Consider the following 57,671-nt stretch of genomic DNA (forward strand, 5'->3'; position numbering starts at 1 on the left):
TTGTTTAAAAGGATTGTATATATATTGTGTGCAGTGTTCATGTTGTCTGCCTGTGATGATGGCGAGAAGCCTGCTGTAAAAACGGCTGATCATGAGTACAGGATCATGGAGTACTTTGGGATGGATAAGACGAATATTCCTAAAGATGAGTTATATCCGATTGAACCGTATGCTGCTTCTGCCGATACGGATGTTTCCGGTGATGAGGCGCTGCTCAATATGGATCAGTATTACGGAACTCCTTTTTATTTGGGTGGAACTGCGACGTTATCAGATGATTTCTCGGGTTACGGTGAGGGTCATACGGGGGCGAGCTTTGCGGTGAAGGTTGTTTCACATACGCAGGAAACCAGTGCCACCTTTTATCTGGATCGCGATATGCATGAGGCGTTGTATGACACCTTACTAACGAATGATGCTGAGCTGTTTTTAACAGGTGTCATTCCTGATCCAAATGATGAGATGGATTTTACGCCGAGCGGATATGTGACAGACGTTGAGGTCATAAAAGTACGCCCTGTGGAAAGCTATCTGCCTTCTGAAGGATTGCAGGCTTTTATGAATGAAAAGGGATTATCTACGACAGCGCGAGAAGTGAGATTTGATCCGTATGCGTTTAGCGGGCGATATTTTGCGTCAGAAGGAATCGGTCAGATGCTTCCTCAGACTAATTATACGCCTGATGCAGTTGATCCTGCAGCTTATTTCCAGATTGATGTCATTCGCCGCACAAGTGCCGGGCTCGATGACTGGACTTTATATTTTGACAGAGAGAAGTTTCAGGACTTGTATGAGGCTGCTAAGACAGGGCTTGTAAAGCTGAATAGCGTTAATTTGTATGACGCAGATTTAAATAGCCGCTATTCAAGATCAAGTGCTTATGTAAGAGAAGCGGAATACACCATCATCGAACCATTGTTCTCAACTGTCACTGATAAAGGAAAGCAGTATATGAATGAGCAGGGTGTCCAGCTGACAGGGAAAGAGGTTTTATTTGACCCTTACAGCTATATTGACATGCCATTCTTCTTAGAAGGCAAAGCTGAGCTTGTACTTGGCGACGAATATGCTAATACCTTTAAAGTCCAGCTGCCGAGCGATCCTTATTACAAAAGTGATCCATTTGCGACCCGGGAAGATTATCTGGAATATGGCTATAGCACCCCTTACCATACATTCCAGCTAAGTAAGGCCGGCCATGCTGAACTTTACGCATTGCTTCAGGAGCAGGATGTTGATGTGAGAGTGATTGCTGAGATTGACAGGGAGATGCTTGATGATGACACTGCTTTAGTTGGTCGTATACTTAAAGCGGAGTGGTAGATGATTGGAGAAGAAGCGAAGTCCGGGTTCGGTGGACTTCGTTTTTTTATGGAGTGATTCAGGGGAGACGGAGAAATTTCTATCATTGTGCATCACAAAAACAAATTCTTTATGTAATAAAAAATCCTCATTCTGTATCTTTCTTAAAATGTAAGAAATCACAATGAGGATTTAATATGAAAAACGATGTTCACAATGACGAGGCTTGATTCACTGCTGTGCTTTGCTGATTGATTCTTTCTGCGCTCTTGTAGGCGTCATAAATTCCCCAGACCCAGACGATCGGATAAGTAATAAAACCAATAATAATAAGAAACATAAGTGCATTAATTACCTGGATCACAATCATCAAAATCCCTTTCATGATATGTCCATTATAAATCTGCCCCAGACCAGTCCAAAAAAAGCTTAATAATGCAGATACACCAGGATTCTTCATATCCATCTCTCCTTCCTTAATATTTTATAAGTATATATAACCAAAGACTATTATACTATTAATTTACAAATGATGAAAATAAGTTTTTGGTTATGTGTTAATAATATACAAAAGGAGGTGAATGTATTTTTTATAAAATACATTCACCTCCTCCTTTATATTTACATCACTCTTCTTTTTCTTTCTTCTTCTCTTCAAAAGTATCATCATAGGTCTCTTTCACGTCATCCAGAGACTTACCTTCAATAAAGTAAGCAATAGATGCTTCTGCCAGTGCATAGGTTCCGGCTGTTGCGATGGCACCTGATACAATGTTACCGGCGACAGGGATGACCTTTAAGAGCTGCCTTGCTGCCTGACGCAGAACGAACCCTGCTGCTACATTGAGTCCAAGTGCACCAAGGAAATCAATGACACCTCTTTTATCGAGCTTTGTGCCGCCAATCATGGCAATCGCTGAGATCATGGTCATTTGAAGTCCAGTAATGACTGGAAGGTCTGCGAGCGGGATCGGACTTCCGCCGATGATGCCGGTTGCGCCGGCTGTGCTTTTACCGATTCGCCTGGCGATTTTCTTCTGGACCGATTTAATCTTTGAGAGCTTTGCGAGAATCACCTGTGCTTCGTTTGGGAGCTTCTCGAGCATATAGTCAAGCAGCTTATCAATATTCCACCGAATGTCATAGACAATGTCCTCACCCTCAAACTCCATATAACTTGAAACCGGCAGGACATTCACAGGTGCTGCCACAGCCTGCTTCAGTTTTTCAGATAAGACTGCGGCTGATTCCTCTATATTCTTTTGTTTAACAGGATGATCAAATGGCGGTTTATCAGATGATTTCGGGCTCAGTTCATCCACCTGAGTGACAACCCCGATAATCGGCACATCAAAATCATGCTGCTGTTTGATTGCATCTTTCAGTTCAAGCAGCTGCTGCAGGTCTTCATCTATTCTTGCACTGACTTCTTTTGCCTTACTTAAAAACAGAATCGCGTCCGGACATTTCTCCTGAATCGATGCCTTCACTTCTTCAATGGCAGTCTCTCTGGACACAGCTTCCTCCGGCGTATCCCCCTCGCCAAGTCCCCGCGTATCCAGGATCTCCAGGTCTCCTGATGCTGATGTATATGTATGCCATTTACCAACGCCGGTTCTTGCTTTCACATCACCGATATCCGCACGTCTTTCACTGAAAATCGCATTAATCAGACTCGACTTCCCTGCGCCGCGCCTTCCGACAATCGCAATTCGTGCCGGTCTCGCATCGATCGTAAAGCCCTTCAGCACTTCAAGCTCCCGTGCGATTTTATCTTTTACCTTTCCGGGAAACTTCGAATCCATGAGCATTTTGTAGATAGATTGAATTAACTGATTCACCTCATCACGATTAAAATCATTTGGCTGTGACATATGCATTCCTCCAAAACCTGTTTATTTAGATTGTACCAGAATCATTTGAAGCAAGCGTTTTTCCCTTACTCCGCTCAACTAAAAAAATTGGACAGTTTTTTGGTCATATGAACGCGTTTAAGAAGTGCATGACCGTCATACGTATTATCAGCACTCATTCCTTCATTAGAAAAGCAAAGCTAACTTTACGAAACTCTTTTCACTTACTGCCTTTTCTCCATAAAAGACCCCAAAAACATATGTGACAACATCTGTTCACCACTGGTATTGTCAATCGCATACGTGCCGACCGGAAAACCATAAAACGTGACATGATCATTTTCAACAAGATCGCCTGAGCGCCCTAGCAGGATGACGGTGAAGTATTCATGGTGAAGTTCCTGCCCAACAAATTTTTCTCTCATAATGACTGCATAGGTCACCATTGATCTCCCGTAGTCAAATTCCTCTAGATAATGCACCTTCCCCTGAAAAGATGTATGGACAGCTGTATAGGATGTGAGATCCTGGTTGATCTGTTCAATGTCAGGCTGGGCCGCCATAGCTCTTACGGATTCAATTGCCTGAGCTGTTTGATGGATAAATTCATCATGGTTCTTTTGTATGTAAACGGATGCTTCGTTTGATAAGGTGAGCGCATTGTTACTGTAATGTGATATTAATTGATCAATATCTTCAGTTAGAGTTGTTTCAGTTGTGCTGCTTTGTCTGCCTTCAGAAAAAGCATTAATCTCATTCACTTCAGCTAACTGACTGATGCTGAACGAGTTAATCTGTTTTAGTCCATCCTCAACGCCATTGATAAATGGGTGGTCGTGGACATACTTAGGCATCACAATCACAATGATCATGACAGAAAGCGCAATGAGCACTTTCAGCGGACTCCTTTCACGCCGGTGAAATGTTGTTCTCTGGAACGTGGTCGAATATAAGACGGAAGTCAGGATGAAACCTGTAAACAATCCACCGAGAGGGGCTGCGATTGAACCATCACTCTGAAGGAATACAGATGCCACTCCCCACAGAAACAGGACGATGATAAAGTTTTTGTCTCTGCCGCTGACTTCCCGATTTTGCTGTACAATCAATCCTAAATAGAAACCGATCAGTCCATATATACTGGCTGAAGCACCTGCAGTGATCATATTGGCTGAAAACATCAGAACAAATACCCCTCCACCGATTCCTGAGACGAAATATAACAGAATAAATTTCGTATGCCCCAGCAATCTTTCAAGAGGTGGTCCAAGGATCATTAAGCACACTATGTTCCACAGCAGATGGTACATGCCACCCATCTGCACGAATAGAGATGTAATCAGTCTGAACCACTCTTCACTCGAGTGATTACTCGATACAAGTGCTCCAAACTGATAGGCTGTATCAATGTCAGCAGGTCCTTCCCCGAGCAGATAGGTTAGTAATTGCGTAAAGAGGATCACAATGACCAGAGTCGTCACGACAGGGTGATAAATGACATACGACTGCCAGTTTTCGTATCGATGAAATAACAAAACGATAACTCCTTTATAAGTTTATTGAATGAAAATAAGAAGCGGATCTATCTATACAGTAGTTCATATATAACATTATTTCATTAGTTACTTTTATACTACTCAATTATACAATTCATCTGGAAAAAAGAAACAACTAATTTATATTCAATCCATTTATAAAGGAAGTGGTTTGTGTAGCTGCTGTGGCAGCTTTTATCGCCTGCTACTCTATCCGAATCAGCATCCGCTTTCTCGGAAAATGCAGTTCCTGCAGCATCAGTGCAGATGCGCGCTGGTGTTGTTTGTTGATGGTTTTTAGTGAGCAGTTGACGGTGATGCGTTCTCCATTGATGAATTCGACAATGGCTTTTGTGCGTATCGCATGCTCGTAGGCTTTATGAAAGTGCTCAAGTGAGAGCCAGGTATTATCGATATGAGATGGTGAGTGGGTTGGAAACATGATGATCTCTTCATTTTGATTGATCAGGATTGGGATTTTGCTGTAGATACTGAATTTGAATCTGACTGATTCCTGGCGTCCTTTATAAGTACTGCCGCCCATTTTACAGGCATAATCCAATAGTTGAAGTGAGGTCATTGCTGAGTAGCAGCTTTTGCCAGTTTCGATGATGTGAGTTTGATACTCGAGGTGTCTGGCACATTTGATTGCCATTGTTTGCTGATTGATCTTGTAATCCACGTAATTTTCTTTCATCCATTTCTCCCCTGTTCGGCCTCTGCCAAAACGATTATTAACGTGTCATTGAAGTGTCCCTAAGAAGTGTCGTCTCCTATCTATTCGACATGATGTGATGATTCCCTTCAATTATTTTAAATATTTTAACTAATTAGTAAAATATAAGAAATTATTTATGCTAAATGCAGTTGTTTTGTACGTTTGATTGTTAATCATCATAAATTTTGACTGAAAAACGTCGAAAAAAAGCACTTTTCCGCTTCAAACGTGCAAAATACTCAATCGCAAGCCGGTGCCCTTTCTTATAAGCTTCAGTTAACCCAGGGAATAACAGGCAGACGCGTCTCCATCACGGAGAATATGATATGACTTTTGAAGAACGCTATGAACAGTTCGAGCCGATGATTTTTCACATGATGAAGAAGCTTCACGTAACGCGGGACCATGACCTTTACCTTCAGGAGGGCCGGATTGCGCTTTGGAAAGCTTCAGAGAAATTCCAGGAGGAAAATGGTGAGTTTGCTCCTTTTGCCTACCAGTATATTCGCGGCGGAATACTTGATTTAATGAGAAAGCAGAATAAACTGCTGGAGCGTGAAACAGTAAAGTCGGATGAGTACTGGCAGATGAATATGGAGATCACAGAAGACAAACTTTTGGAGATTGATATGCTCGCACCTTATGCAGAAGGTCTGACGGCACATCAGAAAAAATGGTTTTGGCATACGTTTGTGGATGATATGAAGATGAGTGAGATTGCGGAGCGGCATAAAGTAAGTGTGAGTGCGGTGAAGAAGTGGAAGAAGGGTGCTGTGGAGCGGTTACAGGAAAGACGGATTTAAAATTTAGTGAGGGAGGTTAATGGATGAACAGAAAAATCATCCTTATTTTATAGAGAACCTCCGTCAGACATTCAATCGACTTTCATTGTGAAATGCATTTAAATGACGGGAAGTCTTTTTCTGGTATATTCCACTATGATAAAATTTATACAGATGAATGAAATATATATGAAGTGATGTGATTTTGTTGAATAGTAAGCCGATTTATGTGGAGATTCAAATAGAGGATGAGATTGAGAAGGTGTGGACTTACAGTCAGGATCCTGCACTGCACGAGCAGTGGGATGCGCGCTTTTCTTCTATTACATATAACGAAAAAAAGCCGGGAGAAGAAGTTCAGATGTTTACTTATTCAACTAAAGTGCTGCCCGGTCTAAGCGTATCCGGCTGGGGTAAGAGCAAGGGAACGCATGAGAAAGAAAGTGGCGAAAAAACGTCTGCACTTCACTTCGGGACGGAGCAGACCATTTCACCGATCGTAGAGGGTAAAGGTTACTGGAAGTACATTCCTCTTGAAAAAGGGACAACCTTTCTGACGCAGTATGATTATGACGTCCGATTTGGGGCTGTGGGAAGGCTGTTTGACCGGCTTTTTCGTCCAGTAATGGGATGGGGCACGGCGCTCAGTTTTGATGTATTAAAGCGGTGGATTGAGAAAGGTGAGCCTCCTGCTACGCAATACCGCCGGTTCTTTTCGTTTTATGCGATCTGTCTATTATTTGCATTTGTATGGTTTTATCAGGGTCTTGTGCCCAAGGTATTAACGCAGCATCCATTAGAGGTGAGCATGCTCACGCAGTTGTCACCTCTTACCCAGGCACAGGCTGAGACTTCTGTCCTGTGGATTGGGTGGGCTGAAATACTGTTCGCCTCACTCTGGCTGATTCCAAAGCTGCAGAAGTTGCTGTTAAGGCTGCAGGTTCTTATATTTCCACTGCTGACGTTGAGTGCCGTCCTGGCAGCACCATCCGTTGCGACAGCACCATTCAATGTGATCACGCTAAATGTCATGCTATGGGTGCTCTCGATCATCGGACTCCTGCTCAATCATCAGCTGCCGACTGCGAAAAGCTGTAAGAGGAAGCGAGGCAAGAAGGTATGACAATTTATTCAACCTTATTAGGAGATGATTTTCAACAGCTGCATCCTAAGCTTCAGCATCGTTATGCACTCCCCATGCACAAGACGTTTTATGCAGAAGGCGTAATGAGCCGCATTCAAAATGGCGGCTGGCTGCTTTCTCCATTTTTCCGTGCAGCATCAGCTATTAACTTTTTATTTCCGGAGAGTGGAGACGGGATCCCTTTTTCAATTGAAAACCGCTGCGCGATCAACCAGGATGGTGAAGCTGAGGTGGCCTGGGAGAGAACCTTTCATTTCGCAAAAGCAGTCCGCAAATTTAATGCTAAAATGACAGTCGATTTGGAAAGAAAGCTCGTGAAGGATTATCTCGGAGACGTGCCGTTTTTCTATTCTGATCTGAACTTTAACGTGACAAAGGATGGCTTTTTACTGATCACATCCGGCATACAAAAGATCGTGCTTGGCAGTAAAAGCATGACACTGCCGGGCCCGCTGAACGGCCGTGTGACAGTGCTCGAAGGCTATGATGACCAGAAAGACGTTTACACGATTCATGTATCTATTTATAACGATTTACTGGGGAGGGTGATGATGTATGCCGGAGAATTTAAAGAAAGCGCTCATTAATCCTCTGATTTTATGCGGGATGCTTTTATTCAGTATTAGTTTGCTCTTTCAGCATCAGGAGGGGTACAGCTATTACCTGACAGCGGCTCAACTGATTTTTGTGCCGTCACTGATTTATCTGATTGTACCATTACGTTCATTTGAAAAAGCGATCATCACAACAGGCATGGTGGCGGTAACGGTCATTAGCCTGGACGTTCCTTTCAGCGTGTCGGTTGCATGTGCTGCAGTCTATCTTTTATATACTTTTTGGGTGGCCTGGAAGGGATTCGAACGGTTTTTAAAACGGGGTTTTACAAATGTGCCTGAGATCCTGATTGACCTCGGCTTTATGTATCTTGCAATCGGTGGAATGTGGTTTTTCGCCTATGTCAGTGGAATTGATACAGGATTCAGCCCCATGCTGACCTGGCTGACCGGCATTCACTTTCATTATTCTGCATTTATGCTCTGTGTATCTGTCGGACTGCTTGGCCGGTTGAAAAGGACAAGAGTGTATCATATATGTGCATTGATCATCGGGACCGGACCAATTACGGTTGCACTTGGCATCACATTCTCAACTGTCATTGAGATCATTTCTGTCTCGCTGTATGTACTTGCGATCTATGTCCTGACATATTACAGCTTCCGGATCAGCTTTCCGCGCGGGCAGGCTGCTTTCGTCCGGATTCCTTACATCACGCTGTGCTTCACGATCGCCTGGTCTTTTTTATATGCCTATGGCAATTTTGCGGGTCAGGCAGTTGTCACCATTCCAACCATGCTTGTTGTACATGGACTTCTGAACTGCGTGCTGTTTGGCTCTTTCACCGTCCTCGGCTGGGCACTGCATGTACCTGAATCTACCCATCAATCACCGCATTTTACAGTGAGTCGAATACGGGGAAAGCTGAAAGAAACCAGCGATCCGCATAGCGGGCTTGTTGATGATATGAGTAATTATATAGACAAAGAAAAGCTGCCTGCTGAAGTCATTCAGTTTTATGAACAGACAGAACAGTTCAGGCTGTTCGCTTCTGTGAAATGGGCACCGTGGTTTAAGCCGCTCGCTTTTTTCTATCAGCTGATCAGCCGTAAAATTGGCCAGATCAATTTGCCTTTTTCTTCAGAAAAGGTGGAGATGACCGGTGAGATTTTGCAGGTTGATGAACAGCTCGATGGCAGAAGCAGCCCACGTGTCTGGCATAGAAGGATTGGCGATGAGACTTTATTTACAGCCATTTACTCCAGTCACCAGACTGCCGGGCAAACCTATATGAACATTGCACTGCCATTGCCATACTCTTCCATGCATGGCATTCTGAAGCTTACTGCAAAACATCAGCAGCTTCATCTCACAAGCGCAGCACAAGGAGACGCTGGCACCTACCTTGCCGTCGGCCCCTACCTGCCAAAGCTGCCTTTACATGAACACTTTATTCTGAGAGAAACGAGTGGTAAACTCACTGCCACCCATGATATGACAATCTTTGGTCTGCACTTTTTACATATTGATTATGAGTTGGAGCGTATGGAAAAAGTAATATAGAAAAATCCTAGAACTCCCTGTCCTGTACACATTAATGAATATTTACATTTACAAATAACTATCCAAAATAATGACAGCTAAGTGCTTTAATTACACACTTCTGACTTTCACTTATACAATTTACTTGAATTGTCAGAATCGTGTTCAGGACAGGGGGATTTTTGACCATGCAACAGTCGTCCTTTACCGCTTTCTTTTGCCTCGTACAAAGCCTGGTCTGCTGACCTGAAAACGTGTTGGATATTTGCACACAATAAAGTGGCTCCTCCTGAAAATGAAAGAGGATGTTCAATTCCCAGTGCAGCGGTGTCCTGTTGAAAACGTTCGAGACATGTGTTGAAAAAAACTGCAGTTTCTTCAAAAGAATTTGACTTGATGCAGAGCATAAATTCTTCTCCACCCCATCTGGCTGCGTCACTATCATTCAATATTTCTGCCTGAGAGCAGAATACTTGAGCAGCTGCCTTAATGACCAGATCTCCTACATCATGTCCATACTGATCGTTCACCTGTTTAAAGTTATCAATATCAATCACAACAATATAGTAAGGATCAGGTTGTGAGTTTCTAATCAATATCCGGCGACTCATTTCTCTCCGGTTCCATAATCCTGTCAGGGTGTCTTTTGCAGCAAGCTCCGCAAGCAGATTCAATTGAGCAGAATTTCTATAGTAAAACCCCCGGAATAAGTAGAAAAATAAACCAATTACAGTTAACAGATTAAGGATAAATACAATCTTGAGAATGACCGGATGAAGAACCTGAGTCGTTTGTGTAAAAGAAAAATAGAGAACGATGAAAAGCAATAGCGTGAATACATTAATCCATCTCATATGATAAACGGACAAACCAAAGTATCCGAAGAATGGCAGAATAAATAAGTAAAGATAAAAGCCCCCATCAGTTCCAATCAAATAAGTAGCAACGAAAACACTAGTGACAGTTAACATAAACAACAACAGTGTCATAGGTTTCATCGTCGTCTTCCACTTTGAAAAAGACAGGATGGCCAGCGTAATGCCTGATATCGTGTAGCATAATGCAAGTAATGGAACCTGCAGGATGAAAAATACAATCGCCAGACCAAAATAAGCGTTATATATAATGGGTAGAACTTTTTGATAGTCTTCCTGCTCAAAGAAGTTAATTGCCGTCGATTGATTTATCTTTATCACCTCTCGTATGATATTTAATCATCCTTCGATATATATCTTTATACCTATAAATTATATAATAGTTTTTAATTTTTTGAAACAAAAACCATTTTGATGGAGTAACCAGGAGACTGAGGACTTTACTATGTATGTAGTAAATGATGTGAAGTTCAAGGATAATGACTGTATCCATTATCTGAAACAAGAAGTCGAACCATTTATTCGACCGTTGGAAGAGTCGTTATAGTCTAATTGATTCTGTGTATAATAAGAAGTATATGAATATCTTTAAAAACGAAGCTCCTGAATAATCCGGAGCTTCGTTTTTTCTATTTCAAAACTCCCTGTAGTCTAGCCCCCCAAAAATAGAGACAATATAATTATGCTGACTTCTGATCAAGAAACGCTCGGTAGTACAATGCTGGAGACAAATACCCAAGACGTTTCTGACCTCTTTTTTTGTTATAGTACTTAATAAATATTTGAATGTCTTCTTGGATAATAGGCACAGACGTCATGTTTGAGTGATAAGGAAACTCTGTTTTTAAGTGTGAGAAAAAGCTTTCAATAACGGCATTATCCCAACATTTGGCTTTACGTGACATACTAGGTTGAAAGCCTAACTTTCCAGACAGAACTCTATACTCAGTCGCCATAAATACTGATCCTTGATCTATGTGAATTACAATGCCATCTAACGATGGCAGCTGCCTTTCTTTCATCGCTGCCATTACAGTGTCCTTCACTAGAAGTCCATTTGGACTGTAACTTAACTGGAATGAGATCGCTTGACGATCAAATAGATCTACAATCGCGCACCCATAAAACTTTACATTGTAGTAGGAAAACTCTGTTATATCTGCCACCCACTTTGTGTTAGGTAAAAGAGCGTTAAAATTTCTTTGTAAAAGATTCGGGTAAACGTGCTTCGGATCATTGAATCTTGAAGTTCGGATGTTTTTCTTTTTTCTAATGCCTGATTTCAAGTTCATCTCATCCATTAACCTCTTCACGCGCTTATGATTAATCACATAGTTAAATTGGCTTTTTAAAGTCCCAGAAATTGATTTAATGCCTATTGTACCTCCAGATCGCATATATACCTTTTTGATCATCTGGCAGTCTTTTTCATCTCGAGTGTTTGGACCTTTCTGAGGTCTATTTAGATATGCATAGAAACCAGACTCAGAGACGCCAAACGCCCTACATAAGCTTTTTACTGAATATTCCTCTCTCATTGTTTTGATCGCTTCGAAGCACTTTGCTTTCCTTTCGCCTTGAGAGAGGCCTGGAACTTTTTTAAGATTTCAATATCCTCCTGCGCCTCATAATATTTTTTCTCAATGAGTTGGAGTCTGATTAGTTCTTGTTTGTCATTTTCTATAAACTTGGTGTCTCTCTTGGGATGAAGACCTTCAACACCCTCTTGTGTGTAACGACGTAACCAGCTGTCTATTGTCCCCACTGTCACACCCATTTCAATCGCTACTTCCGTACGATACCGATTTTGATAAATGACTTGTTTGACAGCATATAACTTTTCTTCAACTGAAAGTTGTCGTTTACGTTTTGGTTTTGATAGATCCCCCACCAAGCCCACCCCTTATTATTCATTTTTTATACAATTAATTTTACACTATAACTCTATTTTAAGGGGGGGCGAGCACTGTCCTGAAAACATTTATGAATATTTACACTCACAAATAACTATACAACATAGGCACTCTCAAGTGCTTTAATTATTCACTTCTTACTTTTGTTTATGCAATTAACTTGGATTGTAAGGATCATGTTTAGGACAAGCAGTATTTATCACTAAATAAATGTAATATATTACCGATATAAAGATAGAAATTAATTAATCCCCAAATTCAAAATTTAATGGAAGTAGATGAAATTATTAATGAAATTTATATTAATATTATTTATATTTAGTCTTTTTTTATTTATAATAACCTTCCCGAAATTTTTTGGAATTATTTTGCTTATTATCATTTCTTTATGTGCTTTATATCAAATCTTATTACAGAAACTTAATAAGGAGAAAAATAGTGCAATTAATATAGTAACAAAAAAAATCACACCTACAAAAACATCTGCTGGAGACTCGATAGGAATTGTAGCGGGTGCTGTTTCCATTTCTCTATACGACATATATGCTTCCACTCGCGATCACAGTAGTGTTCTTGAAACAATAGAAGAACGTTTTCCACATGCGGTTAAAGATTTTAATGCATTCGAATGGTATGAGAAAATAAGTGATTTTTACAGCCGTGGAACAATTGATACTTACATAAGTGCATATGCCGGTGAAAAAGCAGAGCAGATCACTATTGATTCATTTGAGAGTCAAGGCATAGAAGCAGAACAATTCATTAGTAAAACACATCAGAATGACGATATTCGTGTTCTAAATGATGATGGAACATATACTGATTACTCAATAAAAAGCATGAGTAGTATTCTCAATTTCAACCAAGAGGTTCAAACTCATCCGGATTCTACTCATTATGTTGTCAATAAAGAATTATACGACGAACTGGAAGAAAGGGGAATGTTGAGAGATTATACCGATCAAGGAATCAATGTGATGAGAGGAAATTATTCTAATTTAGAACTTAGAGAAGAAGCATCAAGAGCATTCGAGCAGATTGTTAAAAAAGGTGATATTGCCGAAAACATCCCACTCGTTGCAGGAGCTCTTCTTATAGGTAAAAGCTATAATAATATTATAGCTTTTAGAAGAGGAGTACAGTCTGCCGGAGAATTTAGAGTAAACATATTAAGTGATTCTTTTAAGGTAGGTACTTCTGGAACTTCTGCTTTTGTTGGAGCTAAAATTGGCATGATAATTGGATCTGCAGGTGGTCCTATATCCGCTATTGTTGTTGGTGGAGTTGGTGCAATAGTAGCCGCTTTTACTGGCACAAGGACAATTAACCTTATAACTGATTATTTTAAATGGTCAGATGTTTATAAGGCTCAATCTCACTTTGCTACTTTAAATAAACATAAATTGATTAAAGCTTATTCTGATGCTTTGGCAAATAAAGTGTTTAACCGTAATGAACTATTAGATGAACTTAAAGAGGAAGAACAGCTTCTTAAAAAATATGACCAAGAGTTGGATTTTATTGCAGAGAAGCCGATTACCTTGGCTGCTATATTATGTGAACTACATATTAAACAATTAAATAAGAGACTTAACAAAATTGATGAGGCTATTACACTTACTAGAAAAGATTTGCTAAAACTCGCAGATGAACTAGCAGAGACACAGACCACCAATCTTGTAGATAAGGTAAAAGTAAAGGAGAAAATATACGGCGAAGTTTTCTTAACTAGCGATAAATTTTTTAGTATAAGTTTAGATGAAAACTCAAATGAATTAGAACGTAAATATCAACTTAACAAAAAGAAGAATCCCAATTATCCAACTCGCTTACCACAAGATTCTAATGAGATAGTTTTAGGTTTAGCTATTAGAAACTTTAATAGTATATTTGACGACGATTTTTTTGCATACAAAATAAACATCAAAACCTGGATAATTATAGGGACGCTTCTATTCGTTTCGCTTGCTTTAATTTTTCCAATCATAATGGAATCTTTTAAACTTATTATGGGATTAGCAATAATTTTAGTACCTGCTTATATCACTTTTAAGAAAGGAATGTGGAAGTTTTAAAATAAATACTAAAACATTTTAAATAGTTTGTAACATACTGTTTTTAATACACTTGTAAATCATACATTGACTTGCTCAACGATCGCAAAGTGCTATATTTATTCACTCTGATTCTTGTATAATTTACTACTAAAGTCAAAATCATTTTCAGGAAAACATTTTGACCTTTTTAATAGTGTCACAAATTTTGTACTTGAAGTTGAAGTTAGATTTAACTCATTTTATTCAACCAAGACACCGTAAAGTGCTATATTCATTTACTTACTATTTCATCATATGCAATTGACTTGAACAATCAGAGTCACGTTTAGAAAAAAAGTGTTTCCCAATAAAACAAAAGACAGTTTTTCCGTTTAAAAAGTAAACTACCTTAACACAATTGTGGTGAATTGGCAGAATCGTATGAGTTTTTTATGATACTGGGACCCAAACACTAGGTCCCAGTATTATTTTAATTATCACTTATTATGCGTCTAATCAAATCCAACTCTACACATATGACCTCCGCACTGGTTTAACTATCACTGATTATGCGTTTGATCATTTCCACCCCTACACATAAGGCCTCCGCACCGGTTTAACTATCACTCATTATGCGTTCACTTCAGTAATATTTCTATATGTACTTTATCTAGATACTATAGATTTAAAAAGAACTCAACTCTATTATTGTGGAATGTCGTTACTCTGGTAAACCTTACACAATAGATACGGCGGCGCAACTTTCAATGTTGAATATAAGCCAATAAAAAAGAACGGGATCGCCCCGCTCTTTTTTATTGGAATATTTTCTTGATTTTTCTCTCTAATGTACTATTCCCGATCTCAAGTTCAGGAAGATCACTCTTTTTCGGAGCGGGTCTTTTCGTTATCGTCTCAATGAAAACCTCTTTATTGAATTCCCCATTTGTTTTCCTTATTTTAATATTCATTTTTTTATTTAATGGCATAACAACCACCCTCTCTTACCTAAATTTTAACTAAAAGAAAGAGCACTGTCTTCTTTTTTCATTCTGTTTCTTTTTCACTTGGATTTTATAATATTGAACAGTAAAATTTGATGACTTCATCCAGCAGGTGAAATTTTGATAATGATAGTATTTCAGAATTAAAAGAATCGTGTTTGGGACAGGGAGGTTTTTTATAAAGGAGTTAAATCATATAATCGATTCCCAAATGTTAGATGGGATCGGTTTTCAAATATTCTAATTGAATTGAAATTATGAATCCGCAATTTTGGCTGTTTGATGCCACATCATAGATTGGAGCGATTGTAAGTCAACAGGTTGAATTCTATATTTTTAATACACCTTACCAAGTAGTCTTACGCAGGTTTATAATATTAAATAAGATTTCTTTCTTCTGTACAAATTTCTAAAGGGAGTGATTAGTGTGAGAAAGCTACTGGTTAATATAATGTCTACAATGCTTGATGAGAGCAAAAGAAGATCTTACGAAAAAGATATTAAACTCTTGCATGAAAAAGAAAAGGCAGAAGTAGAGTCATTGGTTGATATAGAAAAGGAAAAGATTATCGAGGAATACAGTGCGAATGATCATTTACAGCTTAAGTTATCTATCATTGATAAAAAAATTCATCTAATTACCGAAGTATATGAACTTTGCTATAAGATAATAGATCTGCTGATAAATACTGAAAAATATAGTAATGAAGACATTATTAACATGTGTGCGAAGCTTGAGCAATTGGATGACGAAGTATTGCATAAGAAGATTACATTAGAAAGGTCATTCTCTGTGATAGCACCTATTAGTATGCTAATTACGATGTTGCACGACTTTGATGGAGAAGAAATGAGACTTTTAACGGTTGAAGATTTAACTTCAGCAAAAGACCAGCTAGAACAATTACCTAGTAAGATTGAAACAATTGAACATGAAATGCTTGTGTTGATATTAATTTTTAGGAGTTTGAGGGATCAAGAGATAATTCGATTTGAAGTAAAAGGGAATTATTATTCTCATGACTTTAATAAAAATCATGCATCTTTTTTATCAAAAATTGATAAGGAGTACATTCACTTAAAAGAATACTAAAGAATATTCATTAATTTTCTAATTAAACATCAAAGGTAAATTCATGATTCATTATATATTGCTTCACTTTTGTCAGTAAGTTAATAGAACTTACAAATAGTATGTACCCTGCCGGGACGGAGGTGAAAGGGTCATTTCATGGCTCTTTCACCTCCGTCCCCAGTATGTACATGCAGACTCAATATTGAAATTGTTCAATCACCAAAAATGAACTCCACTTACTAAACCCTACTTTCAGTCACACTGCGTCCCCGTGCTTCACGAACCACCCGAACAAACTGCTCTGCATTAGCAGTAATCTGCTCACTAATTTCCTGTGTGATCACTTCAGCAGCAGGGACCAGTGTACTGCCCGCTCCAATTCCGATTGCGCCTGCCTTGATATAATCACCGGCGTTATCTATGTTGATGCCGCCTGTGGACATGACGGGAATATGCGGGAGGGGTCCCTTGATGCCTTTAATGTATGCAGGGCCAAGTACATTGGCCGGGAAAACTTTGATGACGTCTGCTCCGTGTTCGTATGCACTCAAAATTTCTGTAGGTGTCATAGCTCCAGGAATGCTTAAAGCGCCATATCGCTTTGTCATTTTAATGGTTTCAGCATTAAATGTTGGAGAGAATACAAATTTTGCGCCTGAGAGGATGGCTGCTCTTGCGGTTTCGGGATCGAGCACTGTTCCTGCTCCAACGATGACACCTTCATCTTCCAGTGCTTCTGCCGCTTTTTCGATGATTGACATTGCTTTAGGTGTTTCCACTGTGATTTCAAGTGAGTACACGCCACCTTTTTTCAGTGCTTTGCCAATTTCAATTATATTTTCCGGCTTAGAGCCTCGGATGACAGCTACGACTCCGCTATCAGTCATTTTTTCGAGCAGCTTCATTTATTAACCCCCTTATCTCTATTCAGGATTTCAGCACCTGCCGTCTTCCCGACAACAACAATGTCCGTCATATTAATAAACAGGCCCGTTTCCACAACACCAACCAGGAATTTGAGCTGATCATGAAGTTTTTGTGGATCCATTATTTCGGTGAACCGGCAGTCCAGAATATAATTTTGATTGTCTGTGATAAATGGCCGTTCATCCTGTATACGCAAAACAGGTTCGCATTCTAAGTCTGCAATCTGCTTTTGAACGACTTCATAGCCGAACGGGACCACTTCAACGGGCAGTGGGAATTTACCAAGCGATGATACAAGCTTACTGTCATCTGCTGCTATGATCAGCTGAACGGCTGCAGCATCTACAATTTTTTCTCTCAGTAAGGATCCGCCTCCGCCTTTTATTAACCCGAATGCAGGGTCAATTTCATCTGCGCCATCAATGGCGAGATCTACGTGCTTGACTGTTGAAAAATCCGTTAATGGGATACCGAATTCTTTTGCCCAATTCGCTGTACGAACGGATGAAGGAATTCCTTTTATGGAAAGTCCCTCTTTTACTAACGTGCCAAGCTTTTTAATTGTCCAGTACATAGTGGATCCGGATCCGAGACCGATCACCATATTGTCTTTTACAAATTCAGCAGCTTTTTCTCCTGCTGCTTTCTTTTTCAGGTCCTGATTATCCATGCAGGTTCACTCCTTTTAGCGCAGTTTTTCTAAAAGGTCCGCCCGAAGCGGGGTAAAGACGTCCAGAATGGTACACTGGTCAATTACTTTAACTCTGTGCGGTTTATTTGAAGGGATAAATTGGACTTCTCCTTCATTTAATAAAGTCTTTTGTCCATTCACTTCAAATTCTACTTTTCCTTTTAGAATATAGCTCAGTTGTTCTTCCACGTGCTGATCTATATCAGAGTGGAAATTCTTTTCAAGCTCTACTTCTACGAGCATTAATGAGCCGTCTGCGTTTAATAGTGTTCGGTTTGACATTCTCGATCTCTCCTGACTTAGGCTAATTTAAAACATGTCCGGACTGAATAATTGCGGAAGGTAAAATGCCACATCCGGGAAAAACGCAACGAAGAGCAGTACTAGTAAGATCACGCCGATGAACGGAAGCACGGACTTAAATGACTTTTCAATCGACAAGTTTCCGATTTTAGCTGCGAGTAGCAGGCATAGTCCGTATGGTGGTGTGATCAGTCCAACTGCAAGCGTCATAATTGTGATAATACCAAGCAGCACCGGGCTGATTTCAAAGGCTAGTGCAACTGGAAGCAGTACCGGAATAAATAGAATCATAGCCGGGATTGCATCCATAAATGTTCCGATAAACAGGAAGAACAGGATAATGATTAAGATAAACACTGCTTTACTTGAAATATTGTCTGTGAAGAATTCCTGCGCCCATACTGATAGCTGGTAGTAGCTCAATAGTTCCCCGAGTGCACTTGCTGCTGCAAGGGCAAAAAGTGAGAGCGAGCTCAGCGTTAATGTATCCACAAGGATTTTAGGCAAATCCTTTATCTTCAACGTTTTGTAGTAGAACATACAAACTGCAATCGTATAGAGAGATGCAAAAGCAGCTGCCTCTGTTGCTGTAAAGATACCAGTTACGATTCCGCCGATTAAAATAACCGGTGTAAGGAGTGCGGGAAATGACTCTAAAAACAGCTTTGTAAACTTTTTAACTGAGGTCCGTTCATATCGTGGATAGCCTCTTTTGATTGAATAGATATAAATGAGTAACATCATACCGAGGCCTACTAATATGCCTGGTACAATACCCGCTAAAAATAAGGCGCCGACTGATGCGTTGGTGAGACCTGCAAAGATGATCATCGGGATACTTGGCGGGATAATGACGCCAATCGTCGAAGAGGCAGCTGTTACACTGACCGCTGTTTCCGTATCATATCCCTGTTTTTTCATACTCGGAATCAGGATTTTACCGACCCCTGCAGTATCTGCCTGAGAGGCGCCTGATACACCTGCAAAAATCATTGAGACCAGTATATTCGCATGCGCCAGCCCTCCGCGGATATGACCGACAATAGAGAGTGAAAAATCAATCAGCTTTTGTGAAATCTGACCATGGTTCATCAGGTTGGCTGCAAGGATAAATAATGGCACTGACAGGAGGACAAATGAGTCGAGCCCGTTCAGCATTCTCACCGGAACGGTTACTTCAGGTACATAAGGAATGTTAAAGATCCCAAGCATGGCAACAATGACGATTACAAAGGCAATTGGAACCCCGATAAACATTAAAAGGATAAAGAGACCTACTAATAGTAATCCCATTATTCAGCTCCCTCCCCTGCTCTCATATTTTTCACGCTTCCTCCGATATGAGAGGTAAGGTAAATGATCATTGTTGCTGACATCAATGGAAGTGACAGCCAGACGTAGCCCATTTTCATGGAAGGCAGTGCATTCCAAGTGTAATTCCAGAACGTTGTCATCGCTGTATAACTGTAAATGAGCAGGGCAATACAAAATAACAGCAGGATTGTATCTGTTACAATCGCAAGAATATGCTTTGGCTTCCCTTTTAACTTTTTTGATAAAAGGTCAAAGTTAAAGTGATCCTTCCTGTTTACCATGACTGCTGCACCCATAAAGATCGCCCAGATAAAGGAGTAGTTGGCTACTTCCTCTGTCCAGATAACAGAGATGCCCATGTATCTGCTTAAAACCTGAATGACAATGGCAATGAAAAAGATACTTAAGAAAATAACACCTACAGTTAATTGAATATGTTCGAGTTTTTTGATCATGGTTTTCACCTTCTCATCTAGAAAGTAAGGGAGAGAAGTGGTCTCTCCCTCTGTTTGCACAATGGCTTTGTAAACGCAGTTCTGATTATTTCAGGTCATTGATTTTCTGCAGCAGTTCTTCAACGCCCATGTCTTTTGCTGCTGCTTCATTCATCGGATCTGCGATATCAATGAAAGGCTGTCTGTCAATTTCATTAATTTCAGCACCATCATCAATTGCGATCTGTTTATACTCTTCCTCCTGAGCAAAGACTGCTTCACGCTCTGTTTCTACAGAAGCCTCAGCTGCCTGCATCAGAATTTCTTTCTGCTCGTCTGTCATTTCATCAAATTTATTTCCATTTACCAGTAACAATCTTGTTGTGTAATCGTGTGCTGTTTCAGTCGTGTATTTTCCGTTTGGCGTCTGATGGTGATTCTGCTGCACAAAGTATGGATATGAATTCTCAGAGGAATCCACTACATTTTGCTGAAGAGCCTGGTAAAGCTCTCCCCATGCGACAGAACTCGGTACCGCGCCAAGTGATTTCCAGTAATCTGCCACTACACCTGATGTTTGTGTACGGATAGACATACCGCTTAAGTCGTCAATGGACTCAATTGGCTTTTTCCCGTAGTAATGTCTTACGCCTGCAGACCAGTAGCCAATAATTTTAAAATCATTATTGGATTTTTCGTTAATAATATTTGCGAGTTCTTCCCCTACCTCGCCGTCAACGACACTTTCCCAGTGCTCGTAGCTGTCAAATAGATAAGGAAGAGCTAATAAGTCCACTTCATCGATTCCAGTTGCGGTCATAAAACCAGGTGATACGAGAACGACGTCCGCACCGCCAAGCTTAAGCTTTTCGACTAGCTCTGATTCCTCAGTCCCGATTGTTCCTGCATGTACTTCTACTTCAATTGAGCCGTCTGATTCTGTTTCAGCTACTTCTTTGAACTTTAACAGTCCATCCTGATATGGATTTTCAGGTGATGTCTGGTTATGAGCCGCAACGATCTTAATGCCGTCTCCCCCGCCTGCTTCATCACCACCACACCCTGCAAGTACCATTGACGCTGTAACCATAACTCCCATAAATGCTGCCAGACTTTTTTTCATCCCAATTCCTCCTTATGTTCGTAAAAGTTGTTTAAGTAGAGTAAGTTGTACCTATTCCAAATTGGCGTGGCGTTGTGTCATCGTTTGGTAGTCTTTCTCATCCCCCTGGATTGTGCCAATAATGATTGCATCCAATACAAGATGGACAGCCTGATCAAATTGATTTCCAAGCGGCTGAATCGTGTCAGGCTCTTCTTTTCTTCGGTATTTTGTAGCGGCCGGAATCACCAATGTGACATCACTCACCTGTCCGATTTTTGACTCTTTATCAGTTGTCACTAACAGCACTTTTGATCCGGCTTCTTTTGCTTTTGAAGCAAACTGCAGGATCGCACCCGTTGAGCCTGATCCTGAAATGGCGACCAGCAAGTCCCCTTTTTCAATGCTTGGGGTAATGGTTTCTCCAATCACATAGACTGAAAATCCCCCATGCATCAGCCTCATAGCAAAGGCTTTACCCATTAAACCTGATCTGCCTTCACCTGCAATAAAAATCCGTTTGGCATCTTTCAGTTCCCTGCTAACTGCGAGTGCTTCTTCTTCATGAACTGAAGATAATACGGTGGTCATTTCATAAGCGACTGTATTAATGATGGCTTTCATTGAAATTGATCACTCCCTTCATTTGTTCAGCTACCTTCTGACTGTCAGCGACCTTTGTGATAGCGCTTCCAACAATCACAATAGATGGCGATTTTTCTATGAGTGCGGGTAATGTTTCAATATTAATGCCGCCAGCTACAGCGACTTCAAAAGCTGAAGTTCCCTTTAACAAATCAAATAGATCGGTGTTCATTGCCCCTTCCTGCTGCATATCCTTTCCGTAGTGCAGGCTGACCAGGTCAGCACCAAGCTGCTCAATTTCCTTTACACGTCCAGGATCATCTACACCAAGCAGATCGATCATCATTCTTCTTCCGTACTTCTTTGCAACTGCAAGCGTATCTGAAATGGTGTTATCTGCTGAAAAAGCCATCACAGTAGAGATGTCCGCCCCCGCTTCAAACGCCTGTGCAGCTTCAGCAGCGCCTGCATCACAGGTTTTCATATCAGCTACAAGAATGGTATCCGGATAACGCTGCTTTACTTCTCTGATGATCGACATCCCGTACTCTTTAATTACACCCGTTCCAATCTCAATCCAGTCAACGGATTCACGGGTTTCTTCTATTAACCTGAAGCACTCTTCTTTTGATAACCGGTCAAGCGCCAGCTGTATTTTCATTTCAACCCCACCTTCTAACGTTCAATTAATTCTTTTTCTCCCATTTTTACTAACAGATCATCTAAATATGGTAATCCTTCATTATCACCTGACACACTGACAACCATTGAACCTACAGTATTCGCAACATACAGTGTCTTTTCCAAAGACCAGTTATTTAATACGCCATAGATAAATCCTGAATCAAATCCGTCACCTGCACCGACTGTGTCTACTACTTTGCCGGGTACAACAGCTGGAGAAATGATTTTTTCGCCGTTAGAGTAGCCGATTGATCCCTCAGCACCCTGCTTAATTGCGATATGAGAAATTCCTTTATCCAGACTTTCCGCAATAATGGCATCCGGATCATTAGTCTCAAATAAAATCTCAGCTTCCTCAATCCCGATTAGTAAAATATCGACATACGGTAGGAACTCTTGCAATGCAGCTTTTGCCTCTTCTTTACTCCAGAGCCTCAAGCGGATATTCGGATCAAGAGAGACGAGCATATTCTGCTTTTTAGCGAGTTTCATTGTTTCTTTAATCAGTTCTACATTCTTTTCAGGATCCACTGCAGGAAAAACACCTGTTACGTGAAGCAGCTTCGCACCGGATAAAACGGTTTCATTTATATCGTCTTTCGTCAGAACCGTCGTTGGTGAATTGGAACGGTAGTAAAAGGTTCTCCCTGCTCCGTCCTCTAAAATTTCCTTAAAATGTATTGAAGTCGGATAACCATCAACCAGCTTCACGTCAGAAGTGTCAATCCCTTCTCCTCTTGAAAAGTTCAGTATGACTCTGCCGAACTCATCATTACCAAGCCTGCTGACCCACTTTGTTTTCAAACCCAGTCTCGAGCAGCCAATCGCTACGTTCAGCTCAGCTCCTCCAATCTTCCGTTCAAAAGTGCTTACGTATCTCATCGGTCCCCGTGTCACGGGGTTAAATGAGATCATCGCATCACCGATCGTAATCACATCCATTGCCATCTTCCTCCTCTTGCCTGCTGCTTAACAGGAGTCTCTGCTTATTAAAGTTGGTTCATAACGATAAACAGGATCAATTTTTGATTCTTTATTTTGAAGCTTCTCAATCAGCAGCTCAGCAGCCTGCATGCCCATTTCAAATGTGGGCTGTGCAATCGTCGTGAGTGCCGGATTATATACAGAAGCAAACGATACATCGTCAATGCCGATAATGGCCAACTCGTCAGGCACTGTTATCGAATGGGCTTTTACATACTTCAGAACCTCCATCAAAATCAGATCATTCGATGCGAGAATTGCTTCCGGCGGTTCATCCATAGAAAGCATATTTTCCAGTCCATCCTGCACTTCCTCAACTTTGAGACCTTTCACGTACTCATCTCTAATAACCAGTGAATGCTCTTTCATCGCTTCCTTAAAACCATTAATCCGTTCTACCCTTGGTGCGACTCCAAGCTCCAGTGAAGTTGTCATGATGGCAATCCGCTGGTAGCCCTTCTCTACAAAGTGTTGTACGGCAAGCTTAGAAGCTTTTACATTATCAAGCTGGATGACCGGCACATCTACGTTCTCAACATTTCGATCGAGAAAAACGAGCGGATAATCGGAATCTACTAACTTCTGATAAAGTTCAACATTCCCGGTTGTCGGAAAGATAATTAAGCCATCTACCTGCTTCGCAAGCAGCATCTCAATATACTTCTTCTCCTTCACAGGGTCATCATCTGCATTACACACAATGATGTGGAAATCATACTGGTTACAATAGTCTTCAATCGCCCTGATCACCTGCGTAGAAAAGGCATGAAGAATGTTTGCGACAATTACACCAATTGTTGAAGTGGACTTCTGCTTCAGACTTCTAGCCAGCGCATTCGGCTGGTAGCCAAGCTCTTTAATCGCCTGCTCGATGCGGTCTTTTGTACTTTCTCCCATGTAATCAAATCGCTTATTTAAATATTGGGAAACGGTGCTTTTCGATACATTTGCATGATTCGCAACATCCGAAATCGTAATCCGTGTCTTCATTTGCATTACTCCCAATTCAATAATATATTTTATAATCCATCTTACTAAACCGGTTTAGTAAATCGGTTTAGTGAAAGTATAAATTAAATGAAAGCGTTTTACAATACTAATTTGATTTTTTCTTATGATGGTAAATGATGATTCTATTAGACGAGTAACTCGGGATAATAGTTCAGGGAGCGGATCCATATTTTTGGATCCGCTCCCTGAACGTTAATAAAATGGAGACAGGACCTGTCCCTCTCTCCACTCCACTTCAAATAAATATTCAAATAGCCACATTACGCTGCTTTCATTACTCTCTTCTGACTTTTACTTATGCATTTGAATTGTCAGAATCTTGTTTGGGACAGGGAAATTTTCAATGAATGGAGAAACACCGGAAGGATATACGTGGCATCACCATGAAGAACCAGGTATCATACAGTTAGTCGATACAGAGATTCACGCACAGACCGGCCATACCGGCGGAAGCGAATTATGGGGTGAGGGAAGCCTGGATAACTAAGAGCGTAGACCCGGGCCTGTCTCGGATATTAGAGACACTGAAAAAATCTCCCGAAAAAATCTCCCTGTCCTAAACACGATTCTGATAATTCAAGTCAATTGCATAGGTGAAAGTCAAAGGTGAGTGATGTAAGCATTTTACGGGGAATAGATTGAATAGTGCAATGCTAGTGGACGCACTTAGCTGTCCGCAGCTCTGTTTCTAATCATCCTCCCTTTATATTTCCACTCTGTATAATCAGCACAAAAGAAGCAGGCAATTCTGGATTTTCAGGATTGCATGCTTCTTTGATTTTGTCAAGCGCATTATATTAATGACATCGACATAAGGCTACTGCTTTTAGAGAACCATAAATGATTCAGCGTCGCCTTTAGTAGTGACATTGTCGCTTTCAACTTAGTTACCTTTGAAAAAAGTGTTATTTTAATGGTACTTTTTGGATTTCTCCAATTAATAAAATCAAATCCTTCTACAGTAAAACTCATTAAAAAATCCTTCCTTTAAACAAATGTTAAGGAAGGATAGTAAAGTATAGATAAATGTAAAGTGAAATTCTTAACTTGATAGCTATGGAAGCTGTCTCAAACTTCACTCAGAACCAGACCTTAAATTTAAAACTATTATTCAATCTCTGGAAGTTGCACATCATATTTATTATTTGCATCTATAATATCATTTATTAACCGATCGGTTTCATCAGAAAAGGAATTAAGGGAGCCGGACGGGTCAATTGCCTGGGAGACTAGTGCTTTAAGTGATAAATACATTTCAAGTTGGGTTTCATAAATTTCTCTATATTCTTTTGGAGGATTTTTCAAATCTGAAATTTGCTTTTCTATTAAACTCATTTGCTCTTCTATATCTGCTATACTGCCGTCAGAATCAAACTCCTGATGTTGCCAATAAAGAGCACCTTCAAAGTCGATTGCTATATTGTCACCTATTTGTACAAAGTCCTCATGAATTGCGTCGTACCATACAGAATAATATTGGTATGTCATCTCTTCTGCTTTTATTCCTGCTTCCATCATAGATGCCTGTAAATCCTCAACTCTGGAGTGATACTCACTAACCGTTTGTTTAGGTGATTCACTAGAAGAATTCGCGGAGTTGCATCCCGTGACAAGTAGTATTCCTGTTAATAAGAAGACTGCTTTTTTATACACAAAAACCCTCCTTTAATTTTAATCAGATAAGTTCTAAATTAGCTCAGCAAATAATATGTTTTACTTCATTATACTTTATTGAGAACGAAAAATATATAAAGTCTGTTATAAAGAACTAAATACTTACAGAAAATAATAGATCTCCCTAATAGATCTCCCTGTCCTAAACACAATTCGTACAATTCAAGTCAATTGCATAAGTGAAAGTAAGAAGTGAGTGATCAAAGCACTTTAGCGTGGCTTTCTTGGATAGTTATTTATAAGTGTAAATATTCATAAGAGTGTATAGGACAGGGAATTCTAGAAGTTGAAGACGACGATGTCATTAACTGAAGACGCTTAACAATATCAAATAAGCAGGCAATCCAGGATTCCCATGATTGCCTGCTTATTTTTTGCTGACTGTACAGCTCGGACACCCCCCTGTCCCGGACACATTTATAAATTTTTACATTTATAAATAACGATACAATCAATGTAAAGCAAATCGATTAAATCAATCGTTTCCGACTTTTAGTTAATTAATTGACCTGAATTGTCAGAATCGTGTTTGGGACAGGGAGATTAAAAAAACGGCTGCATCGCTTCCCCTTTTCTTTTGAAATATGTATAATATTCTCAACCTTATAAAAGGAGTGATCTATATCAACAACGAAATCTACAGTATCGGCTTAACCGGCCTAAAAGGTCATATAGTCAAAATCGAAGCGTCAGTCAGGACAGACAAAGCGCAATGCATCATTGTCGGCCTGCCGGATGCATCGTTGAAAGAATCAAAGGAACGTATTCTTAGTGCGCTTCATGTACTTGGGAAGGATGTTGAGATGAAGAAGATTACGGTTCATCTTTCTCCTGCCGATTTGAAAAAGCAGGGTACAGCGTTTGATATGGCGATGCTGATCGCTGTGCTGCAGGAGATGGAAAAGGTCCCGCTTAAAATTCCTGATCGGACCTGCTTCTTTGCTGCTCTAACCCTCTCAGGCGAATTCACCACATTCCACAACATTATCACTTCGATTCACCAGGCAGTTCTTCTCGGTTTTACGCGCATATATATCCCACCAATTGATTTAACCTTTTTTAAAAACATCCAGAACGTTGAGTTTATTCGAATTTCCGATATTGAGTCGTTGCTTCAGCATTTAAAAGGAAAACGCTCTTTGTTTGAAAGTGATTTGACAATAATTGTAAATGAGCGTCCTCAGGAGGAAACGGTTGAGGTTCCGCACGTATGCTTTTCTGCTATACGCGGACATGAAGAAGCGAAAAGTGCGATGGTATTAGCGGCAGCTGGCGGTCATCACCTGCTGATGAGTGGTCCGCCGGGGTGTGGGAAGAGTCTGCTTTCAAATGCTTTTCATACGATTCTGCCTGACCTAACGCATGATGAAGTACTTGAAGTGTACAGCATTTATCAGCTGGCAAGACAGCAGCGAGGTACGACTGTCAGACCTCCCTTCCGAAGTCCGCATCATTCCTCTTCTGAAGGGGCAATTGTTGGCGGTGGTCGTTATCCGCGACCCGGTGAAATGTCACTTGCGCATCGCGGCGTACTCTTTCTTGATGAACTCGGCCACTTTCAAAAGCGCGTCATCGATACGCTCAGGCAACCACTTGAAATGGGAGTTGCTACTGTAAATCGGGTTGAAGGTTCTGACCAGTTTCCCGCTTCAATTAATTTGATCGCTGCGACGAACCCCTGCCCTTGCGGTTATTACGGTTCCAATGAAAAGTATTGTACGTGCAGTGATAAAATCAGGCTTAGATATATGCAGAAGATTACGGGTCCAATTATTGACCGTGTAGATTTTGTGCTGGAGATGAAAAGTCAGGGTATTTTATCTGCGACAACGGCTGAAACGTCTGTTGAAATCCGTGAAAAAGTAACAGCTGCAAGACAACGTCAGCGGGCCCGCTTCGGTTCAAATTATACTAATGCGATCGCGCCTGTAAAACTGTTTGAAGAAAAGACGTCTTTCACTGCTGATCAACTGAAGCGTGTCCAGGAAGTCAGTTTTAGTGAGAAATTGAGCAGCCGCTCGACAATGAAAATCTTAAGGCTTTCGCAGACAATTGCAGATTTAAATTATGATGGAAAAGTGACTGACGAATGCATTGAAGAAGCGCTGAGCTGGAAAATCAGCGCGGCACAGGTTCATCAGTCGCTGATGAGGTAGCGTGATGACTGAAAAAAGAAATTTCAGGCAGAATGCTTATTATCACGTGATTATGCGCGGGAATAATCGTAGGTTTATTTTCAGGACAAAAGAAGATATGCGCGAATTAGAACGGGCATTGATGCTTGCTTACCTGAAATACCCATTTAAAATACTTGCTTATTGCTTTATGACGAATCATTACCACCTGCTGATCCGCGCTGAGAAAGATCCACTCAGTAAAATCATGGCGGTTGTGAACCGGCGTTATAGTGATTCTTACTCGAGCCGGTATGGTCATATCGGGCGAATTTATCAAAAGCGCTATTTTGCGAAGGAAGTTGATGGTCCCCTTGGGTTATTGACAGTGAGCAATTATATTCACCGTAATCCGATTGAAACGATGATTCCAATGGTTACTGAGCTGACGGATTATCCATACAGTTCCTATCCTCTCTATGCTAATGACACACTCTTTGCTCCCCCTTATTTAGACAGGAATATTTTGAAAGAGCTGCTGCCACATGGGTTTGAGAAAACGAATGCAGCCTATGCCCGGTATTGTCTTGAGTACCGTGTAGAGGTTGAGGAGGATCGGCATGTGCCGGATGGTGGGGTGCCGGAGTTTTAATCATTTTAAAGTATAGATGCATCACACTCCATTTCCCCTCTCCACCCCTATTGAATATAATAAGGATAAGATGATTACTTTGTTAAAACAGGGCTGATTTTATGCGAACCATTTCATTAGGTGAGATCAATCAAAATATTTAGAAAAACCGAAAACAGGCAAATGCTATGATCAGATCTACTTTAAATGGTCGCAGAAAAAAATCTCGGACGAGAACACCTGGAGAAGTAAAAGCACTAAATGAAATTTCCATTGCACGCTGGCAAAAGGCTGTCGCAGAAAAGAAAATAATTAGAACTGGTAAAAGATCGATGTATTATGACTATAGAGAATGATAAAAATCGTTTAAGAGCGCCGATCCGACTAAATAGATCAGCGCTCTTTATTTTGCTCTAACGGTTTTTGTGCCTTCCCCACAACTCCCTGTCCTGAACACATTTATGAATATTTACACTTACAAATAACTATTCAACATAACCTCACTCAGATGCTTTCATCACTCACTTCTTACTTTCACTTATGCAATTGACTTGAATTGTCAGAATCGTGTTTAGGACAGGGAGATTTTTTGAAGGATATGAAGTTGGTTACACAATGGGAATTGAGATCGGCTATCAAAAAGGGAATCAGGATGAAGAGACGACAGATTCCAATGAAGACTATATAGAAGGCTGGGCTGCTGGTTTTAAAACTGGTTATGCAGAAGGGCTTGAGAAAAAAGAAGCGGAAGAAAAAGTGGCTAAAGATAAAGTAGATGGCGCTGAAAAAGGGAAAGTGGACGGAAGAGTTGCCTATCTTGCCGGAAAAGCGATAGATGCTTTTACATATGAGACTCAGAGTTCTGAGACTTTTATAAAAGCATACAAAGAAACATTCACTGCCTCCTGGGAAACGGCAAAGCTTAGAGATAATTGTTATGAAGAAGGATATAACCAGGGGCTGAAACAAGATGAAATGACAGTACCTAAAGCGTGTGAAGAAGATAAATTACGTTCTGAATTTGAAAAAGGACATATAAAAGGAGTTGAAGAGCGGGATACTAAAGAAATCGCGAAACTTACTGAACAGGGAGAAGCAGCGGGTTATGAAGTGGTAGATCTAGTCATGCCTAAAGAAGCTGTCAAGCCAAGCTATCAAACTGCTTTTGAAAAAGGATATGAAGACGGAAAGCTTAAACGGAAAGAAGAAGTATATCAGGAAGGCTATGACTCAGCTTTTCAACAAATAGATTTTTTGAATGAAGTCTATACGGATCATGAAGTCCTTAGTACATGGTACAAGGAAGGATATGATAGCAACGACATCGCTGAAGAAATAAAAGCAAATGCCCAGACATTGGGAGAAGAAAATGATGAATACATCATTGCTGAAAAATATAAGGTCAATGAGGACTCAATAAGTCTCTATGACTCTCTATTTGAAAAAGGTCAGTTAATTAAAGAGAAGCGTGAAGCAGAACAACGTAACATGATTTTAGGTGTAGCAGCAATTGGGATGCCGGCCGCAGGTGGGTTTTATTTTTGGAGGAGAAAGCGAAAAGATAAAGTTATTTAATTAAGACTTGAAAATGCTGAGCCAGCGCGATATTTAGAGTTAAGACACTATCAAGTAAAATCATTCTATATGGAATATGTTCATTAGATGATCAGGAGGACCTAGATTAGTTTTATAATTCCTAATTCATCATGATCTTAAACACTTGATGCTGAGAAAAAAGAAAAGTAGTTTTCACCGCACTTCATTTAAGCGACTTTTTCTTAACGATTTCTAATATAAATTGATCACAAACAAAAATCACAATTGTTTTGAGGGCGTCTTCCGTCGCGCCACTGGTAATGGCAGGCATTATGGAAAGCATCTTTTCCTTTCTTAAGGGTTGTTAAGGACACTATATCCGTCAACCCCCGGACAAACAATACCATCAACAATTGGACGTTTTTGAGCAGCATTAACAATATTATCCAACCAAGTTCTAACTATGGATGGCCAATTGTTTCTTATGGTATCGAGTACTCTGGTGAATTAATCAATGATGGTATTGCAGAACACGAGGCTCAAGGCTTTGTTGAACCAGTCTATTATTGGGATCAACGAGTGCACCAAGTGGTATGTCATTCTATGACAACGACGCAATTCCTGAATGGGAGAACAACTTGTTCATCGGTGGTCTATTGCCGAACTATATTGTACGTGTCGTCATCGAAAATGACATCATCGTTGGAGAAGAACGTCTATTAACTGACGAAGGAGAACGTTTCCGTGACATTCTCGTAACTGAGGATGGCGCGCTTATTGCAGCCACTGATGGCGGTGTGATTTATAAGATTACTGCAGCAGGTGAAGGTAACTAAGTTGAAGCAACGATATCACTACTAAAGACGACGACGCTTAATAATTTATTATTTTCTAAAAGCACTAGCCTTATGCCGATGTCATTAACTTAAGGCGCTTGACAATATCAAAGAAGCAGGCAATCCTGGATTTCCATGATTGCCTGTTTTTTTTGCTGACTGTACAAATTAGAAATATCAACAATAAATCCCTCTCCTAAACACATTTATAAATATTCACACTTACAAATAACTATCCAGCACGGCCCAGCAAAGTACTTTATTTACTCACTTCTGACTTCCACTTATACAATTGACTTGAATTGTCAGAATTATGTTTAGCACAGGGAGAGTTTCCTAATTCCTGATATGGTGTAGCATAATGCAAGTAATGGAACCTGCAGGATGAAAAATACAATCGCCAGACCAAAATAAGCGTTATATATAATAGGTAGAACTTTTTGATAGTCTTCCTGCTCAAAGAAGTTAATTGCCGTCGATTGATTTATCTTTCTCACCTCCTGTAAGATGTTTAATCATTCTTCTATATATATCTTTATACCTATAAATTATATAATAGTTTTTAATTTTTTGAAACAAAAACCATTTTAGCGTAAATGCCTCATGATATCCTGTGGTGAGACTTTTTGATCTATACTAATCAAAGCGCTATGCCGGGACTAAAGTTAAAGTGTCACTTTGTCATACTATACCTTCCGTCCTAAGCATATACACATCTATATTTTATACAATTGACTTGAATTGTCAGAATCATATTTGGGAGAGGGAGATTTTTAAAAATTGGTTTCCTGGAATAGCTTTTAGGGAAAAGTACATGTACAACTGAGTTGTTAGCTATGAGACGAAAGCCTTAACCAAATTTCAGTGCCCGGTTTCAGGGTACTGTATTTTAGTCTATATTCAGTTTAATATTCCAGAAATGAGGAGGAAAACAGATGAAAAAAGTTACATGGTCAAGATTCATGTTCTTTACAATGCTGATCTTTGTATTGGCTTTGGCAGCATGTAGCAATGATGAACCTTCAGATGAAGCATCAACTGATGACTCGGATGCTGGAACAGAAGAAAGTGCTGACGAAAGTGCAGAATCCGAGCCAAAAGTTACTGAGTTTGAACCAGCATTTCCAGAACAAACAAGAGCACCTGAAGTAGAAACTGAAACAGAACTTGATGTAGAAGTGGTTGCTGAGGGTCTTGGCGTGTCCTGGGGAATGGAAGAGTTTGAACCAAACCGCCTACTTGTTACGCAAAGAGATTCAGCAGAACTGCTGATTGTAAACCTTGAAGATGGCTCTGTATCAGATCCAATCGAAGGTACACCAGAGGTAAATAACGAATCTCAAGGTGGTTTGCTGGATGTAACCATTGCACCTGATTTTGACGAATCAAGAACCGTATTTATGACGTTTTCGCAGGATATTGAAGGTGGAACGGTAACTTCTGTCGGTAAAGGTGTTTTATCAGAAGATGAAGCCGCGCTTGAAGATTTTGAAGTGATATTCCTGGCAACACCAGCATATGATGGTACCTTACACTATGGTGGACGTATTATCTTTGATGAGGAAGGCAACCTATTCTTAACAACTGGTGAGCGTTCAGATGATCCCATTCGCGAACGTGCACAAGACTTAGATGCTTACTTAGGTAAAGTCATTCACATTACACAGGACGGGGAACCAGTAGAGTCGAATCCATTTACCGAAGATGAAGATGCACTAGATGGTATTTACAGCTACGGTCACCGTAATATTCAAGGTGTGGACTTCAACCCCGCAACAGGAGACCTTTGGATTGTTGAATTCGGCCCACAAGCTGGGGATGAACTAAACATTATCGAACCAGGTTCTAACTATGGTTGGCCAATTGTTTCTTATGGGATTGAGTACTCTGGTGAACTAATCAATGAGGGTATCGCAGAACACGAAGCTCAAGGCTTTGTTGAACCAGTATATTACTGGGATCCAACCAGCGCACCAAGTGGTATGTCATTCTATGACAACGACGCCATTCCCGAGTGGGAGAACAACTTGTTCATTGGTGGTCTATTCCCGAACTATATTGTACGTGTCGTCATCGAAAATGACATCATCGTTGGAGAAGAACGTCTATTAACTGACGAAGGCGAACGTTTCCGTGACATTCTCGTAACGGAGGATGGCGCACTTATTGCAGCCACTGATGGTGGTAAGATTTATAACATTACTGCAGCAGGTGAAGGTAACTAAGTTGAATGAGACGACGCTGAATCATTTATGATTCGCTAAAAGCACTAGCCTTATGTAGATGTGATTAACTTAAGGCGCTTAAGAATTTCAAAGAAGCAGGCACTCGTGGATTTCCATGATTGCCTGCTTCTTTTTTGACAGGAACTCCTTGTCCTGAAAACATTTATGAATATTTGCCTTTACAAATAACTATCCAATAAAGCAAAAGCAAAGTGCTTACATCACTCATTTGTGACTTTCACTTATGCAATTGACTTGAATTGTCAGAATCTTTTTTAGGGCAGGGAGATTTTCGATAATGCTTAATACTTAAAATATATGTAGTCTTTCTTCTACAGCAGCTCTTCTATTTTCAGTACCACGTATACAGCGGTCACTATTAGGTTGTTTTTGTAAGATTGGTTCATACTTATTGATATAATATATTTCTTTCTCACTCAAACTAATTTCTTCATTAAAATCATCATATATAATTACGATACTGATCCTTACCTTGCCACTTTTTAATTCAGAAGGTAAAAGACCAAACAATTCAGATTTTATAGACAAGTTCCCTATATGATCCCATATTCTTTTAAACATTGAAGTATTTGATTTTCCGATATACAAATAATCATCTTCATTCACAATGAGCCCATAAACGCCCGGTCTATCAAAGTCAGATAACTCCAGTTCGAAAATCCCATTTAATATTCCAGCAGATACTTTGTATAAACGTGAATTGTGATCCATTGCCCAACACCCTCTCCCTTTAAATTGTTCATTCGATCTACAATTTTTCACTATTCTCACAACATTTCTTACATATTATATCGACGAATTATGAGTAATAGTTAAACTAAAATAATCTACAAGGTATTATTCAATATGTATTTAAATGAGAAAAAATCAATTTTAAGAGAAAATTCCCTATCAAGTTTCGGTCATTATGAGGCGTCATTAAAAGTTTGTTCTATCATAATAAATATTTTTTATGTTCTCCCAAAACATAAATATTTTCATATATAATACTCTTAAGATACATAAGGAGGGTTTTATGTGAAAAAATGGTCTATCATACTGATGATTTTGCTTTTCCTCAGTCTTACGACAACCCTTGAAGTTAATGCTCATTCTGGACGTACTGATAGTAGCGGTGGACATAATTGTTCTGAGAAATCAATTGCTAAAGGATTGTGCACCGGGTACCACTACCATAATGGGGGGAGCAGTGATTCTCCTCAGACAAGCACTCCGAGTGCTACTCCTGAGCCTGAGGAACCTGCATATGATCCTAAGATTTATTATGATCGGGGATATGATTCCGGTTATAGCAAAGGCTTTGAAGCCGGTTATAAAAAGGGTAAGCAGGATGCCGAGTCAACAGATTCCAATGAAGACTATGTAAAGGGCTGGGATGCTGGTTTTGAAGCTGGTTATGCGGAAGGACTTGAAAAAATTGAAGCAGAAGAAAAAATCGCTAAGGATAAGGCAACAGGAGCTGAGAAAGGAAAAGTCGACGGCAGAGCTGCTTTTCTTGCAGGCAGGGCGATAGATGCATTTGATTATGAAACCCAAGAATCTGAAGCATATGTGAATGCATATCATGAAACATTTGCTGATTCATGGGAAACAGCAAAGCTTGAAGATACCTGTTTTAACGAAGGGTACAATCAGGGATTAATACAAGATGAGCTGGTAATTTCTAAAGCATGTGAAAAAGATTCTTTACGCACAGCATTCGAAAAAGGGCATAAAGTAGGAGTCGATGAGCGAGATCATAATGAAATCGAAAAGCTTACTAGACTGGGAGAAACTGAAGGGTATGCAGTGGCAGAGCTAATTGTACCTAAAGAAGCGATAAAGCCCAGCTATCAATCTGCTTTTGAAAAGGGATATGAAGCTGGAAAGATGAAACGAAAAGAAGAAATACATCAGGAAGGATACTACTCTGCCTTCGAGCAAATAGATTTTAAAGAGGAAACCTATACAGATCATCAGGAGCTTAGTGAATGGTTCAAAGAAGGATATGAAAGTAATGATATCGCTAAAGAGATCAAATCGAATGCTCAGACACTCGGTGAAGAAAGTGATGAATATGTCATTGCTGAAAAATTCAAAGTGAACGCTGCTTCCATCAGCCTTTATGATTCACTTTTTGAACAGGGGCAGAACATTAAAGAACAGCGCGAAGAAGAACAACGAAATATAATCCTACTGGCCGGAGCAGCAATTGTTGCACCTACAGCAGGCGGATTTTATTTTTGGAGAAGGAAGCATAAAAAAGCTATTTAGTTGAAGCTAGACCATCGCATAGTTAGCTCCCCTACCTTGGAAACAGTTTAATCTATGACACTAATAGACGATTATTCAGCTCAGAACTTGAAAGTGTACTGCACATTTATTTCTTGAGTTCCTTGATGCAGCTGATGTGAAATAAATAAATTGTTTTCAAGACGGGGGATTATTTAAGAGTGTTCTTTCGTCTGTTCAGGTACATTAGCTTTTTCCGTTTTTCTTCTAAACACAGGATATTTATGATGGATATATTGTGTATACGAAGTTAATGTAACTAATAGTAATAGTCCATTGATAGAATTGAATAATGCAGAAAAATCCTGAGGACTATTATTGTCTGTGAAATTCGAAGCAGTTGCATTGATAATAGAGAATATCGTTAATCCTAGTACTATCAACTCTACTGTTTTAATTACATACTGATCTTCAACTTCATTTAGAGCAATACTAATATCCTCCTTAAAGGGAATGTTCAGAAATCTAAAACCTCTCCACAAAGATTCAAAATCAAAATTAATGACTTTCCCAGCAACGTTCATCTTCAGGAAAGATATATACAAAACCAAAGATAGTGCAAAACTCCCAGAGAATAAAACAAGTAAAAACCTATGAGTATCAACACTGGCGGTTAAAAACTCAATCAAAAAAATAACAACTGACATAGATAATAATAAAAATAAAAATGACATAAAAAATTCTGCCAGTACTAACAAAAAGAGCAATACGAATTTCAAGTGAAACGCTGAAATCAGCGTTATGATTCTGAAAATTTCAGCTACGATAATCATTAAACTAATACTTGCAATAAGCGATAGAAATTGAATCCAAATATTTTTATCATTTAGATTCAACTTAATAAACCAGCTATATGAAAAGTACCCTACTAGAAAAATAAAAATGACAAAACTAGAGGCTATAATAACACCTTTTTTTGTTGTCTGATCCAAGATAACACCTCTAAACTACATTATTCTGAAACAACACCTTCAATCGCTCTCTATTAAACCTCCATTCTTCCGGAATGTAATCACTGAGCCCTTTAGCTAATCCGCTCTGCCACAAATGTCTTTCTCTGAGAACAGTGTTCCCATGCCCACCTCTAATTTTCTTCATTTCTTCTCCAATCTCTTTTGGAGTAGCTATGTATACTCTTGGAGATTCTCCTTTTTCAAAGTCTGAATCTTTAAATTGAACTAAGCTGACGATGGTATTGTCTGTATGCTTACTTACCCAATAGTCAATTGCCTCAGAGTAAGACCGATCTTTCTTATGACTTTGTGTTAATCCCCAGCCGCCATCTTTACTTCCCTTTACTGAGACCTTTAACATTTTTTTACGGCAGACTAACACCAGATCATATTCAGGCTGGTTCGCTCCATACTGAACAGAAATATCAAAGCCAGCCCATGCAAATAGAGTTGCTGTATACGATTCGCCTACTACACTGCACTCACCTGAAGTGAATTCATTCGTAATACTCTTTTTCAAAATAAATTTATAGGTGCTTTAATTACATACTTATTATTTTTTACTCATTTAATTCACTTTAATTATCATATTCAAACATAAGTATTTACTGATTCCTCATCCTTCCCACCTATACACTTCATAAGGCATATCATCCAGCCTGCTTGTCCACCGTGCTCCTGATACTTCCGGCAGCAGATCTCTGTGATGACCCCAGTTGAGGAGATGAACATGCTTCAGTTCGTGGTCTGTGAGGGGTGATATGCTCCTTGAATTGTTAGATGGCTTATGTACGTACAATAGTAATCTTTCAGCAAGATCAATCTCTTTTGACCAGACTTCCTCTGAGACAGGCTGCGTACCATGTAATCGGCCTATGTAGATCTTCAGATTGTTGGCATCGTTCTGATAAAGCCAGCCTTCCTGAGAGATTCTTGTCCCAAACGTCTGCCGATCTGCTTTGCCTATGTAAAGTAGCACATCACTGCCATAGACAAGATACTTTCCATAGATCTGGTAGACACCGTAATCCTCTTGATCATTCATTAATTGTTTCAGCTGCGTTAAATCATAAGGACCATCCCAGTCAATCTGAATCATATACTCAGATTGGTTCATCTCGCCACCCTCTCACCGCTCAACCGATTCTTTTGCTTCTATTATTATGTATAACTAAACAACTGCTCCTATTGTAAAAGTGCATCACAATTGAAAGAGTTCTTACTCACTTCCCCTTCTTATCTCTCCGCTTTGTAATGAGATAAGACTGAACCCTTCTTTTACTCACGAGCGCTTTAAACCGCTCAGCACGTTTCAGAAGAAGATTCAGTTCATTGATTGGCACATGAACCTGTAGCTGCTTGCCCCCAACAAACTCAATGACTGAAGTTTTCCTTGTGTAGACTGCTGTCCTCAGCACATGCTCAGGAAATACCCACATGTTATCAGGATCATTGGGTACATGTGTCGGCATCACAGTGAGACAAGTCACCGGATCCAGTATAAATGGAACATTCAAATCCTCGACACCCAGTTTATGCCTGGATCCATCCATACTTCCCTTTAGCGTACTGCCTGTTAACATGCAGTAGTCAAACAAAATCTTTACCGGTGAATCAGCAGCATACTGTACGCCATCTGAATGGATAATCTCAGACTGAAACTCAGGATGCTCAATTTTTCTGATGGCAAGTGTACGACGATTAATGAATAAATGGTTCTCATTCATCTTTAATTCCTCCTGATACATATATACTTGTATTTTTACACTTACATACATTTCGACAATTATTGAAAGAATCCTTCAAAAATAAGATTTTTTGTCATATTCTTAGTAACGTATTTCTCATTGATCATTTCTTCTTGCTTTTTATTATGCTGTTAATGCTGCTAAAAAACGTCCAATTGTTGACGGTATTGTTTGTCCGGGAATTGATAAACATAAGATGCTGGTGGATCTCTGTATGGCAGAGGTGGTATAAAAATGCGTCACTAATGGATCAAAAATATGGCAAAGGCGGGTTGTCAATCTAATGGCTGTTCTCTTTATCAAACAACTAAATATAAAACTGAAATTTCAGTCTTTTTAAAACAAAAAGCACTACTAAAAGTGCTTTTCAATCATCATTTTTTGTTGTAGCACTCCACATGCTAATCCGTAAACCGCTGCAACCCATCCTGAATAGATGTATCCGGCTTAAACCCTACAGCCTTCTGTAGCTTATCAGTAGAAGCATATGTAAGTGGCACATCCCTTGGTTTAATCGACTCATACTTTTTCCCAAACTCAATCTTTCTTCCAAGAAAATTACTTAAAGCCATCTTCATTGAAGAATTTTTAAAACTCCCTGTCCTGAAAACATTTATGAACATTTACACTTACAAATAACTATTCAACATAGCTACTCTAAAGTGTTTTAATCTCTCACTTCTGACTTTCACTTATGCAATTGAATTGAATTGTCAGAATCGTGGTTAGGACAGGGAGATTTTTTATGATAAGAATAAGAGTTAATAATTGTACTGTTCAATTCTAACTAGCGAAAGTGTAAAACCTATCGAGCAAAAAGTGTCAATTTTATTTTAGCATTTTCAAGTGGATCAGGTTGATGTCATAAGCGGATCAAAAAAATGTCAACGCTGGATCAGCACAAGACCGTACTCAAGGGATATTTACACTGACAATTAATTAATCAGCATTGCCACATTAAAACCCTTTATCCATTCATTACTGACATTAACTTATACAATTGACTTGAATTATCAGAATTGTTTTCAGGACAGGGAGATTTTTTCAGTGAATTTAACTATCCAATACAGCAAAAGCAAAGGGCTTCCATCATTTACTTCTGACTTTTACTAATGCAATTGACTTGAATTATCAGAATCGTGTTTAGGACAGTGGGGTTCGACTAATTACTTTATTGTCTTAATGGCTTTAAAAGTATTTAGAACTGATAAAATGCAAAGTATTATTTGGGATATAGATGTTGCTATAGCTATAAAAATTAGTTCAGATCCTATACTTGCAAAGTATAAACTAAGCATTATGTTTAAAAATAAACTTATTAATTGTAATTTTATTAAAACTGACTCTTGGTTTAATGCAATACTAATTGTATTACTGTATAATGTAATGATGTTAAAAATTTGTCCTATTAAGAGTATAAGTATAATACTTATAGCATTAGTGTAATCCTCGTATAAGTTAGATATTAAATTTGTTGCTATAAAAAACACAAATATATTAACAAATAAAATTAAAGGTACAATAAAACTCATCATTTTCATATAAAATCTCACTGCTAAATTATAAGAGATGATGCTTGAGAATTTATTTAGAAGTTTTGGATAGGTTATATAGTTTAGACCTTGAAGGAGCACTAATGTTCCAGCTACTATATTAGTTGCAAAAGTATAAATACCTAAGCTTTCTACCCCATAAGCAACATTAACGACTATTTTATCAACATTTATTGAAAGGAGATAATTTAAGTTGTAGAATAACAAACTGACTCCTAACAAAAAATGTTTGCTTAGCTCAATTCTATCGCTCTTGATTTCTAATAAATATTTAAATAAACCTGTAAGACTTATTACTTCCCTTGTAACAACTACATAATATAAATTTGTAACCACTACTGATATAAAGTAAAACAGCAAAACCCAATTTACATTAATATTATTCAATAAGGCAATAATCAATACAATATCAATAGTTGAGAGTATGAATAGACCTACGGAAATTTTCTTGAACCTCTGTAATGCTCTTAATATATTTTCATAAAATAGATTTATCTGCTGTAATACAATAATTAAATAGACTAATATAAAACTTCTACCAAAGGCAGTATCTAAGTTTATTAACACAAATAAAAAAAGTAACAAGAATACAAAGTTTGACAATAACAAAATCACAAATGATCTATTGATAATTATTTTTGAATCATTTAAGTTATTGTCTAAAGAAAGTTTCTTGTTAAGTGAGTATGTGGATCCAAAAGAGATAACAGCCGAAAAAGTAAGGAAAATTAGGAATAATCCATATACCCCAAATTCTTCAACAGATAAATATTTTGCCAATAGTAAACCTTTTATAAATAATAATCCTTGTTTATAATATTTCGACAAAGTAATAATGACTAGTTCTGTTAAGAATTCTTTATTTTTAGAATAGAAACCTTTTATTTTACTCGACATATCATTATCCTTAATATAAAGTAATATTTCCCCTATTTTTTAATAGGTATCTTTCCTTAAGAGCATTCTTATTTTAAATTAATCTTGCTTTAAGCTACAATGAAATAAATTGTAAATATTAGTTTGATTTTAATTCACAAAATAATACATTTTAAATCTCTAAATTTTATTCTATTAATCTTTAGTAGCTTTTAAATTTTATTAATAATATCAGATAAAAAAGTACATATATCAATTTTAACTGTTTATTAGAATGATTTTTGTTAGCTCCACTTCAACTTTTAAAAGTTGAAGTGGAGCTCATTAACAATAAATTAATATTTCGAAATTTCATAGGCTATTAATTTACTTAACATCGCCTCATGCTAAGAAACTCATTGATAGATTGGAGCTAGTTGAATATAAAATATTTTTTTATGTTACTTCTATAAATTTCTAACTATAAAAATATACCATTAATTGTAAATTTTAACGTAAAAGAAATATCGCTTAAAATAACTTTATTTAACCAATTGAACGAGAAAACCATGTAATATTCTTCTATTCAACTCTAAAAGAATTATTGTAATCTAGTATAAATAAAAGACTATGAATTAAAAGTCCTTCCAATTTACTGGAGTGCCTTTTGACAAATCTCTGATCGATTTTTTGCCAATAATTTGTTTTAGGTTTTTTGGAGATAATCCATGCCCTGGTCTTATTGATCGAACATTCTCTTCAGTCAGTTCATCTCCTTTTTTAATATCCTTCACGACAAACAATGAACGAGAAAACTCCCTGCTCTTTTTCTTTTTATCAGTCATCTTATAATCTACTGAACCTATGGCTTTTTCAGCATCTCTCACTGATTCGACAAGCTGCTTAAACTCAGATGGATCCAGTGAAAAACTGGCGTCAGGACCTCCAATGTTTTTATCTAGTATAAAATGCTTTTCAATCACTCTTGCTCCGAGCGCCACTGATACCACCGGTACGGTGTTACCAATCGTATGATCTGACAATCCTACTTCAACATTAAAAGTCTCTTTTAAATTCTGCATCGTCTTCAAGTTGGCATCTTCTATTTTTGCAGGATAAGCTGACGTACATTTCAGTAAAATAATTTGATCATTTCCAGCTTTTCTACATGTATCTACCGCCTCATCAATTTCACTTAATGTCGCGATTCCTGTGGAAAGGATAATCGGTTTTTGTTTAGAAGCTACATATTCAATTAAAGGCAGATCTGTGATTTCAAAAGAAGCAATTTTATAGGCAGGGACATGTAAGCTTTCCAACAGGTCAACTGCCGTCGGATCAAAGGGACTTGAAAAACAGATGATATCTAGTTCTCTCGCATAATTCATCAGTTCTTCATGCCATTCCCACGGTGTATAGGCTTCTCTGTATAAATCATACAACGTTCGACCATCCCAAATGGTGCCCTGCTTCACCTGAAAATACTCATTATCACAATCTATTGTAATCGTGTCCGGTGTATATGTCTGCATTTTAATCGCATCTGCCCCTGCTTCTTGAGCTGCCTTCATCGTTTCTTTGGCAATATTTATATCATGGCCATGATTTGCAGACATTTCAGCAATGATAAATACTTTTTTCGTCAAATCAAATTGGTCAATCAACATCTTTTTATAACCCCTTTAAGTACATGGATAAACATATTGTAATAACCCATGATTGTTTTCTTTTAATATAAAATGTAATCGTTCAAATAATTTTTTTGAAGGGAGGTTATCCTCTGATACATAAGCAACGATTTCTGTTATCTCTTTTTTCTCTCTTTTAAGTTTTATGATACTTTCACTCATCAGCTTTCCGCTCATGCCTTTTCCGGCAAGTGCTCTGCTCAAGCTGATACTCACCGTTGCCGAAGCACCTTCAAGCTGATACCTGATCTGTCCCAAGAACTGGTCTGAGTCATCAGTGACCACATAAAATACGTGGTCCTTTGACTGAATCATCTGCTGAAACCAGTTCTGATGATCAAACCACTCAATTTTTGATTGATTAATAGAATGCTTCCGGACATAATCTTCATTTGATAGATCAAATACTGCTGTCATATCTTCATATGTTATGTTTCTCAGAAAATATCGTTTAGTATGTAGTCCTAGATTTAACAAGGCATCCACAATCCTTTTACTTCCTTGTCCGTCAATGACTCCAGTTAACTTTTGATATAATCGCAGCCTTACGTCCATTGAAAGCATGTCGCCAAAGGCTGCCTGCAACTTTTGATTAAAACCCAGTTCACTGTATACTAGGCTATGTTCCACTAACTCTCCTTCAATCAATGCTTTTAAATTTTGATACTGGTTTTCAATAACTTGTACCGGAATAAAAGGCGTGCGAGTTGCGATACATTCGAAAATGGTTTGACCTGCTGCTGTAATAGCCAGATCAGATGTAAGCATGAGTGCTTTCATTTCTTCTGCGGTTATCCGTTCAAAAAAGCTGATATTTGGTGACGCCATTTGCTTAATCTGTGATCGATTATGAAAAGCACTGCCAATCACGACGTTAAATTGAATTGACGGGTAATGTGCTGAAAGTAATCTTAAGATATCCGGAGTCAGATTGTGAAGATCTGACCCACCCATTGTGATTAACACTTCTTTGACATCCGACTGAATGGATTCTCTTACTGCTTTTGTAAAGGGAGGTCTCAGAATACTGTACTTTGGTCCAATTAAATAGCAGTTACTATCGACTTCAGAATACGTAACTGCCTGTGGATGAAGAGATGGATTTACAATGATCCCGTCCGGATATTCAATCCGTCCATTATCATCAATAAATAGTACTTTTCTGGCGCACTGAGAAATCACTGTGCAGATTTCTTTACTTGCAAGATAAGAATCTACAATACAATCATCATCAGATGTAAGAAAATCCATTAGAAATGTTTCAGATAACCAGTTTATAATTTGATATTGCCTCCCCTGCAGGAAATCAATTTGGTCTGACTCGCTGAGCACGATCATTTCAACTATGTTGCCTCTCCTGTTTAATTCATCATAAAGAGAACTGCACCTTGAGATATGGCCTAAACCTGACCGGTTTCCACCTTCAGTAAAAATATATACAGTCATCGTTGTCATCCTTACCTTATCTGACTTTCTTTTGTTCAATATGTGCATTGATTCGAGCTAACGATGGTTCCCGTTCAAATAGCTGTAATAGCTCATACAGATAAAAATCGTGTGTACCCTTGTATAACCTGTCATAAATTTCAACCATTAAAGCCAGATCTTCTTCTGTATCAAGCGTCCACCGATGCCTTGACTCATTTTTTTCAGCCTGAACATAATGAATATGATCACTGTATTCATAAATATATGGGGTGACATGTTCACGCTGATAAGTTTCATTTGCTTTAAGAAATGCCTCTTCAAGCATTTGAAATGAAAACACCTCTGTATCCAGCCCTCTTGGAAATGTTCGTTGATTTGCATCCGGACCCGCGTTTGTCACGACTTCGTTAGACCCTTTTTCAAACTGACTTACCAGGTCATCAATCACATGCGGGTCAATGACCGGACAATCAGAAGTCACTCGGACAATGACATCAATGTCATGCTTTTTTGCCGCCAAATAATAACGGCTCAGTACATCCTGTTCACTTCCGCGAAAGACTAAGGTATCGTTTTTCTTCGATTCCTCTTCAATTGCATCATCACGGTCCAGGGTCGTTGTAGCAATGATTACTTCATCCACTAATGCAGCCTGTTTGACTCTTGTGATAACGTGAGATAGCACAGAAGCACCTTTCAGCTCCTTCATGACTTTTCCGGACAATCTGGTTGAACCCATTCTTGCCTGTATAATAACAGCTGTTTTCATATAAGACACCTACCTTCGGTACTGATCAATGACGCGATTAACTGTAGAAATGACATCATTCACATCACACTCACTCATTGCAGGGAATAGGGGTAATGTAATGAATTCCTCATACAGTTTTTCAGCATGCGGACAGATTCCTTCTTGATAGCCGAGATCTGAATAATAAGGAAGTAAATGAACTGGAATGTAATGTACATTTACACCGATATTTTCTTTAATGAGTGTTTCAAACACTTCTTTTCTACCGACTGTTAACTTTTCCAAATCTAATCGGATCACATATAGATGCCAGCTTGATTCACCACTCTCACTTTGAAAAGGGGTCTGAATGATCTCATGATCTTGAAAAGCTTCATTGTAAATTTTGATGTACTTTCTTCTTCTATCCACAAAGTGATCCAGTTTTTTCAGCTGACTTGTACCAAGTGCTGCCTGAATATCGGTCATGCGGTAATTAAATCCTAAAAATTGCATTTCATAGTACCATGGGCCGTGATTTTCAATCATTTTATCTGCATCTCTGGTAATGCCATGAGATCTGAACTGAATGAGTTTCTCATAGAAAGCTTCACTGTCAGTCGTAATCATACCGCCTTCCCCAGAGGTGATATGTTTCACAGGATGAAAGCTAAACATCGTCATATCACTGATGGAACCGATTTTTTGATCACGATAAGTCGCTCCCAGCGCGTGAGCAGCATCTTCGATGACTACTAGATCATACTCTTTTGCGATTTGTTGAATGGCATCCATTTCCGCAGGTTGACCCGTGAAATGGACAGGAATGATCGCTTTTGTTTTTTCAGTAATTAATGACCGGATGTTCTCAGGATCAATGTTATAGGTTTCCGAATCAATATCAGCAAACACCGGTTTACCACCCTGATAAAGTACACAATTCGCACTGGCAGCAAATGTCATGGGCGTTGTGATAACTTCATCACCCTCACTTATCCCAGCAGCAAAACATGCACCGTGTAGTGCGGCTGTACCATTTGAGAATGCCACAGCATAGGTCGAACCGACATAATCCGCCATAGCCTGTTCAAATACAGCTACAGCTGGTCCAGTAGTTAAATAATCGCTCTTTAATACTTGTATTACCTCATTTATATCATTTTCATCAATCCATTGACGACCATATGGCAAATAATCACTTCTAACTAATTCATTTCCCATTATTAATAGTCTCCTTTCAAAATATAATTCAGCATTAGCAGACTATTCTTTTACCAATTCTCTAAGTTGATCAACAGATAACCAATCTTCATTTACATTACTGATGTAAGTGAACCCTTCTGGTAATGGTTTACCTCCATCAGAATTTTCATTTTTCCACCAAGGAAATTCAGGCTGAATAACAAAGTAATCATCAAATTCTAATGTTTGTCGAGCGTCATCTTCATTTATCATTGCTTCATGCAATTTTTCACCAGGTCTGATACCGATTACTTTCAGTTTACAATTAGGCACAATGGCTTTGGCAAGATCAGGAACTTTCATACTAGGAATTTTAGGAATGAAGATTTCTCCACCTTTCATGCGTTCTAAGTTATCAATCACAAATTGCACACCTTGATCTAAAGTTATCCAAAAACGTGTCATACGTTCATCGGTTATTGGAAGTTCTGTTATGCCGTTTTGACTAAGTTTTTTAAAGAAAGGAACAACACTTCCCCTACTTCCAACTACATTACCATATCTCACTACAGCAAATTTTGTTTTCTTATCTCCAACATATGAATTACCTGCTACAAATAGTTTATCTGATGCAAGTTTAGTAGCCCCATATAAATTTACAGGACTAGCTGCTTTATCGGTACTTAAAGCTATAACTTTCTCAACATTTCTATCTATCGCAGCTTCTATAATGTTCTGGGCACCATGAATATTAGTTTTAACAGCTTCAAAAGGATTATATTCGCACGCTCCAACATGCTTGAGTGCAGCAGCATGAATAACTATGTCTACTCCTTCAAAAGCTCTATATAAACGATCTTTATCTCTTACATCACCTATAAAGAATCTAATTCTAGAATCTGTGAATTCTTGAGCCATCTCATACTGTTTAAGTTCATCTCGGCTAAAAACTATAACTTTCTTAATATTAGAATTTAAAACCTTCGAAATAAACCTCTTTCCAAAAGATCCTGTTCCCCCAGTGATTAAAACAGTTTTATTATCTAGATTCATATTTAATTTCTCCTTTTTTCTTATAATTAAATTTTTTATAATTCCTTAAAAATTCCTTTTTATTATTTAAATCTTTATTATTTATTGAAAGCACTCCAATAGAAAACACCAACAAATAATCAAGATAAATTGTATACGAGGTTAATGTATTTACTAAGCTGGCTATTGAATAAAATAGAAGTATAGTCTTCTCACTTGATAAACTTCCATTTTTTAATTTTACAAGGTTTTGAATTATAATTATAAAAATATATAGATACAAAAATATAGTATAAAATAATCCATATCTTGTGAAAATAGTAGCGGGGGTAAAATGTGCGTTATGACGCTCTTCTTCTAAAAGATACCCATTGGCATCATAGTACTCATAAGTATAACCAGGTCCCATTCCTGATAATATAAAACTAGGATTTTCTAAAATAGGTTGAAATATATAAACAATTTCTCTAACTCTTGAATCACTTTCAAACCGATTATACTCAGATAATGGATTTATAAACATTGTTTTATACATTAATGGTTGAAATTGTTGCGGCAATAAATTAATTCTATCAGGACTAATAGTGAAATAAATTACAGCCGATGCAGTTATTAAAACCGATGTAATGATTCCAAATCGAATATAAGCCTTAATGTTGCTATTAATTAACCCATATACAAGAAATACTGCCAAAACACTTAATAAGACTCCTCGCTTACTAGCCAAAAGCAATAATAATAAAGTTAAGATTAGTTTTATTTTTTGCTTTGTTATAAAAAAAACAATTAAAGGGAAAATAAAGAATATTGACGTTGATCCTACAGAATAAACAGTTATTCCAACTAGTGGAGAGATTAGGTACGTAAAAGTTGAGATTGCCAAGCCCCAAAACATCCAATTAGCAAATTTTATTTGTAGATCTTTGTCAAACCTGGCTTTTTGACTTCTAACATAGGTTATGAGCAAACCAAAAAAAACAGCATTATAAGTATCCGCTATTAGATCTCTATAAGAATCATTAATTATTACACCAAATAAAAAATGAATCATAGGAATTAATATCAATAAAATCTCAAAGTAGTTGAACTTTATTTTTTTTAATTTAGTTAAAAATAAAACAACTATAACTAACGAAATTAATAGGCTTGAATATACAGCTAAATATGAGGTGTTGTAAATAGCTGCTGCTCTCAGAATGGATAGTATTTGAAATAAAATAAAATGAAAAAATATTAAATATAAAAAAAGTACTGATTCATCTTTTCTCTCAATACTTTCCACTATTACACCTCTTTTCATAACTCGTTGATGTTCAAATATTTATAAATTTTATCTGCTGCATTACCATTATAGTCATTAAGCTCATATTTCATATAGTCTCTTCTTGCTTTTTGATAATCTACCCCTAGCACTTCTAAATTTAAAATGATGGATTTTAGCATTTCAAAACTATAAACTTTTTTAGTAACATCATTTTCAATAAAATCCAATTTAGTTGTGAATTTATTATCATAATTTACGCTGATCGATGGTGTGCCAATTATTATAGCTTGCATTAAAACTCCTGAATTAATTGATATAACTACATCACTATGTTGGATTAAATAGTTGCTGTCCTTTTCCTTTCCAATCACTTCTATACCGGAATATTTTTTTACTATTTTATGATAGCTCTTTGCATCTTTTTCACGAGGATGTAATTTAACTTCAATTTTAAAGTTTAAATTATACTCTTGTTTAATTCTTATTAAATCTTCAATAATTTTGAAATACTCCTGTTTGAAATCATCTGGTTGGGTAAATACAGTAATTTTATTGAACTCTCCCCTATGTTTTGTTGTGTTGAAATAATTGTCATAAGCAATAGGACCTAAGTATTCAAAAGTTTCAAGTGGCTTAATATCAGTTAATCTACTTTTGATTTTATTTGACATCAAGAACATTATGTCGTTCCAAGATATTCTTGGTAAATATTTATCACTTATAACGACATGTTGAAGCCCTATATTTGGAACATTCATCGAATTACTCCAGTAGTACTGAATGGCTGCGTGATATCCATGGGTTTCATTATTTATAATAATTTTTGGATTAATATTTGATTTAAATAAAAAATTATCTATCCCTAATTTAAAAACCAATATATCAAACCAATATATTGATAAATCATTAATTAAAGAGTGAATATCAATTTTGATAATATTTATATCGAAATGAAATGTTGTTTTCTCACTATTTTTTTTCCTTTTTATAAATAAATTTAATTCTTTATAGATTTGATTTATATCGCTAGCTTTTAAAAAATTAAAGATGTCAAAACTTTCTATTTTTTTATCTTTTATAACTTTTTGCAGAGAATTATTACTATAATTTTCAAAAGTTAAAAAGGTTGCTTTTAATTCACTTTCATTTTTAACTTTATTGTAAAAAGGTAAGAGTGCATTTACCTGAATGGGATTGCGTACTACAAATATAGCAGCATCCTTTGCAATATTTTCACCATTTCTATCTGAGTTTTTTGATTGTAAAACTTTTTTGATCAAGAAATATTTTTTTAACAATAAGATGCTTTTTACCTTATTAACTTTAATAAACCTTAACAACATTTTATTTGACTTATTTATCCATACTATTTTTAACGTGTCACCAAATGCATTATGAATAAAATTATTTAAGAACCATTCTCTCTTATACAAATATCTAAAAGGTCTTTCACCCTCTGCTAGATTCATACCTAATAATTGTTCTTCATCAGATCCACCATATAATACTAATGTTTTTATGTTATACTTTTTTACTATGTTTTGTATTTTTAATACAGTGTTAATTACCATACTTATATTGTTATACACTTTATTTATTAGAACTTTATTTGTGTAAACACTTTTAAAAAATAATGACATTTCATGATCAACTAATTTAATAATTTGTTTTACTATTTTTTCACTTTCAGTAGAATTAGAGTCTTCAAATGGATCAACAAATATCACTTTTGCTAGATTTAAGTCTTCAACTCTACGATAAAAATCCAAGTTCGTCGCAATAATAATTGAATTATTGTCTATATTACTTAAGTACTTTAAACATTTTTTCGTTACAATGTTATCATGAAAAATATGTGCTTCCATTATTCCCCCACGATTAGGTTATAGTTTATATACATTACTAGAATTAAGAATATTTTTTGTATCCAAAACAAATTTACTACTTATTTTATCTTTATTATTGATAATATGATTATGGCCTACCATTATTACTAAGATTTCGATGTCTTTTACAAATTGTTCGAAATCTTGATACTGATTACAATTCATGTTTTCTTTAATAAACGGATCAAAAACCTTAACGCCAAACGCTAAATGCTCATCCATCCGCTCTAGTAGTTGAAGAGTAGGACTTTCCCTTGTATCATCTACATTTTCTTTATAAGCTAAACCGTAAAGGCCAACTTTAGATATATCCTTGACTCCATGTTCTCTCATGATATCTCTAATACGTTTCAAGACATGCTCAGGCATAGAATCATTCGTCTTACGTGCTGTTAAAATTAAGTTTGTTAGATCCGGGTAATCCCCTACTAAAAACCAAGGATCTACTGATATACAATGTCCTCCGACACCTGGTCCAGGTTGTAATATATTTACTCGTGGATGCATATTAGCAATCTGAATGATTTCATATACATCCATATCATCTGTTCGGCAAATTTTTGCTAGTTCGTTTGCAAATGCAATATTAATGTCTCTGTAAGTATTTTCTACAACTTTAGACATTTCTGCAGATCTTATATCTGTAACAACAATTTCAGCTTTACAAAAAGCTGAATACAAGTCTTTAATTTTTTCACCAATTTCTTGGTTATCTGCCCCAATAGTTCTTGAATTATTTTCAAGTTCATAGATCATATTTCCAGGAATTATTCTTTCAGGAGCATGCATAAGATGAATATCCTCACCTATATTGAATCCTCTTTTTTCTATCTCCGGTCTAATGTATTTATCTATTGTTCCTGGTGCAATAGTAGATTCTATAATGATAACTGCTTCCTTATCACAGACATCAAGTACACTGTTGACTGCTGAAATTACATACTTAGGGTCTAGTTTTTTACTTTCCTCAATATACGGGGTTGGAACAGCAAGTATATAAGTATTTGTTTTTTGATACTCTGTTGAAAATTCGATACCATTGGATTTAGCTTCTTCAAAAAGTTCTACTAGTCCATCTTCTTCAAATGTTAAGCTTCCGCTATTCAAAGTATTTACTAAGTTAGTATTATAATCTGTACCTACTACTTTAACTCCGTTCTTAGCAAACATTAATGCTGTTGGTAATCCTATATAACCTAATCCAATAATATTTATCATTTATATTCTCCTTTTTTGCCGCCTTGCTATAACGCCAATCTAATTAACTAAATTTATTTCAAAATCTATTTCACACTTATCACTTTTAAGAGCAACTCTTGCATACACACAGTTAATTTCTTCTTTTTTTAAGTAGTATAAACTTCGAAATGAATTTTCTATTTTTAAATCAGCATTACATTTTATATGACAAATAATTTGTGAATCATGATATAGTTCAAATCCATCCGAAACTATTTTGACTTCACATGGTGTGTGAAAACGAAACTCACAATAGTCACCTTTTCCGATTACTTCATCATTGATTGAATATCCATAATTATTTTTTTGAATATTTCTTGTATGCTGATAACCATTTTTAGAAACCATAGTACCACTAAACTTATTTGAGTGAAATAGAATATTTTGTCGTTTCGTCCAATCTGTAACTAAAAATGCTCCTATTTTATTCATTTGCTCCGTACCATTTACCTTAACTGTATTATGACCTATGGTAGAAGAAAGTTTTTTACCTAATTCACTGGCGTAAGAATAAGTTCCACTATCGCACAAAATGTTGATTCCTCTATGCCATAAATCTAAATGTAATTGATCCATGTGTGCCGGCCTAGATTTATAATTTTGAATGCATGTCATTAAGAAACCGTCATTATGTCTATAACTATAAAACCCAGAATCAATAAAAGCAGAAGTTTTCCGATCTAAGTTTTCTATTGGAAGTTCTGTATCATGTTTAAACCATAGTAATTCTTCGTCGTAATCTCCCTTTTTATAAAGCCTCTTACCTTCAATGAGTGCGTACACAGTGTTTAGAACTGGCCGGAAATCCCGATAACTACATGAAGTTACAGGGAATATCAAGGCTCCATCGTTCGATCCATAATTAGGAAGATCTCCATCATCATTTTGAACTTGATATAAGAGGTTAACACTATTCTTTATTCGTTCTTTTTCATTAATATGTACATTAGTTTTTTCACTCATCTTAAAAACACATTCTATAATTTGTAACGTAAATCTGTGATAGTTAAATGAAAATTGAGTAAAACCACCATCTGGTTCAAATTGCTTTATAATTTCTTTATCTAATAATTCATACGCTTTTTTAACACCATTTGTGTCTCCACAGCACCATGACCCTACAATTAATCCAGAAATTTCTGTAAAAGTATGGTTGTTTTGAATACATTTATGTGCATAAAAAAAGTTTGATAAAACTTTCTTATAGCAAACCTCTACTAATTTTTCTACGTTTTCTTTATCTGAGTTTGTGACAATTCCACATTTCTTAAATATCGAATAAGCCATAAGTGTATTTATCATTCTTAAAGTACATTCTTGTCCACATTTATAATTAGCCCCATATGGATATGGATTGCTTTCTAACCAATGATTTAATTGATTAGAGAATGCATTATAATACTTGACATCTCCAGTGATTAAATAAGCTCTAGTTAAATAGAAAAAATGTGTTAATCGCGATGCTTCCCATATAACTTTAATATCTCCACGATCTTTATCAAAGTCGGGCACCTTGTACCACTTAACATCTTTTTTGCTTTCGCTTCTAGTGAGGGGATTATAATGCCAATTAATAGGATTCCCATAATCTAAATCTATTGAAGAAAAGCCCGTAATAATACCCTTTACAGCTTTATTAGCTATTAATATTATTTCAGTTTTTTTTTCTTTTGGGAGTTCATTTAAGAAACTTTTTATTGTTTCCACTTCAAAATCAAATAATTCAATTTTTTTAACTTCGACCTTTTTCTCAAAGAAGCTTTCTGTAGCCGGAATGCTTGACATCATTTTAAGTTTAGCTGAATATAATGATCTATTAATAGTCCATGCTAATCCATATTCATTTAATAATGAGCTAACTTGTTTTAACATTATCTTAAACTCTCCATAACTGAAATTAATTTTTGAGTTAGTAACTTGTAATCATAGTTTTGAGCACCACTTTTTGAGTTTCGACTCATTTCATTATAGTCGTAAATTGACATATTACTTATATGCATAATAGCGTCAGCCAACTCATTGGGAGTGTCTTTCTCTATTGAAACACCACACCCATATTTTTCAATAGGATCATAACCCATTTTTACTGTTGAAATTATAGGCTTTCCTGATGCCATATATTCAAAGAGTTTATTTGAACTATTACCTCTGGACCAGTTATAATTTGTTTGTGAATAATTTAATATGTTCACAGAGGATTTACTTAAAACATATGGTATATACTTCTTGTCTATATAACCCTTGATTTTAACGTTGGTTATACTTTCATCTTTAACACGTCTTTTAAGTTCAGATAGCTGGTTACCCTCACCATATATTAAAAATTGTATATTTTTATGGCTAATCAGTATCTTTGCTACATCTAAGAGGTTTCCTACATTGTTAACCGGACGTATTGCCCCGGTATAAATCACGTTAAATTTATCACTAGTTAAGTCTTGATCATTTAGTATATTTTGATTGATTTGTTTATTAAACTCTTCAATGTTTACTCCATTATTTATATAATGACATTTTCTAATGTCTATTACTCCACCTTGATTTGTACTCCATTTTTTTTCATGCAAATAATTTATATCGCCCTCTTTTAAAAAAATTATTGCATGAGCGTTTTTATAAATCCATTTTTCTACTCGCAGTAGCATTTTACCAAGTAAAGTATTTTCTTTTAGTCTCCCTCCCATGAAAAATACTTCTGGCCAAAAATCTCTAACCTCACAAATACATGGAACCCCATATTTTTTTGCAATTTTTATTCCAGCAATCATAGCAAATGGGTGGGGAGACGACGCAATAATTAAATCTGGTTTGTTATGATTTTTTATATATTCTTTTGTTACTTTAAAAATGTTGAAATAGAAGTCAAGCATATTTAATACTCTTTTATAACCATTATTATTAGATGAAGTTGTTCTCACGAATACAAATGGTAACTCTGTATCTTTATTTACAATATACCTTTTTTTATTATTAATAAGGTTAATATCTGAAAAGTGAAGATACGAAGATGAGAATATTGTAAAATTATATTTTTCACCTGCGTTTTTACCGAAATTATATGGTCTTGTAAATCCATTCATAGTCGGAGGTGTTGCGTAAGGGTGAAAAACCCATATATTCTTATATGATCTAATACTCACATTATCATTTCCTTTATCAAAATCTCGTTTTTTCAATTTCTTCAATAGAACTCACAAAATTATATACTTGATAACAATCTGCATGTTCAGACAATTGTTTTTCATATACTAGGCTACCAAACATTTTGCTTACGACACTTAACTTCAATAATTTTATTAATGGGTTGAAAAATGAAGTGAATTTAATATTTTTACCGTGATTTGCACTTATTAATCCAACCATTTCACTTGTACTTACGTATTCTTTGTTTTGTGGAAAATATATTCCATAACTATAATTGTTAATAATAAGCTTTATAAACTCAGAAAAGTTATCTATATAAATCATACTTCTTTGATTTTTAATGTTTGGAAAAATAGGAGTTTTTACTGCCAGTTTAGATAACCTTGTATAGTTACCTTTGCACCCATTTCCATAGATCATAGGTGGTCTAATAATGGCAACAATAAATTCTTCACAGCTTAATCTTGAAATCAATTCTTCAGCTTGAAGCTTTGATTTCCCATAATTAGTATTTGGTTTTAAAGAAGAACTATGGTTAATCACTCCTGAATTCATGCCATAAACACTCATAGAACTGAGAAAAATAAACTGTTTTACCCCATCGCTTTTGGATTTTTTTGCAACCTCAAATGCTAGATCTCTATTAATCTTATAATAAAGCTCTGAGTTTTTTTTTGTCTCTTTAATATGAGCTAAACCTGCTGCATGTATGACTACATCATATTCCGAAAAGCTTGATTCTTTCCACAGATTATCTTTAACACTAATAAGGTCTACTTTATATTTATCTCTCTCTAACCAATTTTTGAGACTTGTAGCTACGTACCCATTTTTACCGGTAACTAAGATTTTTTTCACTTGGATGATCTCTCCCTACTTGCAGCATCTTCCCTCTCAGCCATCCTAGAAGGTCCACCCTCCACAACACCGTCACTCTTCACAACACTCACAATCGTCCCAAAAAAACATTTCGCATCCATACTAAAGCTAATCTGACTTACATACTCTCCATCCAAAGCAGATTTGATATCAATCGGAAGCTCATCGCGTCCATTAATTTGAGCCCACCCAGTCAATCCAGGTAACACATCATTTGCCCCGTATTTATCCCTCTCAGCAATAAGATCATACTGATTCCATAACGCAGGTCTTGGACCAATAATACTCATTTCACCAACAAAGATATTCCAAATCTGTGGCAACTCATCTAATGACGTTTTTCTGAGAAACTTACCTACTTTAGTAATGTATTGCTCAGGGTTTTCAAGTAAATGTGTTGGTGTATCTTTAGGTGTGTCAATTCTCATTGTTCTGAACTTAAGAATATTAAAATGCGATTTATTCAAACCGACTCTTTTCTGTTTGAAAAGAATTGGACCTTTAGATTCTGCCTTGATTGCAATTATTAAAATTAAAAAAATAGGAGATAAGATAATCATTCCTATTAAAGAAAGAAAAATATCAGTTAATCTTTTTACCTTACTGTACATCGATTTCCACTCCTCAGAATTACATTCGAACTTCATTTAAATAACTCATTTGAAACAACAGTCTCCAAGAGTATATGGAGACTGTTGTTTCTATCAGTTAACTAAGGTACTATAAACTTTTTTCGGGTTTAAAATTTAATTTAATACTTAACTACTCTTAACCTTCAACCGCTCCACATTCTTCCGATTCGCAACCCCAATCAAAATCTCCTTCAGTTGCGCCTCATCCGAATGCTCAATCTCTCTTAGCAAAAGCTCCATCTCAACATTCGAAACCGGAACCGCTTTTCCAATAAAGATCTTCTCAAATACCTGCTTATCCTGTACTTCATCTTCATTTAACAATTCTTCATACAGTTTCTCACCAGGACGCATACCAGCGAACTTAAGTGGAATCTCTTCTTCTGTATAACCGGATAACCGGATCAGGTTCTTCGCCAGATCCACAATCTTCACAGGCTCTCCCATATCAAGCACAAATACTTCCCCGCCGCGGGCGAGTGTACCTGCCTGAATCACCAGGCGGGATGCTTCAGGGATTGTCATAAAGTAACGCGTCATTCTTGGGTCAGTCACCGTGACAGGACCGCCCGCTGCAATCTGTCTTTTAAATAATGGAATGACACTTCCGCGTGAGCCTAATACATTTCCAAATCGAACCGCTGCAAAAACTGTATGGCTCTCTTCAGCAAGGTTCTGAATAATCATTTCAGCAAAACGCTTCGTTGCCCCCATGACGTTAGGAGGGTTTACTGCTTTATCAGTAGAGACAAGTACAAAGTGTCCCACCCCTGCTTCATGTGCAGCTGTTGCCACATTCTTTGTACCGAAGACATTATTTTTAACCGCTTCAAATGGATTGGCTTCCATTAATGGTACGTGCTTATGTGCTGCTGCATGATAAACAACATCAGGCCTATGTTCTTTCATGACATCCAGGATACGGTCGCCATCCTGTACATCTGCAATCGTTGGCACAATGTCAATCTGATCAGCGAATTGACTGCGAAGTTCCATGTCTATCTTATAGATAGAATTTTCACCATGACCAAGTAAGATCAGTTTTGATGGAGAGAACCTGCACACCTGACGGGAGATTTCTGAGCCGATCGAACCACCGGCACCCGTTACAAGGATCGTCTTACCTGTTAAATCTTCTGAGATTTTTTTCATATCCAGTTCGACCGGATCACGACCGAGTAAATCTTCAACCTGTACTTCACGAATTTCATTGACTTCAATCCGTCCGGATGCCAAGTCTCCGAATAATGGCAGGATCTTGGTCTCAGCGTTTGTCTTTGAACACTGTTCAAATATCCGCTTGATTCCAGCCCGTTCAAGTGAAGGAATGGCAATAATAATATGTTCAATCCCCTGCTTCTCAACTGTCTCTTCAATACAGTCCACACCGCCAAAGACCGGTACACCGTGGATTTCAAGATGATGCTTCGTCTGGTCATCATCAATGAACCCAACCGGCTGAAGCTCAGCATTCGGATTCTGCTTCAGTTCCTTCAGGATAAATGAGCCTGCAGCACCGGCACCGACGATCAGTGTGCGCTTGCGCTCATGTGCGGGTCTGAAATATGTATCGCGGTACATCCGCCAGCTGAATCTGACACCACCGAGTAAGAGGACGTGGAGCATCCACGTGATGAGTAAGGTTCTTGTATACAGTGAGCTTGAGAAGATCAGCTGATACGCTGCAACAACCAGAATGGACAGTGTGACTGCTTTAACAATCCCCATCAGTTCATTCAGGCTCGAATATTGCCATACTCTTTTGTACAAACCGAAGACGT

At 37.5% G+C, this 57,671-nt stretch carries 52 protein-coding genes and 2 pseudogenes (1 of these 54 running past the window's edge); 15 read left to right on the forward strand and 39 right to left on the reverse strand.

What is annotated here, in order from left to right; genetic code table 11:
• The first annotated feature begins 120 nt into the window (after positions 1–120).
• Positions 121–1,323: a hypothetical protein gene (locus tag DH10bf12_RS00005; RefSeq protein ID WP_471736583.1), complete on the forward strand. Its 1,203-nt coding sequence runs from the start codon at positions 121–123 to the stop codon at positions 1,321–1,323.
• Positions 1,324–1,513: 190 nt separating this feature from the next.
• On the opposite strand, the gene DH10bf12_RS00010 is transcribed toward DH10bf12_RS00005, so the two are convergent.
• From DH10bf12_RS00010 to DH10bf12_RS00025, 4 genes are all read right to left on the reverse strand, one after another.
• Complete coding sequence (locus DH10bf12_RS00010) at positions 1,514–1,768, reverse strand: hypothetical protein (RefSeq protein ID WP_471736584.1); 255 nt, start codon at positions 1,766–1,768, stop codon at positions 1,514–1,516.
• A gap of 160 nt (positions 1,769–1,928) precedes the next feature.
• A complete protein-coding gene (locus DH10bf12_RS00015) occupies positions 1,929–3,176 on the reverse strand; it encodes a GTPase family protein (protein ID WP_471736585.1) in 1,248 nt (415 codons plus the stop codon).
• A 203-nt stretch (positions 3,177–3,379) separates the two neighbouring features.
• Positions 3,380–4,690 (reverse strand): rhomboid family intramembrane serine protease, encoded by a 1,311-nt coding sequence (locus DH10bf12_RS00020; protein WP_471736586.1) that lies wholly within the window; start codon positions 4,688–4,690, stop codon positions 3,380–3,382.
• Positions 4,691–4,895: 205 nt separating this feature from the next.
• Positions 4,896–5,387: a competence protein ComK gene (locus tag DH10bf12_RS00025; protein WP_471736587.1), complete on the reverse strand. Its 492-nt coding sequence runs from the start codon at positions 5,385–5,387 to the stop codon at positions 4,896–4,898.
• Positions 5,388–5,734: 347 nt separating this feature from the next.
• Here DH10bf12_RS00025 and DH10bf12_RS00030 point away from each other — a divergent pair, with 347 nt between their 5' ends.
• From DH10bf12_RS00030 to DH10bf12_RS00045, 4 genes are all read left to right on the forward strand, one after another.
• Positions 5,735–6,211 (forward strand): sigma-70 family RNA polymerase sigma factor, encoded by a 477-nt coding sequence (locus tag DH10bf12_RS00030; RefSeq protein WP_471736588.1) that lies wholly within the window; start codon positions 5,735–5,737, stop codon positions 6,209–6,211.
• Between the two features lie 187 nt (positions 6,212–6,398).
• On the forward strand, positions 6,399–7,313 hold the full coding sequence (locus DH10bf12_RS00035; RefSeq protein WP_471738270.1) for a DoxX-like family protein: 915 nt from the start codon (positions 6,399–6,401) through the stop codon (positions 7,311–7,313).
• On the forward strand, positions 7,310–7,921 hold the full coding sequence (locus tag DH10bf12_RS00040) for a DUF4166 domain-containing protein (protein WP_471736589.1): 612 nt from the start codon (positions 7,310–7,312) through the stop codon (positions 7,919–7,921). The genes DH10bf12_RS00035 and DH10bf12_RS00040 overlap by 4 nt, the downstream gene beginning before the upstream one ends.
• Positions 7,890–9,452, forward strand: a complete 1,563-nt coding sequence (locus tag DH10bf12_RS00045) for a YndJ family protein (RefSeq protein ID WP_471736590.1) — start codon at positions 7,890–7,892, stop codon at positions 9,450–9,452. The genes DH10bf12_RS00040 and DH10bf12_RS00045 overlap by 32 nt, the downstream gene beginning before the upstream one ends.
• Before the next feature lie 107 nt (positions 9,453–9,559).
• On the opposite strand, the gene DH10bf12_RS00050 is transcribed toward DH10bf12_RS00045, so the two are convergent.
• The 3 genes from DH10bf12_RS00050 to DH10bf12_RS00060 all read right to left on the reverse strand — a co-directional run bounded on the left by DH10bf12_RS00050 (position 9,560) and on the right by DH10bf12_RS00060 (position 12,197).
• The gene (locus DH10bf12_RS00050) at positions 9,560–10,627 is read right to left on the reverse strand and encodes a GGDEF domain-containing protein (RefSeq protein WP_471736591.1); all 1,068 of its coding nucleotides are present in this window, start codon (positions 10,625–10,627) and stop codon (positions 9,560–9,562) included.
• 359 nt (positions 10,628–10,986) lie between these two features.
• Positions 10,987–11,853: an IS3 family transposase gene (locus tag DH10bf12_RS00055; RefSeq protein WP_471738271.1), complete on the reverse strand. Its 867-nt coding sequence runs from the start codon at positions 11,851–11,853 to the stop codon at positions 10,987–10,989.
• Positions 11,841–12,197: a transposase gene (locus DH10bf12_RS00060; protein WP_471736592.1), complete on the reverse strand. Its 357-nt coding sequence runs from the start codon at positions 12,195–12,197 to the stop codon at positions 11,841–11,843. Before DH10bf12_RS00060 ends, DH10bf12_RS00055 begins: the two co-directional genes overlap by 13 nt.
• 312 nt (positions 12,198–12,509) lie before the next feature.
• Between DH10bf12_RS00060 and DH10bf12_RS00065 the strand changes: the two genes are divergently transcribed.
• A complete protein-coding gene (locus tag DH10bf12_RS00065) occupies positions 12,510–14,294 on the forward strand; it encodes a hypothetical protein (RefSeq protein ID WP_471736593.1) in 1,785 nt (594 codons plus the stop codon).
• A gap of 776 nt (positions 14,295–15,070) precedes the next feature.
• Here the strand turns inward: DH10bf12_RS00065 and DH10bf12_RS00070 are convergent.
• Positions 15,071–15,244, reverse strand: a complete 174-nt coding sequence (locus DH10bf12_RS00070; protein WP_471736594.1) for a hypothetical protein — start codon at positions 15,242–15,244, stop codon at positions 15,071–15,073.
• 442 nt (positions 15,245–15,686) lie between these two features.
• Between DH10bf12_RS00070 and DH10bf12_RS00075 the strand changes: the two genes are divergently transcribed.
• On the forward strand, positions 15,687–16,352 hold the full coding sequence (locus tag DH10bf12_RS00075; protein ID WP_471736595.1) for a hypothetical protein: 666 nt from the start codon (positions 15,687–15,689) through the stop codon (positions 16,350–16,352).
• 221 nt (positions 16,353–16,573) lie between these two features.
• Here the strand turns inward: DH10bf12_RS00075 and DH10bf12_RS00080 are convergent, their stop codons facing one another.
• From DH10bf12_RS00080 to DH10bf12_RS00125, 10 genes are all read right to left on the reverse strand, one after another.
• Positions 16,574–17,239, reverse strand: coding sequence for a bifunctional 4-hydroxy-2-oxoglutarate aldolase/2-dehydro-3-deoxy-phosphogluconate aldolase (locus DH10bf12_RS00080; RefSeq protein ID WP_471736596.1), 666 nt, complete (start codon positions 17,237–17,239; stop codon positions 16,574–16,576).
• Positions 17,236–17,931, reverse strand: a complete 696-nt coding sequence (rpiA, locus tag DH10bf12_RS00085) for a ribose-5-phosphate isomerase RpiA (protein ID WP_471736597.1) — start codon at positions 17,929–17,931, stop codon at positions 17,236–17,238. Before rpiA ends, DH10bf12_RS00080 begins: the two co-directional genes overlap by 4 nt.
• A gap of 15 nt (positions 17,932–17,946) precedes the next feature.
• The gene (locus DH10bf12_RS00090; RefSeq protein WP_471736598.1) at positions 17,947–18,234 is read right to left on the reverse strand and encodes a cupin domain-containing protein; all 288 of its coding nucleotides are present in this window, start codon (positions 18,232–18,234) and stop codon (positions 17,947–17,949) included.
• Positions 18,235–18,261: 27 nt separating this feature from the next.
• Positions 18,262–19,548 (reverse strand): TRAP transporter large permease, encoded by a 1,287-nt coding sequence (locus tag DH10bf12_RS00095; RefSeq protein WP_471736599.1) that lies wholly within the window; start codon positions 19,546–19,548, stop codon positions 18,262–18,264.
• The gene (locus DH10bf12_RS00100) at positions 19,548–20,024 is read right to left on the reverse strand and encodes a TRAP transporter small permease (RefSeq protein WP_471736600.1); all 477 of its coding nucleotides are present in this window, start codon (positions 20,022–20,024) and stop codon (positions 19,548–19,550) included. Before DH10bf12_RS00100 ends, DH10bf12_RS00095 begins: the two co-directional genes overlap by 1 nt.
• Positions 20,025–20,109: 85 nt before the next feature.
• Positions 20,110–21,126, reverse strand: coding sequence for a TRAP transporter substrate-binding protein (locus DH10bf12_RS00105; RefSeq protein WP_471736601.1), 1,017 nt, complete (start codon positions 21,124–21,126; stop codon positions 20,110–20,112).
• Positions 21,127–21,177: 51 nt separating this feature from the next.
• Positions 21,178–21,729, reverse strand: a complete 552-nt coding sequence (hxlB, locus tag DH10bf12_RS00110) for a 6-phospho-3-hexuloisomerase (protein ID WP_471736602.1) — start codon at positions 21,727–21,729, stop codon at positions 21,178–21,180.
• On the reverse strand, positions 21,713–22,351 hold the full coding sequence (hxlA, locus tag DH10bf12_RS00115; RefSeq protein WP_471736603.1) for a 3-hexulose-6-phosphate synthase: 639 nt from the start codon (positions 22,349–22,351) through the stop codon (positions 21,713–21,715). Before hxlA ends, hxlB begins: the two co-directional genes overlap by 17 nt.
• Positions 22,352–22,365: 14 nt before the next feature.
• On the reverse strand, positions 22,366–23,316 hold the full coding sequence (locus DH10bf12_RS00120) for a sugar kinase (RefSeq protein WP_471736604.1): 951 nt from the start codon (positions 23,314–23,316) through the stop codon (positions 22,366–22,368).
• A gap of 27 nt (positions 23,317–23,343) precedes the next feature.
• The gene (locus DH10bf12_RS00125; RefSeq protein WP_471736605.1) at positions 23,344–24,348 is read right to left on the reverse strand and encodes a LacI family DNA-binding transcriptional regulator; all 1,005 of its coding nucleotides are present in this window, start codon (positions 24,346–24,348) and stop codon (positions 23,344–23,346) included.
• Between the two features lie 364 nt (positions 24,349–24,712).
• Between DH10bf12_RS00125 and DH10bf12_RS00130 the strand changes: the two genes are divergently transcribed.
• A complete protein-coding gene (locus DH10bf12_RS00130; protein WP_471736606.1) occupies positions 24,713–24,856 on the forward strand; it encodes an HNH endonuclease in 144 nt (47 codons plus the stop codon).
• A 620-nt stretch (positions 24,857–25,476) separates the two neighbouring features.
• On the opposite strand, the gene DH10bf12_RS00135 is transcribed toward DH10bf12_RS00130, so the two are convergent.
• Positions 25,477–26,022, reverse strand: coding sequence for a hypothetical protein (locus DH10bf12_RS00135; protein WP_471736607.1), 546 nt, complete (start codon positions 26,020–26,022; stop codon positions 25,477–25,479).
• Between the two features lie 635 nt (positions 26,023–26,657).
• On the opposite strand from DH10bf12_RS00135, the gene DH10bf12_RS00140 reads away from it, so the two are divergent.
• From DH10bf12_RS00140 to DH10bf12_RS00165, 6 genes and pseudogenes are all read left to right on the forward strand, one after another.
• Positions 26,658–28,199 (forward strand): YifB family Mg chelatase-like AAA ATPase, encoded by a 1,542-nt coding sequence (locus tag DH10bf12_RS00140; protein ID WP_471736608.1) that lies wholly within the window; start codon positions 26,658–26,660, stop codon positions 28,197–28,199.
• Between the two features lie 4 nt (positions 28,200–28,203).
• Positions 28,204–28,809 carry a transposase gene (locus DH10bf12_RS00145; RefSeq protein ID WP_471736609.1) on the forward strand — a complete coding sequence of 202 codons (606 nt, stop codon included), beginning with the start codon at positions 28,204–28,206 and terminating at the stop codon, positions 28,807–28,809.
• Between the two features lie 167 nt (positions 28,810–28,976).
• Positions 28,977–29,144 (forward strand): hypothetical protein, encoded by a 168-nt coding sequence (locus tag DH10bf12_RS00150; protein WP_471736610.1) that lies wholly within the window; start codon positions 28,977–28,979, stop codon positions 29,142–29,144.
• A gap of 259 nt (positions 29,145–29,403) precedes the next feature.
• Positions 29,404–30,363 (forward strand): hypothetical protein, encoded by a 960-nt coding sequence (locus tag DH10bf12_RS00155; RefSeq protein ID WP_471736611.1) that lies wholly within the window; start codon positions 29,404–29,406, stop codon positions 30,361–30,363.
• A 384-nt stretch (positions 30,364–30,747) separates the two neighbouring features.
• Positions 30,748–31,160 (forward strand): annotated as a pseudogene (locus DH10bf12_RS00160) (PQQ-dependent sugar dehydrogenase).
• A gap of 935 nt (positions 31,161–32,095) precedes the next feature.
• Positions 32,096–33,385, forward strand: coding sequence for a PQQ-dependent sugar dehydrogenase (locus tag DH10bf12_RS00165; RefSeq protein WP_471736612.1), 1,290 nt, complete (start codon positions 32,096–32,098; stop codon positions 33,383–33,385).
• A gap of 309 nt (positions 33,386–33,694) precedes the next feature.
• On the opposite strand, the gene DH10bf12_RS00170 is transcribed toward DH10bf12_RS00165, so the two are convergent.
• Positions 33,695–34,117 carry a GIY-YIG nuclease family protein gene (locus tag DH10bf12_RS00170; RefSeq protein WP_471736613.1) on the reverse strand — a complete coding sequence of 141 codons (423 nt, stop codon included), beginning with the start codon at positions 34,115–34,117 and terminating at the stop codon, positions 33,695–33,697.
• A 306-nt stretch (positions 34,118–34,423) separates the two neighbouring features.
• Between DH10bf12_RS00170 and DH10bf12_RS00175 the strand changes: the two genes are divergently transcribed.
• On the forward strand, positions 34,424–35,659 hold the full coding sequence (locus tag DH10bf12_RS00175) for a YHYH domain-containing protein (protein ID WP_471736614.1): 1,236 nt from the start codon (positions 34,424–34,426) through the stop codon (positions 35,657–35,659).
• A gap of 173 nt (positions 35,660–35,832) precedes the next feature.
• Here DH10bf12_RS00175 and DH10bf12_RS00180 read toward each other — a convergent pair whose 3' ends face one another.
• From DH10bf12_RS00180 to DH10bf12_RS00270, 19 genes and pseudogenes are all read right to left on the reverse strand, one after another.
• Complete coding sequence (locus DH10bf12_RS00180) at positions 35,833–36,609, reverse strand: hypothetical protein (RefSeq protein ID WP_471736615.1); 777 nt, start codon at positions 36,607–36,609, stop codon at positions 35,833–35,835.
• 10 nt (positions 36,610–36,619) lie between these two features.
• Positions 36,620–37,150 (reverse strand): PDDEXK family nuclease, encoded by a 531-nt coding sequence (locus tag DH10bf12_RS00185; RefSeq protein ID WP_471736616.1) that lies wholly within the window; start codon positions 37,148–37,150, stop codon positions 36,620–36,622.
• A 96-nt stretch (positions 37,151–37,246) separates the two neighbouring features.
• Positions 37,247–37,747 (reverse strand): hypothetical protein, encoded by a 501-nt coding sequence (locus tag DH10bf12_RS00190; RefSeq protein WP_471736617.1) that lies wholly within the window; start codon positions 37,745–37,747, stop codon positions 37,247–37,249.
• A 106-nt stretch (positions 37,748–37,853) separates the two neighbouring features.
• Positions 37,854–38,357, reverse strand: coding sequence for a competence protein ComK (locus DH10bf12_RS00195; protein ID WP_471736618.1), 504 nt, complete (start codon positions 38,355–38,357; stop codon positions 37,854–37,856).
• 422 nt (positions 38,358–38,779) lie between these two features.
• A pseudogene (locus DH10bf12_RS00200) lies at positions 38,780–38,959 on the reverse strand (NAD-dependent epimerase); the annotation flags it as partial.
• A 585-nt stretch (positions 38,960–39,544) separates the two neighbouring features.
• On the reverse strand, positions 39,545–40,828 hold the full coding sequence (locus DH10bf12_RS00205; protein WP_471736619.1) for an oligosaccharide flippase family protein: 1,284 nt from the start codon (positions 40,826–40,828) through the stop codon (positions 39,545–39,547).
• Between the two features lie 593 nt (positions 40,829–41,421).
• The gene (gene pseI, locus DH10bf12_RS00210; protein WP_471736620.1) at positions 41,422–42,453 is read right to left on the reverse strand and encodes a pseudaminic acid synthase; all 1,032 of its coding nucleotides are present in this window, start codon (positions 42,451–42,453) and stop codon (positions 41,422–41,424) included.
• Between the two features lie 15 nt (positions 42,454–42,468).
• The gene (locus DH10bf12_RS00215; protein WP_471736621.1) at positions 42,469–43,920 is read right to left on the reverse strand and encodes a GNAT family N-acetyltransferase; all 1,452 of its coding nucleotides are present in this window, start codon (positions 43,918–43,920) and stop codon (positions 42,469–42,471) included.
• Between the two features lie 16 nt (positions 43,921–43,936).
• On the reverse strand, positions 43,937–44,671 hold the full coding sequence (locus tag DH10bf12_RS00220) for a cytidylyltransferase domain-containing protein (protein WP_471736622.1): 735 nt from the start codon (positions 44,669–44,671) through the stop codon (positions 43,937–43,939).
• A 9-nt stretch (positions 44,672–44,680) separates the two neighbouring features.
• Entirely contained in the window at positions 44,681–45,853 is a 1,173-nt protein-coding gene (pseC, locus tag DH10bf12_RS00225; RefSeq protein ID WP_471736623.1) for a UDP-4-amino-4,6-dideoxy-N-acetyl-beta-L-altrosamine transaminase, read from the reverse strand.
• Between the two features lie 42 nt (positions 45,854–45,895).
• Positions 45,896–46,867: a UDP-N-acetylglucosamine 4,6-dehydratase (inverting) gene (gene pseB / locus DH10bf12_RS00230; protein WP_471736624.1), complete on the reverse strand. Its 972-nt coding sequence runs from the start codon at positions 46,865–46,867 to the stop codon at positions 45,896–45,898.
• Positions 46,854–48,128 (reverse strand): hypothetical protein, encoded by a 1,275-nt coding sequence (locus tag DH10bf12_RS00235; RefSeq protein ID WP_471736625.1) that lies wholly within the window; start codon positions 48,126–48,128, stop codon positions 46,854–46,856. The genes pseB and DH10bf12_RS00235 overlap by 14 nt, the downstream gene beginning before the upstream one ends.
• Before the next feature lie 14 nt (positions 48,129–48,142).
• Complete coding sequence (locus tag DH10bf12_RS00240) at positions 48,143–49,975, reverse strand: hypothetical protein (protein WP_471736626.1); 1,833 nt, start codon at positions 49,973–49,975, stop codon at positions 48,143–48,145.
• A gap of 18 nt (positions 49,976–49,993) precedes the next feature.
• Positions 49,994–51,214: a nucleotide sugar dehydrogenase gene (locus DH10bf12_RS00245; RefSeq protein ID WP_471736627.1), complete on the reverse strand. Its 1,221-nt coding sequence runs from the start codon at positions 51,212–51,214 to the stop codon at positions 49,994–49,996.
• A 39-nt stretch (positions 51,215–51,253) separates the two neighbouring features.
• A complete protein-coding gene (locus tag DH10bf12_RS00250) occupies positions 51,254–53,107 on the reverse strand; it encodes a heparinase II/III domain-containing protein (protein ID WP_471736628.1) in 1,854 nt (617 codons plus the stop codon).
• Positions 53,107–54,375 carry a glycosyltransferase family 4 protein gene (locus DH10bf12_RS00255; RefSeq protein WP_471736629.1) on the reverse strand — a complete coding sequence of 423 codons (1,269 nt, stop codon included), beginning with the start codon at positions 54,373–54,375 and terminating at the stop codon, positions 53,107–53,109. The genes DH10bf12_RS00250 and DH10bf12_RS00255 overlap by 1 nt, the downstream gene beginning before the upstream one ends.
• Before the next feature lie 16 nt (positions 54,376–54,391).
• The gene (locus tag DH10bf12_RS00260) at positions 54,392–55,237 is read right to left on the reverse strand and encodes an NAD-dependent epimerase/dehydratase family protein (RefSeq protein ID WP_471736630.1); all 846 of its coding nucleotides are present in this window, start codon (positions 55,235–55,237) and stop codon (positions 54,392–54,394) included.
• Positions 55,234–55,869: a sugar transferase gene (locus DH10bf12_RS00265; RefSeq protein WP_471736631.1), complete on the reverse strand. Its 636-nt coding sequence runs from the start codon at positions 55,867–55,869 to the stop codon at positions 55,234–55,236. The genes DH10bf12_RS00260 and DH10bf12_RS00265 overlap by 4 nt, the downstream gene beginning before the upstream one ends.
• A 147-nt stretch (positions 55,870–56,016) precedes the next feature.
• A protein-coding gene (locus DH10bf12_RS00270; RefSeq protein ID WP_471736632.1) for a polysaccharide biosynthesis protein crosses the window boundary here: on the reverse strand, positions 56,017–57,671 show its 3' portion. The gene runs 187 nt beyond the window's last position; only the last 1,655 of its 1,842 coding nucleotides appear in the window; the start codon falls outside the window, past its right edge; the stop codon is at positions 56,017–56,019.

The organism is Jeotgalibacillus sp. 10bf12, assembly GCF_055597105.1.

Excerpts from the sequence above, each read along its gene's own strand:
- pseI (WP_471736620.1), bottom strand. The coding sequence starts at position 42,453 with ATGTTGATTGACCAATTTGATTTGACGAAAAAAGTATTTATCATTGCT.
- DH10bf12_RS00190 (WP_471736617.1), bottom strand. The coding sequence starts at position 37,747 with ATGAACCAATCTGAGTATATGATTCAGATTGACTGGGATGGTCCTTAT.
- rpiA (WP_471736597.1), bottom strand. The coding sequence starts at position 17,931 with ATGGATAATCAGGACCTGAAAAAGAAAGCAGCAGGAGAAAAAGCTGCT.
- DH10bf12_RS00150 (WP_471736610.1), top strand. The coding sequence starts at position 28,977 with ATGATCAGATCTACTTTAAATGGTCGCAGAAAAAAATCTCGGACGAGA.
- DH10bf12_RS00165 (WP_471736612.1), top strand. The coding sequence starts at position 32,096 with ATGAAAAAAGTTACATGGTCAAGATTCATGTTCTTTACAATGCTGATC.
- DH10bf12_RS00105 (WP_471736601.1), bottom strand. The coding sequence starts at position 21,126 with ATGAAAAAAAGTCTGGCAGCATTTATGGGAGTTATGGTTACAGCGTCA.
- DH10bf12_RS00245 (WP_471736627.1), bottom strand. The coding sequence starts at position 51,214 with ATGATAAATATTATTGGATTAGGTTATATAGGATTACCAACAGCATTA.
- DH10bf12_RS00100 (WP_471736600.1), bottom strand. The coding sequence starts at position 20,024 with ATGATCAAAAAACTCGAACATATTCAATTAACTGTAGGTGTTATTTTC.
- DH10bf12_RS00265 (WP_471736631.1), bottom strand. The coding sequence starts at position 55,869 with ATGTACAGTAAGGTAAAAAGATTAACTGATATTTTTCTTTCTTTAATA.
- pseB (WP_471736624.1), bottom strand. The coding sequence starts at position 46,867 with ATGAATCTAGATAATAAAACTGTTTTAATCACTGGGGGAACAGGATCT.
- DH10bf12_RS00145 (WP_471736609.1), top strand. The coding sequence starts at position 28,204 with ATGACTGAAAAAAGAAATTTCAGGCAGAATGCTTATTATCACGTGATT.
- DH10bf12_RS00025 (WP_471736587.1), bottom strand. The coding sequence starts at position 5,387 with ATGAAAGAAAATTACGTGGATTACAAGATCAATCAGCAAACAATGGCA.
- DH10bf12_RS00130 (WP_471736606.1), top strand. The coding sequence starts at position 24,713 with ATGAATGGAGAAACACCGGAAGGATATACGTGGCATCACCATGAAGAA.
- DH10bf12_RS00010 (WP_471736584.1), bottom strand. The coding sequence starts at position 1,768 with ATGGATATGAAGAATCCTGGTGTATCTGCATTATTAAGCTTTTTTTGG.
- hxlA (WP_471736603.1), bottom strand. The coding sequence starts at position 22,351 with ATGAAAATACAGCTGGCGCTTGACCGGTTATCAAAAGAAGAGTGCTTC.
- DH10bf12_RS00120 (WP_471736604.1), bottom strand. The coding sequence starts at position 23,316 with ATGGATGTGATTACGATCGGTGATGCGATGATCTCATTTAACCCCGTG.
- DH10bf12_RS00215 (WP_471736621.1), bottom strand. The coding sequence starts at position 43,920 with ATGACTGTATATATTTTTACTGAAGGTGGAAACCGGTCAGGTTTAGGC.
- DH10bf12_RS00240 (WP_471736626.1), bottom strand. The coding sequence starts at position 49,975 with ATGGAAGCACATATTTTTCATGATAACATTGTAACGAAAAAATGTTTA.
- DH10bf12_RS00170 (WP_471736613.1), bottom strand. The coding sequence starts at position 34,117 with ATGGATCACAATTCACGTTTATACAAAGTATCTGCTGGAATATTAAAT.
- DH10bf12_RS00065 (WP_471736593.1), top strand. The coding sequence starts at position 12,510 with ATGAAATTTATATTAATATTATTTATATTTAGTCTTTTTTTATTTATA.
- DH10bf12_RS00095 (WP_471736599.1), bottom strand. The coding sequence starts at position 19,548 with ATGGGATTACTATTAGTAGGTCTCTTTATCCTTTTAATGTTTATCGGG.
- DH10bf12_RS00220 (WP_471736622.1), bottom strand. The coding sequence starts at position 44,671 with ATGAAAACAGCTGTTATTATACAGGCAAGAATGGGTTCAACCAGATTG.
- DH10bf12_RS00205 (WP_471736619.1), bottom strand. The coding sequence starts at position 40,828 with ATGTCGAGTAAAATAAAAGGTTTCTATTCTAAAAATAAAGAATTCTTA.
- DH10bf12_RS00090 (WP_471736598.1), bottom strand. The coding sequence starts at position 18,234 with ATGTCAAACCGAACACTATTAAACGCAGACGGCTCATTAATGCTCGTA.
- DH10bf12_RS00045 (WP_471736590.1), top strand. The coding sequence starts at position 7,890 with ATGCCGGAGAATTTAAAGAAAGCGCTCATTAATCCTCTGATTTTATGC.
- DH10bf12_RS00195 (WP_471736618.1), bottom strand. The coding sequence starts at position 38,357 with ATGAATGAGAACCATTTATTCATTAATCGTCGTACACTTGCCATCAGA.
- hxlB (WP_471736602.1), bottom strand. The coding sequence starts at position 21,729 with ATGAAAGCCATCATTAATACAGTCGCTTATGAAATGACCACCGTATTA.
- DH10bf12_RS00080 (WP_471736596.1), bottom strand. The coding sequence starts at position 17,239 with ATGAAGCTGCTCGAAAAAATGACTGATAGCGGAGTCGTAGCTGTCATC.
- pseC (WP_471736623.1), bottom strand. The coding sequence starts at position 45,853 with ATGGGAAATGAATTAGTTAGAAGTGATTATTTGCCATATGGTCGTCAA.
- DH10bf12_RS00125 (WP_471736605.1), bottom strand. The coding sequence starts at position 24,348 with ATGAAGACACGGATTACGATTTCGGATGTTGCGAATCATGCAAATGTA.
- DH10bf12_RS00005 (WP_471736583.1), top strand. The coding sequence starts at position 121 with ATGGATAAGACGAATATTCCTAAAGATGAGTTATATCCGATTGAACCG.
- DH10bf12_RS00070 (WP_471736594.1), bottom strand. The coding sequence starts at position 15,244 with ATGCCATTAAATAAAAAAATGAATATTAAAATAAGGAAAACAAATGGG.
- DH10bf12_RS00155 (WP_471736611.1), top strand. The coding sequence starts at position 29,404 with ATGGGAATTGAGATCGGCTATCAAAAAGGGAATCAGGATGAAGAGACG.
- DH10bf12_RS00015 (WP_471736585.1), bottom strand. The coding sequence starts at position 3,176 with ATGTCACAGCCAAATGATTTTAATCGTGATGAGGTGAATCAGTTAATT.
- DH10bf12_RS00040 (WP_471736589.1), top strand. The coding sequence starts at position 7,310 with ATGACAATTTATTCAACCTTATTAGGAGATGATTTTCAACAGCTGCAT.
- DH10bf12_RS00030 (WP_471736588.1), top strand. The coding sequence starts at position 5,735 with ATGACTTTTGAAGAACGCTATGAACAGTTCGAGCCGATGATTTTTCAC.
- DH10bf12_RS00250 (WP_471736628.1), bottom strand. The coding sequence starts at position 53,107 with ATGTTAAAACAAGTTAGCTCATTATTAAATGAATATGGATTAGCATGG.